The sequence below is a fragment of the Rhizobium sp. BK538 genome (genome assembly GCF_014197575.1).
Classification (GTDB): Bacteria; Pseudomonadota; Alphaproteobacteria; order Rhizobiales; family Rhizobiaceae; genus Rhizobium.
In genome coordinates this window covers 1-55,767 of the sequence record NZ_JACIFT010000028.1, presented here as the reverse complement: position 1 = coordinate 55,767, position 55,767 = coordinate 1, and the positions used below count along the sequence as shown (strand labels likewise).

Genomic DNA, 55,767 nt, shown 5'->3' with positions numbered 1-55,767 from the left:
AAACACGAATGGATTGACAGCCGGCTGAACCTTGCGGGCGAATTCCTCGAAGACAAGGTGCTGGTATTCCATCTCGGTTACGAATTTCGCCGATTGGAACAGGCGTTCGCCGTCCCAGACGAGCAATCCGGTGTTCGCGGGTGTCGGCAAGGCCGTGATTTGATGGTCCTTGTCCAGCCACTGATTGATGAAGGCAAGATCGCCTGAAGCGAGGATCGTCTGCTTGTTCGCGTCGACAAGCCGGTTGTGCTCGGAATGAAAGATGTTGTGAACAGCAGTCAGGCCGATATTCTCGTTGCCGCGCCCATCACCGGTAACGAAATGCGCGTCGAGCATTTCATTGTCGTAGGTCAGTGGGTTTCGGTCATCTGCAATCAGGTCGGCCGCAGTGATCTCGCCGTCGAGATTGACGTCGGCGAGATCGGCCAGGTCAATGACGCCGTTGTGATCGGCATCCTTAATCTGCCCGGAGCCGGCAGCCAGGTCAGCCGCATTGATCACACCATCCCCGTTGAAGTCGAGAACATCCGTATCCGCAACCTGCCTGACCGCAGGCGTTCCGGGGTCATGGTCCGTGTCGACCATGACCGGTTCTGCGTGATGGGCAATGTCGTTCAGGAACGCATGACCGGTGCGGAGCGCCGTTGGGGGGATTGCCAGCCCCGTTGCCGTGCCTTCCAAAAGCCAGTTGGTGGGATGAGTTGCATCCGGCGGCATGACCAATTGCGCAAAGCCGTTCGGTCCGCGGATGAATTCGCCATAAGGGTCAGTTGCGAGCAGCGGCACGTTGAGAACATCGTAATCATCGACAATGAGGCCCAGCATGGTCTTTGCCTGAGCCTTCGTATCAGCCCAGGTAGCGATGCCTCCGTGGCTGCCGTCCAGCAATTTTCCAGTCGAGACGGCGTGCGAGTCGAGTGTTCCATCGCCGTCGGAGTCAACCGAGAAAGCATATTGGCGCAGGAAAACCTGATGCGACGGATGGGAGGTGTAGGTCTGGTTCTGATCTACCCATGGCGTCGTGGTGTTTATCGTTTCATGATGCGTGTCGTCGGCCGTTCCCATGATACCGTCGGCACCGGGACCATCGACCTGCGTGCTGCGGGTAAGGGCCATGAAGTTGGGCGCCCCAGGCGTTGGGTCGTATAGCGGATCATCGGGCTGCAATGGGACGAAGACCGTTCCGTTGCTGCCTTTCGTGATCAGATCAAGACCATGGTCGAAGAACTGACCGAAGAAGGTCATCCAGCCGTTGAACTGCGGCGACAAGCCGACATCAGGCGATTGGTTCGGAATATTCGACAGGTCGGCGTTCGTCAGCTCGACATCGTTGGGATTAACTGCCTCTCCGGGCGCAACCGGGTTCATGCCGGGATGGGCATCTTCCCAGGCGGCAACGGACAGCGGATTGGCAAACCACGCGGCGATCGCCGCTGGGTTGGTTACGGTCATATCGACTATGAGATTGCTGATCGTGCGCGGGTCGGCGTCGACGACGCTTCCTGACGAACCATAGTCAGTGTTGGTCAACACCGGCGCAGGCGGCGGCCCGAGCGGCAAGCTGTCTCCATCCTGATCATTGAGGAAGTTCGGATCGAGCAAACGCGGCAGAATCTGGTCCGCCGCGCCGACAAACTGTCCGCCGGGCAACAGGTTGTTGTTGCTGCCATCGACGTGGCGTAGACCCCAGGGAAGAATTGCGGCATTCGGCCCGATGATCGATTGCAGGCTTTCTCCGGCAACTTCGCGCTCGGCGACGATGATCTGCTTCAGAATGTAAGCAAGGTCGTCCTGGTTGACTGTGAAATTCGGATTCTGCGTGGCCATGTCGATCCCCTCTCCCGAAAAAAGCCGCCCGTCGGAAAGGACCTTCATCCTTTCCGTTCAAATCGGCAGACAACAAATGACTGTCGGAAGTTGTATATGTGCGTAGGGGCAGTGATCCAGAGTACAAGGTCCATCGAATATTGGCACCAACAGGACAGTCGACATCTGTCACAAAGGTCTAAACGTCGTCGGACACAAGTCGTGATATCGGGGGACTAAAGTCCGATGTTGGTAGGCGGGCGTCCGGCATGGCCTTCGCTCATTTTTCCGAGCAAAGAGCGCCGGCCCGGCTCTGGTTCCATTCATAAAAAATCAACAAGCCTGGACCTTATCGCGCGCGTTCATCGGCGTTCCGCGCTGGTGTCGTGCGCCGACACGCTGGGGGAAATGGGTGCCGCTGGCGATGCAGACCAACTCCCGCCGCGTCCACGGCGGTGTTACGCGAACGATGCTGGACGTCTCCAACGGCCGCCTCGATAGCCGCATTCCACTTCGAGACGCTGATGACGATCTGGATCATGTGTTCAAGCAGATAAACGACGCGCTTTCCCGCCTGGCCGGCCTTGTCGAAGGCATGTGTCAGGTCAGCGCAGACATCGCTCACGAGCTGAAGACGCCGCTCAACCGACTGAGAATGACACTGGAAGAGGCCCGCAGGGTCCACGAAAGACGTCGCCGCACTGCTTGAGGAAGCGCACGGCGAGAGCGGCCAGATAAACGCAACCTTCGAAGCGCTCCTGCGAATATCTCAAATCGAGGCGGGGGCGCGGCGTCTTAAATTTCATTCAGTCGACCTTCGAGACATTTTGCTCCTGATCGATGATGCCTACACCGAGGTCGCGGAGGACAACGACCAGACCTTGACGGTCGAGGAATGCGTGCCGACCCTCGTCCAGGGAGATCGCGAACTGCTCATCCAGATGGTCGTCAACATAGTGGAAAATGCCATCACCCACTGCCCGCCCAAGACCAAGACCAAGATCAACGTTTCCCTTCGATGGGAACACAACTTCGCGGTCGTAAGTATTGCAGACACGGGGACCCGGTATTCCTTCCGCTGAGCGAGAGAAGGTATTCAGACACCCTTATCGGCTGGACAACAGTCGAACCACACCAGGAAGCGGGCTCGGACTGAGCCTCGTGAAGGCGATCGCAGATCTCCACGGCGCGCAGATCGACGTGGAAGACAATCGTCCGGGTCTGAAAATTTCGGTCCGGCTCCAGGCCGTCTAGTGTTTCAGGTGCTCGTCAGCATTTGATGGCATTGCTCCCTGTATTCCAGTTTTAAGGACCACAGGGCGCAAATGGTTTCCAGGCGTTTCTCGATGATAACAGCATGCCTGGCATTTGCCGGCATCGCGACCGCTTTATATCCGGCGTACTTGCAGCTGGCCGGAAATTTTCACACGGTCATAAAAGGCGAACTCTATCGGTCCGCTCAGCCGAGCCCCCGTCTGTTGGAAACCTATGTCCGGGAAAACGGCATCAAATCGATCATCAACTTGCGGGCAAGCGGTGACAAGGGGACCTGGTACTCCGCGGAGGTGGCAACCAGCCAACAACTCGGCGTCACCCATGTCGACTTTCCGATGTCTGCTTCGAAGGTGATGTCGTCCGAGCGCGCTGATGAACTCGTAAAGCTGATGGCCTCCCTTCCCAAGCCCATCCTGATCCATTGCCAGGCGGGAGCGGACAGGTCGGGCCTTGCTGCGGCGCTCTACAGCAACCGAATAGCCGGTCGCGATGAAGAGACCTCAGAAGGGCAACTGTCATTCTACTTCGGGCATGTCAGCATCCCTGGGCTCTCCGCGGCGTACGCAATGGACGAAAGCTGGGAAAATTTCGAACAGCACAGCCCCACTGCGGGTTAGTTTCCAATTAAAAATGAGCGCGCTGGCGCTTCGCGATCGCGAGAGGAACCGCAAAGTTGCCAGATCGCAAGGACAGTCTATCGCAGCGGCTTGTATGGCTCTGGACATCAGGCTTGCGCCAAAGTGGACCCACGGGGACCTTTGTCGAGGGCCCCGTGGTCCGCCTTCAGCCCCTATGGGCTGCGGTCATTTCTTTAAAGACACCAAGCTTCTTCAGGGAGCTGGTCACTCCCGTGAGGGCGAGGACTGCAACGAAAAGTGCCACCAGCACAATCGCGTAGGAAAGCTCCTGCTGCGTAATCGTGTCGGCGGCGACCCGATAGAACTCCGTTGCCAGGACCGCGATGAGCGTCGACGACATAGTTGAATAGTCCTTGGCGATTACCCGTTTCCAGTTAAATGCCATGCCCTCCGTAGAGGAGGAAAACGCACTGAGCTTGAGACCCCACCTTGGAACATCACGGCAATAGGCGCCATAACCCTCGCCGAACTTGTTGGCGAGAAACTCCTCTTCGGCGTAGATGATGCACTGGTAGATGAACGCGAATAGCAGGCATCCAACGACGACGACGACTGGATTTCCGTGGAACAGGAAAAGTCCCGAATAAACGAGCATATTCCCGACATAAAGAGGATTACGGCAGACGCCAAACATGCCTTCCGTGACAAGATCATCGGCATAGACCCGTTTGTTCAAACCGCCTCGCCTGATGTAGGCATACCCGACTACGGTTGCACGCAATGCCAGCCCAGCCAGGATAATGACCAGGGCGATGGCGTCCTTCCACCGCTCGAGTTGTGCGCTTCCAAATGTCGTCACCGTGGGTGGCGATGCGACGAACAGTGCGACGATGATCAGCGGGAAAGCCTGGTTCCGGTACTTGAAAAAGAAGGTCCCGATTTTGAGCATCACATTCTTCATGGTATTCCGCCTTACTTGATCGCGACAATGCCGCAGAAATTATACCAGCGGAAGAAGACTTCCGTGCTCTTGAAGCCCACCTCACGAAGCAGTTGAATGTTCTCCTCGAGGCGGTAAGGAATGAGGACATTTTCCAAGGCTTCACGCTTCTTCGATATCTCGATGGAAGAGTAGCCGTTGCGCCGCTTGAAATCATAGTAGTGGTCGATGAAGAGGCGGTTGAACGTGGTGTCCTCACTCGTCAGCTTTTCGATCAGCAACAGGCAGCCGTGTTCGTTTAGCCCGTCGTAGATCGTCTTCATCACGCGTTCGCGAAAAAGCGGTCGCACGAACTGAAGGGTCAGCAGCATTGTAACGACGCTCGCGTTTTCGACGGAGAAGCCGCGATGAAGGTCGGCCGTGACCAAGTCGATTGATCGGTTCGTACCGGATTCCTCGATTTTCTCCGCCGCCTTCTTGAGCATGTCCGGAGCGTTGTCGATTCCGACGAAATCCACGTGGTTGTCAACGATGTGGTCCAGCGCCAGCAGCGTGGTCGCCGTCGAGCAACCAATGTCATAGAGGCTCGACTGCGGCTGGGCAAAATCCCGCGCGAGTTCGCAAACCATCCGCTGCATCTCTCCGTAAAACGGAACTGAGCGGCTGACCATGTCGTCGAAGACGTTTGCAACGGTCGAGTTGAAAGAAAAGTCCGCAACCGCATCGCGTTCGTCGGCAAAAACCTCGTCACGCGAATTCGTATGCAGAACAAGACGGTTAGACTGGTCGGTCATATCCGCTCCAAATATAGCAAATGATGATGGGCGTGCCTTTCCCCAAGACACACCCGGCGCGTAGCGATTTGGCCACAAAAGCCTGACGGTAACCTGAAAGCCTACCGCTCACGTCGATGGAGAAAGAAACCGCCTGAAGGCAAGCCAGCAGGTCAGCGCCCACACGCTGCCCGCGAACCAACCAAAGAATACATCAGTAGGGTAGTGCACGCCAAGGTATATTCGGCTGAGGCCGATTGTGCACAGCAGCAGGCCGACCACCATGAAGACATATACCTTCTGCGCAGGACTGCGCAGAAATCGGACCAAGACGGCAGCCAACGTCAGGTATGTTGCAGTCGAGACCATGGCATGACCGCTGGGGAAACTCGCATCGGCGACGGAAACCAAATGGGTGACCACATCCGGTCGCGGTCGCGCTATCCATATCTTCAAGGCATTGCTGCACAGCCATCCGCCAACAAGGCCTGCTGATACAAAAAGCGCATCAACGGGACGACGACCGATCAGGAGGAATCCGACCGTCGCCAAAACGATCAACAGAAGCACGGCCACACCGCCGAGGCTGGTGTAGTTTACCATCGCGGTTCCAAGCCAAGCCGGACCTACAGGTCGGGTAACGTCATCGGCGTGCCTCAGCGAGAGAAGAATCGCCTGATCCCAACCAAGAGTATCGCCCTCGCGGACTTCTATGGCCAGGTGCAGCAGCAGCGGAACTGCCAACAGCGGCAATGCGATGGGAGCAGCCCGCAACGCTGAAGTCCAATTCAGCCGCACGCGAGTACTGTCTAGAGGCCCCTTCATTGCCTGATGTGCCTTATTCGCGAAGAAAGCTCATTCAGATCGAAAGGCTTGACCAGGAAATCTGTGGCACCTCCCCTCATGCCGGCCAACCGATCGCTGTATTGATCCTGTGCCGTCATTATGATCACCGGAACCCTTTCACCCCCTCCACGGATGTCGCGCAACAGCGAGAGGCCGCTGCCGTCCGGTAACCGGAGATCCAGAAGCACAAGGTCGTATTTTTCCGACACAAGCTTGCGGGAGGCATCCGTCAGGTTGACGCACCAGTCCACGTGGTGGCCATCAGCCTCCACGTGCGCTGACACTGCGTCCCCGATTTCGACGTTGTCTTCAACGACAAGCACGTTCACCCGGCTATGCTCCTATCGTTCTCGTTGCCGTCGTCAGGAGTTCCCGCGTGTGCATGCAGCGAACACGTCGAGCTTGCGGTCGTACACAGAAGTCGACACGCTCATCATGCCAAGTACGCTGTGGAAGAGATTGTCGTGGGACGTCGGCGACGACGTTTCCTTTCGAAGACACGAGGGATCCAGGCCCATGGATTTCGTGAAATCGTCGTCAAACCAGGTCAGGAACGGCACATGTGTCTGCTGGGAGGGCGCAAAAAGGTACGGCGTGCCATGGAGGTATAGCCCCTTCTCGCCCAAGGACTCCCCGTGATCCGACATATAGATCATCCCTGCGGCCATCTGGCCCGACCGGGCCTTGAGACGATCTATCACCGTCGCAAGGAAGTAGTCCGTGTACAGGATGGAGTTGTCGTAGGCGTTGACGATCTCCCCAGCCGAACACTTGCCGAGTTCCGGCGTGCGACAGTCGGGAACGAACGTACCTTGATGCTCGGGATATCGGAGATAGTAGGCGGGACCATGGCTTCCCAGTTGGTGCAGCACCAGGACGCTGTCGCCCTTGACGTGGCTTAGCCACTGGTCGAGCTTGTCCAGGAAAATGCCGTCGAGACACTCTCCCTCCTGACAGAACCTCGGATCCTTCGAGCCCGCCAGATCGAGGTAATTGATGCGATCAGCGACACCCTTGCTTCCAGTATTATTGTCGAACCACGCAATGTCGATCCCGGCATGCGCAAGCACGTCAAGGAGGTTCTCGTTGCCCATTGCCTTGGCGTGGCTGAAGTCCGACCGGCCGAACCGGGAAAACATGCAGGGGATTGACGTCGCCGTCGCCGTTCCGCAGCTCGTCGTATTCGAGAAGTAGACGACGTTGCGGGCCTTCAGTTGCGGATTCGTCTCGCGTTCGTAGCCCCCAAGCGAGAAATTCTCGGCGCGCGCAGTCTCGCCCGCGACAATGATTGTCACGCGAGGCTTGTTGATAGCGGTCACCGGCGGCCTGACGGCAGCATCGACCCCGACAGGCTGAACAACGATCGCGGCTTCTTTGCGCAAACTGAGGAAATATCGCGCGGTGCTGACGATCGGCGTCACGGGGTTGAAGCTTTTTGTGATGTCCCTCCGCTCTCTGACGGCCGCCGTATACTCGCGCGAGTAAGTTGCACCACAGACGCTGAATATCGCGAGCGAGGCAAGGATCGCGACAACGTTCCAAACGACCTTTCGCATGAACGGGTGGTGGTCGACCTTCACCCAGCCGATGAGCATCGATGGCAAAATGCCGAAGATGGCGACATGGACGATGAGATCGGGGGTGATCAGATGCTGGGCTTCAGCGGGCGTGGTTTCCATCGCATTGCGAATCATGTCGCTGTCGATGACCACCCCGAAGGTATCAGTAAAATGGGCGGCCACCGCTGCAACCATGACCAGAAAGATCAAAAAAGGCTTGATCAGATACTTGGTAGAAAACGGCGTGACGGCGGCGACGAACAGCGCCGCCATTGCGAGATACAGCGCCCACAAGGGACCGCTGCCGCTACCGAGATAGTCCGAAGCCTTCTGCCAAAATGTGTTGTTGCAGGAAACAAGAATGTAGCAGCTAGTAAGGATACAGAGCTGGATGCTGCCGATCCTCGGCCGCATCGAGCTCACATTTGCAGGCATTTTCGTCAACTTTAACTCTCCGACGCAAACCTGCTTTTTGGAGAGTATTGCTGACAATTACCTGAAATCGGCAAAAGCCGCCGAGCAAGTAAAGACAAACGCATGGAACCCCACAAATGGTTCCATGCTGATTTTGACGCGATGACAAATATTACTGCAAATACAATGAACTACATGCGAAAACGCCCAAGGAAATAGCCCGGCCGCATACGAAGGCAGTCCGATGCCAGACTGCCCTCCCCTGTCAGGCGGCTTGATCAGTCTTTGAATTTGCGACGCGCTGCCCTGGCGACGCTCTCGGCGAGGATGAGCAAGCATCCAATGAAAAGGATGGCCGCACCCAGTAGTCCGTCGATGCCCGCATATTTGACGAGCCCCCCCGTAAGCGCGATCAATAGGGTTGCAAACAGAGCAAGCGCCCCGTCATCGATGAACAGGCCAACCGTTTCTTTCAGGATTATTTTCAGGATGTTCATCGTGCGACCTGCTTCGTATGGGTGTCAAAATACTGTTGGAGCATCCGAACCAAGCCGAACGACACGACGATCAAAACGGTGAGAATTGGGATCAGTGAAAGGTCAGCTCCCGGCCACTCGGCGCCGATACCCTCGCCGACCCAGAAGATGCCAAACGCGCTGAGGAGCAGGCCGACGACGAACTTGAGGCTGTTTTCGGGAACCGTGGAAAGCGGCTTGTGCACGAACAGGCCGATCACGAGAATGAGGAGGCAGGCTGCCAACGCGCCGATACTCGCATAGCCGATCATGCCGTGGCCAGCACCCGTTGCAATGACGATGAAGACCACCTCCACGCCTTCGAGCAGAACAGCCTTGAATGCCGCGATGGCGGCCAGGACGTTCGCGCGCCTGTCGGATGCCTGACGTCGAAGGTTGTCCGTCTCTTCTGCGAAGACCTTCTCTTCGTCATGGAGCGCAATGAAGCCGGAGGCACGCAAAATCGCCTTGCGAAGCCACCGCAAACCAAAGAGGATCAGCAAGCTCCCAATCACGAACTGCATGAGTTCGATCGGTATCATTCCGAGAAGCGGTCCGAGCGCGAGCACCAGGATCGCCAGGACTGCGAGGGCAAGGCCAGTTCCGATGAACGCCGGACGCCAGCTTTGGGTCACGCCCACCGCAAGGATGATTGTAAAGGCTTCCACGACCTCGACGAGGGAGCCGAGGAACGACGCCGTTATCGTCGAGGTTATGCTTGTTATCGTCGTCATTTGATCTGTCCGTTTTTCTCGGTGGTGTTCATGCAGGCAACACAGTGCAGCGCTCCGGCGGGAGCGAGAATGCGAGCGGCGAGCCCGGCTGTTCGCGACGCGGCCAGTCGATGCGCACCACGTCGCCTCCCACCCTCACTTGAAGCCTCCAGCAGCGCCCATGAAAGGCACTGTCGAGGACCTCGCCGGTCAGGTTGTTATCGGGATAATCGGTAGCTGGCCGGCCATCTTCGGGCCGGACAACAAGCATGGCGGAACCGTTGTGTCCGGGCGAGCTATGGTTGAGGATCGCGCCGTTATTGCCGACCGCAAATCGGAGCTCGCGCGCTGTCCCTCGAATCAGGGAGAACCCTCCAAGGAAGCGTGCGACGAAAGCGTTTGCCGGCGCGGCGTAGATATCTTGCGGGGCCGCGAATTGGACAATTGAGCCGCTATCCATCACCGCCAGGCGATCCGATACCGCCATGGCCTCGACTTGATCGTGCGTGACGTAAAGCGCAGTGATGCCTTCGAGACGAATGAGACGCATCATCTCGGTGCGAAGATCGTCTCGAAGCGCAGCGTCGAGGTTGCTGAGTGGTTCATCGAGCAAGAGCAGCCTCGGGCGCATCGCCAAACAGCGAGCAATCGCCACCCGCTGCTGCTGCCCGCCGGAAAGCTCGCTGGGACGGCGTTCGGCCAGCGGGCCAAGCTGTGTGATGTCCAGGGCGTGGTCAACGCGCCCTGCGATCTCGCTGCGCGGAAGTCTCCTGACCTCCAGGCCAAAGCTCAGGTTTTTTCGAACCGTCATGTGTGGCCACAGAGCGTAGTCCTGAAATACGAGCCCTAGGTTGCGATCTTCAGGGGCAACAGCGCTATCGCGGGTCCACACGGTGTCCCCCTGGATTCGGATGGAGCCATTGTCGGGCGTGACAAGGCCGGCAATTGACCTGAGCAAGGTCGACTTGCCCGAACCGCTTGCACCAACAAGCGCGACGACCTCGCCTTGCTGGACGCTTAGATCGAGCGACCTCAGGACCGGCTTGCCGCCGAGCGATTTCGAGAGAGAAAGGCATTCAAGAGCGGGCTGGTTCACGATCGACCCTCCGATCCGTTTGGAGTTTGTTGATCGCCGCCCCGATGGCCGCGACCACGGCAACGGCGACAAGGGTAACTAGCGCAAGCGCGCAGGCAACGGCGTCGCGATCTTGCGTGAAGTCGTTTACGATCAGAGCCGCCAGCGACGGTCCGGCACTCGGCATCAGAAATTGCGCCATTGGAAGCTCGAAAATCGACCTTATGAGCGTCACGCCGAATGCCACCGTGACAGCACGGCGAATAAGGGGAACGACGACCCGCTGCAGGTGCTGTGTCGGCGTCGCGCCCGAAAGCCTGGACGCCTCTGCGAGAGATGGACCGAGCCGATCCAGGGCCGCCCAAAGGAAGATCAGGCAATAGGGAAGTGCCGCCGCGGCATAGCCGATCACGAGCAAGGCACGTGATCCGTAAAGGCCCGTATCCTTGAAGCCGATCAGGCGGTTGTAGAGAAGGATATAGCCGAAGGCCAAGATTATCCCGGGAATGGCGACAGTCACCATCGCCAATCCGGCAGAGACCAGCCTCGTCGTGCGCGAAGCCATCGCGATACGGTAGGCAAACAGCGTTGCGAAGGTGCCCGCGACGCACGCGGCCAGGAAGGCATAGACAAAGGTCCAGATGAGCGCCTGTCCGGCAACGGTGGTCGCGTCGAACACCGTGCGGATTGCATCCAACGAGAAGTTATCTGGTGAAAGCGCTGCAGCAAGCGATACCGTGAATGCTCGCAGAGCGATCGCCATAAGGGGCACGATAGCCGATGCAAAGCTGAGCGCTGCAAGCAGGATTACGGCCAACAGCTGGTATGGTCCAAGGCTATACGTGGAGAGGTCACGATTGCGGCCCGTCAGGAACCGGGTATCCCGATTGCCGCCGCTCAACGCCGTTGCGAGGATGGATCCGGACACAAGGAAAACAAGGAACAAGGCCTGCGCACCGGCTGCAGCGAAGTCGACCGGGAAGCTCGCTGTGGCGGCATAGATATTGTAGGTCAGAAGGCCGAAGTTCATGGAACGGGCGATCGTGTTGGCAATACCGAAGTCGCCGACGATTTCCGCAAAAGTGGTCAGAAGCGCCAATGCGATGGCTGGAAGCAGCATCGGAACCACTATCCGCCTCGTCACCTGAAATGGACGAGCCGATGCCATGCGCGCCGCGTCGACAAACTCGCCGCCGAGCCCCTGCAGCCGCGAGCGCGCTATGAAGTAGGGAACAGGAAACAGCGATATCGCCAGAATCATGAGCAATCCGACCGGACTGAAAAAGGCGGAAGCGTGTTCAGGGCTAAGGATGCCGAGATACACGACGTAGCCGCCCGGCGACATGAGCAATACCCACGCCAGCCCCTTGAGATAGCCCGGCGTCGCAAAAACCGCCCAGGGTACAAGTTGCCACAGTCTGCGGCCCTTCACGCTTGTCAGGGTCAGCACGAGGGCCAACGTGACCCCCAATGCCGTCGATACGAATGCTCCAACAAAACCGAGTACAACCGTGTTTACGATGCCACGCAACAGCCGAGGCGATGAGGCAAGGCGCGACAGTGCAGCAAGCGAAGGCTCCATGGTCGGTGACACTGGATCGAACATTCGCGGCAAGACGGCCTGAGCGAGAACGAGGAGCAGCGGTAACCCGATAAGGATGAACGAAACAGCCCAGAGGAGCGGTGCTCTGCCTTCCCAATTGGGCCGTCGGGGGCGGATTTGAGCTTTCATGACATCAATTCTCGTCTTGGCACTCGGGCAGAAAAGGGGCGCGGGTGTGCACTTACGCCCCTCGGCGTCTACTCAGGGAACGAACTGATCGCGGAACCACTGCTTCCATTCGGTTTCGTTGGTCGCTGCGGTCTTGTCGTCCAGGATTTTCCAGGTCGACGTATTGTCGACCCGGGCGCCACGACCGGTCACGCCCTTGATGACAGGAGCGAAGTATCCGTCGCCGCCTTCGGTCTTCAGCATCGCGGTTTCGCCGTCCTTGGTGAGCAGGAACTCGACGAAGGACTTTGCCTGATCTTCGTGCTTCGAAATCGCAGCAATTCCCGCACTCGCCGGGATTGCGACCACGCCATCAGAAGGATAGACGATGGAGACCGGCTCCTTCTTGTCGATCAGGGCGTAAATTGAATTATCCTGCTGGATCGCAAGTGCCGCATCGCCCGTGATCAGCGACTTGTTCACGGCACCACCGCTCGGAATGCCGCTCAGCGACTTGTTTGTCAGGATACTTTGAAGCTCGGTCTTTCCGGCGTCCACACCCTTGGCTTCGAAGTAGCCCGCGAGCCATTGGAACGCTGGACCGGACAGGTTGGGATCCTTTGCCGCGACCTTGCCTGCAAACGCCGCCAGCTCGGTCCACGACCGGGGTGCGGTAACCCCGTTCAGCTTGCTATCATTCACAGCGATGGCGGTCGTCGATACACTCACCGGGAAATATGCTTGACTTTCCGGCACCAACTTCCGGCCGAGTTCGGTATAGTCCGCGTTGTCGGCCAGTCCAGGTTCCGGCTTGAGAATGCCCTGCTGCGCCAGGCGGCTCATCACAGCAGAGCCTTCGACCCAGATGACGTCGAACCTCGGGTTGTTGCCTTCCGCAGCAACCTTGCCCAGGAGTTCGCCCGTCGAAAGCCGGACCAGGTCTACTTCGATCCCAGTCTTTTGCGTGAATGCCTTGCTCGCACTTTCGACGGTGTCCAGCGCTGAATAAACGACTAGCTTGTCGGCAGCCGACGCCATGCTGGCAGCAGCGAATGCACAAGCTGAAAGACCAAATGCAATTGTGTTCCTGATCATCTCACAATTCCTGAGGTTTATCTTAAAGTTTCACACAGTACGCATGCGGATTATAAATCATCTATATTTCACCTATATTACAAACTTAAAAATAGTTACTTTCTTTTAGGGTTGGACCTTACACCCCTCTTCTGCCAAAGCTTGTCGATCGAGCCTCTGAGTTCAGCGAAGTTGGCCAGAGATTCGAGAGCAGCGGAGCGGTCGCGGTCCGCCATCGCGACGATCATTGCTTCCACAAGGACCATCGTCGCACCGTGCATGGCAAGGTGATCGGCTTTTCCACGGGGCGTCGGCAAGATCTCAGCCGTCCGTTTGCGTATGAACGGGCCGAGCGTATCCCCAACCAAGACAACAGGAACGTCGTGCTCTTCGGCGTAGTCGAGGATCACCGACACTTCCCGATAGATCGGAGCGTTGGCGATCATCATCACCGCATCTCCCTGCCGCAAGCCGAGAAGACTGTCGGCCAGGCCAATTCCGGTATCGGACAAGGGTACCGTAGAGAGGCCGATGCGATTGAATTGCAAAGCGGTATAGTTTGCCACGTATCCGGACGGGCCGATGCCAAAGACGAAGCGGCGATTGGCAGAAAACAGTATGTCGATTGCGCGGTCGAAGGCCGAGGAAAAATCCGGCGACGTCATTGCGTCAATGCTTTCCTGATGAGCCCTGAGCACATGGCCAAGTGCTCCCCCTGTCGTGTTTGCCACATCGGCGAGCGTTCGGCTTAGTCTTCCTTCAGGACTGGTCGCCGTCAGATCAGCGAGGATGGCTTCGCGCAGAGAAAACAGGCTGTCAAAGCCGAGCGAACGCGCGGCTCGCACCACGGTTGCGTCGCTCGTCCCCGCCTTCTCGGCGATCTCGGCAGCCGAGTTCAACAAAACAGCTTCCTTCTGCGTCCGAAAGAACGATGCCATTTTCTGTTCGGCCGGGGAAAGCGAGGCAAAGTTGGCCTCTATGCGCTCCTCCAGGGAGCCATCACCAAGCACTGCACCTTCGGTCATCAAACCCACCATGTCGCAATCACTACAGGATCTCGTTATGCGTAATGTTTGTTTCAATAAAATGACAGGAAGGTGCATTGGGCTCCGGCAGGGCGCGGCTCCCGTCGGCAGGTCCAAGCCTCGGCAACGACGATTAGGTGCCAGGAAGAGTGGTTCAGCGCTCACAGTCATTAAGCTGACTGTCAGCTATGGAAATTAAGCTGACGTCAGCTACAAAGGAACCCGACAATGCAGTTCAGAACCGACAAAGGTCGCATCCAATGCTACGCTTCCTATTACGACAGCAGCGCGAAGCGAACCCGGCAGAAGCTGGTTTACATCCTCGGCAAGTATGGGATCAATACCAGGCCGACGCCCGACCAGCTCATTCCGGACTTCGGCACCCCAGAGCAACGCCAACGCTGGAGCGATGAGATCGCCGCCTACATCGATGAGCACAACACAGTTCTGACAACAGAGCGCGTTGAGCGTCTTCCGCTCGCTCTGAGGAGCAACGTCGACGCCATCCTTGCCGACCTGCGCAGCAAGACCCCGATCCTTAACGTGTGGCACCGGGCCCGCATCAAGACCGAGATCGAGCGGCTGGCCCGCGGCGTCGGCCTTATCACCCGCGCGAAGCCGAAGCCAGCAAAGAAGGCCAAGCCATCTGCGACGTCGAATCCAGTTTAAAACCCGCCGCCTAAAAGCGCATACCGCGCCCCGGATCCGCATCGGAGGACGCGCTACTCCCCTACCCTTAAAGGCCCTGGCCAGCTCGGCCACCAAAGCCGCCAGCGGCGCTTTTCAGTTTGTCGTCCAACGTGCCACGCGCACGCCCAGTCTTGCTAGTTGGCTGCCGGGGCTGACTTGAAGGTCCCGATTTTCGACCTGGAAATGACGTTTCTGAAAGGTGCCTTTGACGTTGAAGACGGACTTGATCATTCCGCACCGCGTCAGACCATCGGCCTCCCGCAGCAGCTTTCAATCGCTGGCTCCCGGGCTTGAAGGAGACAGAGTGGGTCCAGCCACCCCGGCTCGATATGGCGGAAGAAACGCCGCACCCGTCATTTGCCGGCTAGTTTGAACAAACCGCGGCTTCCCTTTCAAGCTTTCGCGCATACTCGGTAAGTGGATAGCAAAGGACAAAGAAAATGAGGGCGACCAACCCGTAAACCTTGAAAGGTTCGAATGTTGCATTGTTGATCGCGTTTGCCGTTCGCATCAGCTCCTCAAAGCCAAGAATGGACGTCAGGGCCGTACTTTTGATGAGCTGCACGAGAAACCCGACGGTCGGTGCGCGCGTTATCCTGAAGGCCTGCGGGAGGATAATGAGACGAAGCTCTTGCAGGCGATGCAGACCGAGACTTGCGCCAGCGTCCCACTGACCGCGCGGAAGCGCCTCGACACCGCTACGCCAGATCTCGGCGAGATATGCGCTTGCATAAAATGTGAGCCCGCATACGGCAGCCGTCCATGGCTCGATTCGAAAGCCCAGCATGGGCAAACCAAAGAACATCAGGAAAAGCTGCATCAGGAGCGGTGTTCCCTGAAACAGTGCAATGTAACCTGACGCCAGACGCCTTGGCCAGAAACCCGTCGATATCCTCGCAAAGAGGATTGCCATGCCGACGCTCGCCCCGCCGACGAACGCAGCAATCGACAAGAGCAGCGTCCAACGCGTCGCGAAGACAAGATTGCGCAAAATATCCCAGAACGTGAACTCGATCATGATATTCCCGCTCCCAGGAACCGACGACCGCCAGCGATCAGCAGTCGCCTGAGGCTTGCCGACATGGCAAGGTAGATCAGGGTCACGACAAGGTAGGTCTCAAATGAACGAAACGTACGGGCCTGCAGAAGGTCAGCCTCTTGCGCCAGTTCGCGAACGGAGATCTGTGAGACCACAGCCGATTCCAGCATCATGATGACGATCTGACTTGTCAGGGCCGGAAAGATAATCTTGAGCGCCTGGGGCAAGACGACCTTGAAAAATACGTGCCTGGGCTTCAGCCCGAGTGCGCGCGCTGCTTCGCTTTGCCCTTTGGGGATAGCGTCGAGGCCAGCGCCAACGACCTCGGTCGTGTAGGCGGCCATGTTCAGGGTCATTGCGAGCAATGCCGCGGTTACCGGGTTAAGCCGGATGCCGAGGCTCGGCAGGCCAAAGAAGATAAAGAACAGTTGGACCAGGAATGGCGTGTTGCGGATGACTTCCACGTAAATGCCAACGGCCCGGCGCAACCATTGAAACCGACTTCGGCGCGCCGCGGCACCAAAAACACTCAGTATCGTCCCAAAGACGGTGGTGCAGGCAATCAGAAAAAACGTCATGCCAGCGCCGTAAGCAAGCGCCCCCGCACCGCTCCAGAGCCAATCGAAGCCAAGGCTATAGGTCATCGCCACTCCTTTCACGGCGCGGAGCAGTCATGTCGATCAGTCCTTGAGGTTTTCAGGATTGAGCGGCGTCTTCAGCCAGGCCTTTGAACTTGCGTCGAGTTTCCCCTCGGCGATCATCTTGGCGACCACGTCGTTGACGGCGTTCTTCAGGCCATCCTCGCTCTTGCGCAGAGCGATGTGCGAAGGCGACGTCAGGAGCTGGAACTTCTGCTCCGGTTTCAAGGCGTCCTGGCGTGCCAGGACCTGCGCACCAACATCGTTTCCAACCACCATCAGCTGGGTTTGACCCGAGATGAAGGCCTGGATGACGGAATTGTAGTTTTCGAAACGCTGGATGGTTGCCGATGCGGGTGCTGCGGCCGTCAGGGAAGTGTCTTCAAGCGTGCCGCGGTTGACGGCAATCGTCTTGTCGGCAAGATCGTCCTTGCCGCTGATCGCGACTGCTGCCGGCCCGATGACCGCAATATAATACGGCGCGTAAGCGGCTGCGAAATCGAGGACTTCGGCGCGCTCCTTCGAATAGCCGACGCTCATCAGGATATCGACGCGCTTGTCGTTCAGATAGGCAATCCGGTTCTGTCCTGTCACGCTTACGAGGTTGAGCTTCACGCCAAGACTGTCGGCAATGTTCTGGGCGACATCGACATCATATCCCTTGAGGCTCATGTCGGCGCTGGCCGATGAGAATGGGGGGAAGTCGGAGAAAATGCCGACGCTGATTTGGCCGGCAGCCTTGATGTCTGCAAGGTCGTCGGCATGGGCCGACAGTCCGACCAGAGTGAATGCTGCGGCAGCGGCGATGGTTCGTCCAAGCTTGCTGATATTCATTTTTCTGTTCCCTTTTTTGGTTCTGGATGGTCGAGGAGATCCTTGCTGTCTCAGGCGGCGCGCTTGCGAGCGGATGGACTGAACATGGCAAGGCAAAGCAATTCGAATAGGACCTGCGCGGCTATCTGGGCGGTGTTGGACGTCGCGTCATACTGGGGCGCGACTTCCACGACGTCGCCGCCCACAAGATTTACGCCTCGAAGACCCCGCAAGATGGCGAGAACTTCTCTCGGAAGCAATCCTCCAACCTCAGGCGTCCCGGTTCCCGGCGCAAACGCGGGATCGAGGCTGTCGACATCGAAACTGATATAGGTTGGTCCGGAGCCGACCACCTCGAGAGCGCGTGATATCACCGCCTTGATGCCCATCTCCGCGACTTCCTCGGCGTGTATAACCGTCATTCCCGACGCAAAGGAGAACTCCCAGAGATACTCGGCTCCTCCACGAATGCCGATCTGAATCGTTTTCTTAGGGTCAAGCACACCGGCAAGGACAGCCTCACGGAACGGAGCGCCGTGGTGGAACTTGGAACCCTCGTACGGGCCAGCGGTATCGCAATGGGCATCGATGTGAATCATTCCAACGGGCGTGCGACTGGCAAATCCCTTAAGAATGGCGCCGGAAATGGAATGATCTCCGCCCACCGACAGGGGTAGCACGCCAGTATCGGCGATCATGCGGTAGCTGGCTTCGATATCCGCATGGCATCCGGCGAGATCAAAGCGGCTTCTCATCGCAACGTCGCCGACGTCAGCGACCTTGAGCTTGCCCATTGGGGCCACCTTGAGAACATGTTCGTAGGGGCCAACACGTTCGATCGAGCGAACCGCCCGCGGACCCAACCGCGACCCGGCGCGATTTGTGACACCAAGGTCCATCGGCACGCCGATCAGCGCCACATCCAGCGCTGCAAGAACGTCGGCCCTGATGCCGTTTTCGATAAAGGACGCGCCAAGGAACGTCGCCGGGTCCGCAAACGGCCACTTGCGGCTGTCGCCGTCCTTGAAGACACTTGCCGCAACTTCACGAAAGTGCGGGTCGTGCATTTCGCCGCCGGCGGCATTGCCGAAGCGACGGCGTAGGTCTTCCAGAAAATCCTGGTCAATCGTCAAGATAAGCTCCCCCGGCTCTCGGTCCGAGATGGCATCTTCGCCTAGCCAGAATCCTTTACAACCTTGATATTTCGTGAGGGCCTATAACGATTTCTGATAGCCTTGCAGCCCCAAGCGCCATTTTCGGCCACCGACCGTTCAGATTACTTTATAAGGGCAAGGGCGATCCTCGGCCCGTTGCCTCCCGGATGAAGATCGTTCAATGTCGAATTTCGCTGTCATGAGTAGAATTCGGATAGCGCGCCTTTAACGCAACCGAAGACCCTGTCGAATGCTTGATCTCGACTCATATCTGCTGCGGGCATTCCTGACGGTCGCCGAAATTGGAACGGTCAACGGCGCCGCTGCCAAATTGCATCGAACTCAAGCGGCGGTCAGCATGCAAATCCGCAAGCTCGAGGAGCTCGTGGGGGTAACGCTCTTTTCTCGATCCTCCAAGGGGCTCGAGCTCACGGCTCACGGCCAGGTCATGGTGGCCTATGCCCGGGAGATTGTGCTGCTCAGCGATGAGGTCGGCCGTCGGCTCACCGGAAAGGTACTCCAAGGGCGAATCCGTCTCGGGGTCGTCGAGGACTTCGCCGCTAGTCGACTGATCAATATCCTTCGTGATTTCAGGACCCAGAACCCCAAGGTAGATATCGACATAATCGTCGAGCCCAACCGGCGTCTGGCAGAAATGTTCGAAGAGGGAAAGCTCGATCTTGCCGTATGCGACATCACCGTCCTCAACAGGAAACCTATACTGATCTGGACCGAGTATCTGACATGGGTCGTCAGATCGGATTTTGTGGTCGACGCCAGCAAACCGCTCCCCGTTATCATGTTTGATGAAGGCTGCCCCTGGAATCTCCAGACCATAGCGACGCTGTCGCAGCGAAACATAAAATGGAAGACGGCCTGCGTCGCTTCCACGTTGGTTGCCATGGCGACGGCGGTCAGGGTCGGCATCGGTGTCGGTCCCATGCTCGAGGCAACGATCCCGGAGGGATGTCGTGCGCTCGACAAGGCCGCCGATCTACCTGGCGCTGTGCGCATCGAGATTGGATTTTATGCTCAGTCAGAGGCGTCCGAAGGCGCCCGTTATCTTGTCGAGTTCGTGTCGCGACACACCGCGATGACCGACCGCCCATAACATTCCGTTATAGCCGCGAAAAATAAAACGGCCTGTTCAACTGGCGCGGTGGCTGCAATTTGGCCTTGGCAGCAACCGACGCGCCAATTGAAACAGGGAAACCGGCCGATGGCTATCGAGCACCCGACCGTCGACGAGGAGTCGCCACTTCAAACAGTCCATATCATCGGCCAGACCGCCAGTTTCGCCGCCGGGGGCAGCGTTCGTGCACAGGCTGCCGAGATTCTTGATCGCATCGATGCCCTGCTCGCGATGGAGGGCACGGACAAGTCAGAACTGATCCAGGCCAACATCTGGCTTCGCGATCTCGGGTCTTTTGCCGAAATGAACGCGGTTTGGGAACAGTGGGTGCCTGCGGGCACAACGCCTCGCCGAACAACTTTTGAAGATCATGGTCTGCCAGCACCATGCGACCTTCGAATCGACGTGATCGCCTGGCGAAAGAACCAGGAGTCCGCCTCGTCGTAAGGGCGTTGACGGGATGCCTGCCGCAGAAAACGGCGCCTCCCGAAACACGTCCCGCAGGAATTCGCATCGCTCGTCAAGAAACCGCTTGAGCAGCGCCCTGCCGTTTGCATCGCGCTCGTTCAACTCAGCGACCAGGCCGTCGATCGCGTGCGCTGGAAGGCACTGAGCGGGATACCCCGACAGGCCAGCCTGTAAACGTATCGATCACAGCCCACCGGCCATCGAAGATCTTGCTGTTTTCAGCGCGATAGCGGGGGTGCTGACCGGTAGGACGCTCCGAACGAGCCATGACGCCCATCTGCCATCGTGGAATGCGTGAGATACGGATTGTAGGGCATCGAGCGGCGCCGCTGTACGCACTTAGTTAGGTGCCTCCCGTATCCCCGCGATTGTCAATTGGCAGTGATACGCGCGATTTTGCGTGTGGCCGCGAGACCTCTGTGGTCAAAATATCCATTTCCATCCATGAGGTGCCAGGTGAGCAACTCTTCAAACGAAGCACGGTTGGATAAGATGGTCGCAGCAAACAATGCTGCCGGGCAGTAGCTGTCGAAGGAGATGGTGTGATGCTTTGCGAGCGGCGGTTCGAGCGGCCAATCGCCGCCGCCAATGTCGATGCCGTCAGCCGAAAGCCGCACTGTCATACCTTCGAGCCCGAAGTTGGCCTTCGCGAGCCAGGCGAGGAGCCGCGCAATCTCTTTTTCGGCTTGGAGGCGGGCATCCCGATGCCCAGGCTTGCGGTATGCTTTGGGCTGCCCCAGGTCAAAAATTCGGTCGAGGGTGGACGGGATGATCGAAGCGTCCAAGACACGGCCTCCCGGGAAACGAGCCATTCTCAGGCGCTTGCTGCAAGCTTACCGCGGATGTTGATTGCGAACTGCCATTTGGACCTCGATGCTGACAGCCACCTGAAACGAGCCGCGCGCAAGGAGACGCAGTTCACCTGCGCCTCCAAGCTTGGGCTTTCGCAGTCACTCCCCTTCGACGATTTCCTTCGGCAAGGGCGAGCCGTGGTACTTTTGGTAGATCTCGTTCAGCTTGCCGTTCTTCAGGTTCTCCTTGATCCACTCGTCGAGCTTCGCAAGCAATTGTGGCTCGCCCTTGCGCACGCCAATCGCAAGGTTGAGAACACGGATGGTGATCTTGGGTTCAAAGGCCTTCGCCGTATCCTTTTCATGGATCTGCTTCACGAGCGTTGCCGATGTTGCAATGATGCCCGCCTGCCCTGACACGGCCGCAGTCACCATGGTCGCGTCGTCATCGTAGCGGGCGATCGTAAAGCCCTTTTCCGACGCCAGCTTGGTCAGCTCGGTATCCTGCGTGGTGCCGCGGGTAACAGTTACCGTCTTCCCCTTCAGGTCGGCCCAGTCTTTTATTGGTGAGGCAGCAGGTGCCGCAATCACGGAAAGGAGACCCGCGTATGGCGTCGAAAAATCGATGACCTTCTGTCTCTCGGGCGTTACCGACAGTGTCGAGATGACAATGTCGGCTTTATTCGTCTGAAGATTAGGAATTCTGGTGGCGCCCGTCGTCTGGATGAACTCCAGTTGAAGCCCCCAGTCCTTTGCCAGAAGCTCGGCCGTCTCGACATCCGAGCCAACGGGCTTCAAGTTCGCATCCAGCATGCCGGAAGGCGGAATGGCAAGGTCGGTCGAGATCCGGATCTTTTTTGCCGCCATGATGTCGCTCAGCGTGTCGGCGGCCGCCGGCACGGCACTCGCCGCCGTAAGCCCGAGAATTGCCAGCATGGCAAGGGATTTCGTAAGTTTCATAGGTTCTCCTCCAGGTTTGATTTGTGATTAGAGATCGTGGCTGAGGAAGTCCTTGAGCTCGGCCGTAGCCGGTGCGTTCAGGATTTCCGCTGAGCCCTGCTCGTGAACCAGGCCGTGATGCATGAACACGACCTTCGTCGCGACCTTTCGCGCAAAGTTCATTTCGTGGGTCACCATGATCATCGTCATGCCGCTGGTGGCCAATTGCTCGATGACCCGCAGAACTTCGCCGGTCAGCTTCGGATCGAGTGCGGATGTCACCTCGTCAAAAAGCATGACCTTGGGTTCCATTGCCAGCGACCGGGCAATGGCGGCACGTTGCTGTTGTCCGCCTGAAAGCTGCTCAGGATAATTGTCGACCTTGTCCAAAAGACCAACCCGGTTGAGCGCGTCGGCGGCAAGGTCCCTCGCCTCAGACCTGGCAATGCGCTTCACCGAGCGCGGCGCGAGCATGACGTTTTCGCCGATTGTCAGGTGCGGAAACAGGTTGTAGCTCTGGAATACGATACCAACGTCGAGCCGGAGCTTGCGCAAATCCAGCTTGGGATCGTCGACCCGGTGGCTTGCGACCTCAATGCGGCCGCTGTCAACCGTCTCGAGCCTGTCGATGCACCTCAGCGCCGTGCTCTTGCCCGAGCCGCTTGCGCCGATCAGGGTTGCGACCTCTCCCTTCTCGACCGAGAACGTCACTCCCTTGAGAACCGGAATGGCGCCGAAGCTCTTCTTTACTTCATTCAGGGCAATCATTTGCATGTGCGTTTCTTTCAAGCTGGGACTGCGGCGTTGGCACGCCCGCGCATTCTCGGACCTCTTCGTTCAAGCCGCCGGCTGAACACCGAAAGGGGAAAGCAGAGGCAGAAATACAAGGCCGCGACGATCAGGTAGATCAGGAAAGGCTCGAAGATCGAGTTGTTGATGAGCTGCCCGGCACGGGTGAGCTCGACGAACCCGACGACGGATGCCAAGGAGGTATTCTTGACGATCTGGACGCTGAACCCGACGGTCGGCGGCGTTGCCAACCGAATGGCCTGGGGCAAGATCACCTTGAACATGCGCTGCGGCTTCGACAGGGCGAGGCATTCGGCAGCTTCCCATTGCGACTTCGGAACAGCTTCCAGGCAACCACGCCAGATCTCTCCGAGATAGGCGCTGACGTAGATCGTCAGCGACAGCCCGGCTGCAAGCAGCGGCGTGATCGAATAGCCAAGCGCGGGCAAACCGAAATAGATGATGAACATGATCACGAGGAGCGGCGTGCCCTGGATGAGCTGGACATATCCGCCTGAGATCAGCCGCACCGTGAGCATCGGTGCGATCCGGGCAAGAGCGACAGCAAATCCGCCGATGCCCCCGCCGATGAACGCCATAGCGGTCAAAACAATCGTCCACCATGCGCCTTCCACCAGAAACTGCAGGTGGTTGATATTGAAAGCAGTTGTCATTTCATGGCCCTCTCAAAGAGGCGTTCCAAGTCGACGCCGGCGCGGGAATAGCGCAAGGCCAAGCGCCCAGAACCCGGTCCGCATGACGAGCGACAGACCGAGATAAAGTGCGGCGACGACGATGTAGGTTTCGAATGGACGGTAGGTATCCGACTGGATGAAATTTGCCGCCGCGGTCAGCTCTTCCGTCGATATCTGCGAGGTGATCGACGACGCCAGCATCAGCAGAATGAACTGGCTGGTTAGGGCCGGATATACCCGCTCCATCGCCGGACGCAGCCCGACATGCCAGTAGAGCTGGACAGGCGACAGGCCAAGACATTCGCCCGCCTCCCATTGGCCCTTCTGGATGGAATCGAAGCCAGCGCGCATGATTTCTGCCGTGTATGCACCCACGTTCACCGTCAGCCCTATGACGGCAACAACAATTGCCGAAAACGAGAAGCCGAGACTGGAAAGCCCGAAATAGATGACGAAGATCTGCACCAGGAACGGCGTGTTTCGGATGCATTCGACGTAGGCGGCGGCGATCGCGCGGATGGCAAGGCCGCCGGATCTGCGGGCTATGGCGAAAGCGGTTCCGATGACGAAACCCGTCACGGTCGTGATGAGCGCGAGCTTGGCAGTCAGCTCCAGGCCGTTGACCAGCATGTCCCACCGCTCAAGGACGACTGAAAAGTCAAACATCATGGGTGGACATCCGCAACCGTTGCAACCGACCCACCGTGACCCGTCATCCGGTCGTAGACGCGAAACAGAGCCTGATTGCCGTTGGACCCCTCGCCGTGGGCGCGGGCCTCGACGTACTGCGACGTGACCAGCGCGGTTGCAGGCAGCGGAACGTCCCGTTGTCCAGCCATCTCAAGGACCAGCCGGAGGTCCTTCAGCATCAGGTCGATGCGAAAGCCGGCCTGCGCGTCCCCGGCGATCATCGAGGGGCCGAGCTTCTCGAGCATCCAGGACGACGCCGATCCGCCGAGCAAGACATCACGCATCTGGGAGAGATCCACGCCGCTTGCACGACCCAGCACCAGCGCCTCGCAGACTGCCTGGATGTTGATTGCACAGATCAGCTGGTTGCAGAGTTTCACGGTCTGTCCAGCACCTGAGGTGCCGACATATGTGACTGTTGTTCCCATCGTCTTGAGGACGGCCAACGCGCGGTCGAAAGCAAGCCGCTCTCCACCAACCATGATCGTCAGCGCGGCATTCTTCGCTCCAATTGGCCCACCGGATACCGGCGCATCGAGCATGCAGATCTCATTTGCGGCGAGGTCGACTGCAAGCCTGCGCGTTGCCTCAGGCGAGATCGTGCTCATATCGATATAGACGCCGCCGCTCTTCATGTTGGCGAGCACGCCGTTCGAATAGACAACCTCTTCGACCTGTGGCGTGTTCGGGAGCATGGAGATCGCAACCTCAGCATCCTTGAGCGCATCCGCCACCGATGCGCAGCGCTCGGCGCCCTTTGACACCAGCGCGTCACACGCGCTCGAAGCGATGTCGAACACCCTCACAGGATATCCCGCGGCGACGAGATGCCCGGCCATCTCGCGTCCCATTACGCCAAGCCCAATGAATGCCACTTGCGGCAAACGCTCCTGCGTCATGTCGCTCACTCCTCCTGAAAATTTCTGACGTTTCGAACGCGCTCAGATGCCTCGCTCCAGCGCGGCAAGCTTCTCCACACGGCGCACGAAATCCTCGTTCCGGTCGAATTGCGCGCCGAGATAGGCGGCAACGAGGTCTCGTGCGAGCCAGGGTCCGACGATCTGAGCACCAATGCACATGACGTTCACGTCATCATGCTCGACGCTCTGGTGAGCGGAATGCACGTCGTGGCAAACCGCCGCCCGGATGCCGTTGATCTTGTTGGCGGCGATCGCAGCACCAACGCCGGTGCCGCAAACAAGAATACCGCGTTCTGCCGCCCCTTCGCGCACCCTGGAGCACAACGCGCGGGCGATATCCGGGAAGTCGACCGGCTCCGGCGTGAAGCTGCCGATGTCCTCAATCGTGTGGCCAGCTTCCTTGAGGTAGGCGACCACGTCCGCCTTGAGGGGAAATCCTGCGTGATCGCTACCGATTACAATCTTCATGGTCTTCGTCTTTCCTTGAATGAAATTGCTATTTGGAAGATGCGGTACTTGCTGCGCCGATAACCCGCAGGCTCGCCCGGCGGCGGAAGTCGGCGCCAATTTCAAAATGCTTGTCCAACAGCGTGTCGGCGGCAACCCGATCGCGCGCGATCAAGGCGTCGAGAATTGAACGGTGGTGATCGACCAGGAACTCTTCGATCCCCTCGACCTGAATTATCTTTTCACGACGCTCGAGATGGGAACGCATCATCAACTGCGCGATCGATGCGTAAAGCGTGACGAGGGTCGGCGAATGTGACGCCTGGACAATCGCCTCATGAAATTGAAAATCGGCAAGGCCACCCTGCTCGGGATCGTGGATCGTCTCAACGATGTAGCCAAGCGCATCCGTCAGGCGAGCGAAGTCCTGCTCCGTCGCCCGCTGGCAAGCGAGACGCACGGCATGATGCTCGATCGCCTTTCGTGCCTCCATGATGTCGCCGATCACGTCCGACTGGTGTGCAAGCATGAAACTGAAAACGTCGCCAAGCGCCGTTACGTCCGGTCGCTTTACGACGGTCCCCACCCCATGGCGGATTTCGACGGCCCCAACCATCGCAAGAGCGCGCAGCGCCTCTCTCAGCACAGGTCGGCTGACATTGAGTTGGGACGCCAGTTCCCTCTCGGGCAGCAGCAGATCTCCAGCCTTCAGTTCGCCCGACAGCAGCTGATCACGCAGGAACGACACCACACGGCTATGGGCACCGGTATCCGACTGGGATCTGCGAACTGATTTTTCTAAGGTCATGTAACTTCCCTTCAGTGGTAAGACCACTTATATTGCCACTGTCGGAGCCGAGTCAAGCCATTCAGGTGAGATTCATATTTACAACACGTTTTCAGATGCTTAGTTCAGCTCTTCGCGAACTAGCCGCAAGTTTGGAGTTCACCGTGATAACTGTCTTGGGATCAATCAACGTGGATCTCGCCGCTGATACGGAGCGCCTTCCCCTTCCCGGGGAAACGGTCGCGGGCCATCGGTTCACCATTGCGCCAGGGGGCAAGGGAGCGAACCAGGCACTTGCTGCCCGACGCGCAGGAAGCGATGTCCGGTTGGTGGGTGCGGTTGGCAATGACCGGTTCGCTGCAATTTCGTTGGAGATCCTCAAGGCCGAGGGCGTTGATCTTTCCGCAACGCAAGTGTTCGGCAATCAGACCGGAACGGCCGTCATCTACGTCGCAGCCAATGGGGAGAACATGATCGCCGTCGTACCCGGAGCGAACGCTTCGGTATCAACCTCCCAGGCACTTGAGGCCGTCGACGCAATGAATTCAGGTGACATGCTGATGCTTCAGCTCGAGATCCCCGCCGCCACCATCGAGCGCGCAATCGAGGCGGCAAGGCGCAAGGGCGTCCGGACGGTGCTGAACACCGCACCGTTGACGAAGGAGGCAATTGAGCTCGCAAGGTCCGTCGACATCCTGGTGGCAAACGAGACCGAGTATGATTTGCTCGTGGGTCGGAACCCAGGCCAGTCTGATCGGGCGGGCTCCCTAAGGGCGCTTCATGCCGAAAACGGCCAAACGATCGTCGTCACACTGGGTGCTGAAGGGGTTGTTGCAATCCATCAGGGCGAAATCGTCTCGGTCAAGGGGCTGAAAATCGATCCAGTCGATACGGTTGGCGCGGGCGATACCTTCTGCGGATATTTTGCCTCCTCGCTCGACCACGGCCTCGCGCTCCCGGACGCATTGCGAAGGGCGGCGGTCGCTGGTTCCCTTGCATGCCTTTCATCCGGAGCGCAGCCCGCAATCCCTGCGCGGCTCTTGGTCGAAGCCAATTTGTAGGAGGTGCGTTCGAGGGACGACTGACGGGTGCTTTGGTCAAAACGGCCACTTTGACCCTGAGACGTGCTTTGCGCCTTGCTCAAATCGGCAACGCCCCTCGATTGTCCATGGCGCTCTTTCGGCAAGCGGACAATGTGCATCTATACAGGCATCGCCAGGAGAATGGTCGCTGATGCACCTGACTGGTTGAGGAGCGCGCGTGCTTCGCCCGGTCCCAGCCTGCAACTATCCAGTTGTCTCAGCGTGACAGTCTCGGTCTCTGTCTGAACTGTTACTTCGCCCGAAATCACCACGTAGATTTTTTCAACGCCGGCGCCCTTCAAGGAGGTTCGCGCGCCGGGTAGCAGGTGCGACAGGCCAATCCAGATCGTGTCGGTGTCAGTCGCTTCCTTGCCCTGAAGGCGCAGGCATTGCATGTCATAGTGCTCGGCCGCTTCGTAGGGCCGAGCTTCGTTGTAGCGTGTTACTTGCATGTCGCTTGCCTCAAGGCTTCAACAATACGCGGTCCGCCGTTCCGCGCAGGACAGACGCATATGCCTTGGCCGCATCATCGAGCCCGTAGCAGCTGGCCGGATTGATCGGAAAGGGCTTGAGCAGCCCTTCCTCGAACTTCGCTCTCAGCCGGTCGAAGATCCGCGCTCCGTCGACCGACGACAGTGCGAGCGTATCGATGCCGATATATTTGTGGCGGCCGCGGAAGAAGTTGAAGATATCGAACGGCACGGCGCGATCGAAGGTAGAGATGAAGATCTGCCGCGCCTGTTTCGCCATCGCCTTGTTGGCCAGTTCGAAATACGGGCTGCCGACGGTGTTGAAGACGATGTCGGCGCCATGGCCGTCGGTCCGCTCGCGAACGAACGTCGCCACGTCATCCTTGCTGCTATCGAGCATTTCGACCGGGCCGTTGGTGTGGCCCATCAGCGGCTGGGCATTGTATTCGACGGCAAAGACCTTGGCGCCGGCCAGCGTCGCGAGCTGGATTGCCGCCTGGCCCACCTTGCCGTTGCCGCCGCAGACCAGCACGACATCGGTTGGCTGGACGCCACCGGCTTCACGCAGCCCCTCATAGGCGGTGATAAAGGGAACACCGATCGAGCCCGCCTCCTCCATCGTGAAATTGGCGGGCTTCTGGCGTACGGCCTTCTGGTCGAGCACCATCCATTTGGCATGGCTCCCGTCCTGGCTGATGCCGAGCTCACCGCCGCCGCCCCAGATCTCCATGCCGATGAGGTGCTTTGGCCCCTCGCGCACGATGCCGCCGAAGTCGCGGCCCGGCGTGCGCGGCCACACCGCATGCGGCATGTGCCCGAGCGAGGCCTTTACGTCGCTCGGATTGACGCCCGCCGCCATGATCTCGACGAGGACCTGGCCAGGTCCGGGATGCGGTACACAGGTATCTTCGATCTTGATCTGCAGGTTGTCCAGATCCGGCGAGGGAACCGTAACGCGCAGCGCCCTGCCGACCTTTGCATCAATCTGAATGTTCATTGGTATTGTCCTTTCTGAGGCCGGATCGGCCATCGGGATTTCAGGCCTTCAGGTTGAGAATTTGGCGCGCCTGCGACGGCTCGGCGATGCGGCCGCCGAGCTTTTCGATGATGTCGCGTGCGCGCTCGACAAGTTCGCCGTTTCCCTTCGCAAGCACGCCCTTGGCGATGTATGAATTGTCTTCCAGGCCGACGCGCACGTGTCCTCCAAGCAGGTAGGATTGTGCGACCATTGGAAACGACATTCGTCCGACACCGAACCCGCTCCAGACCGCATCCGAGGGCAGCATGCGCGCGGCGGTCGCCATGACATCGGTCGTCGAGGGAAAGCCGTATTTGACGCCGGTGACGATGGTGAACATTGCCGGCGACTTAAGGACGCCGGCGGCAAGCAGGTCCCGGGCAAGCTGGATATGGCCGGTATCGAACACCTCGAGCTCCGGCTTCGAACCGGCGCCTTGGATGATTTCCGCCATGATCTTGATGTTGCCGGGCGTGTTGATCACGACCTCGGAGCCGAAGGTCATCGTATTGAGATCGAGCGTGGCGATATCGGGTTTCAGGACGACGATATGCTCCACGCGCCTTTCGGGCCGCATCAGCGTTGTCCTTGGTCCGGCGACCGCCGGATTCTCGTCGCTCGGATGATAGCGCCCCCCCGGTCCCGTCGTGATGTTGAGGATCAGGGCATCGTTCTTCGCCCGGATACGCTCGACGACTTCGCGATAGTATCCAAGCTCCATCGACGGCTTGCCGGTTTCGGGATCGCGCACGTGAATATGGGCAATTGCGGCGCCGGCATCGGCGGCTTCAAGGCAAGAATTGGCGATCTCCTCGGGCGTCACCGGCAGTCCGGGATGGTTTTCCCGCGTTGTGAGATTCCCGGTGACAGCGCATGTGATGATAACGTTCTGCTGCATCAGAGATGCCTCCCTCCGTCGACGACGAGACGAGTGCCCGTCGAGAATTTGAGATGGGTCGCGCAGGCGAGGATGGCCTCGGCCACATCGGTCGGCGTCGTGATACGCTTCAGCGGCGTTGCCGCAGCCGCCTTGTCCTTGAACTCCTGGCCGCGACCGGGAACAAATTCGGTATCGACCACGCCTGGTGAAACGGCCATCACCCGGATTGCCGGGGCAAGCGCTCGCGCTAGCGAATTCGTCATGATGTCGAGGCCTGCCTTGGCGCCGCAGTAGGCGATGTTCGACCCGATGCCGGTGAACGCCGCAATCGACGAGACATTGACGATAAGACCGTCGTCGGTGGCAGCCAGCGCCGGCGCAAAAGCCCGGATGGTCGCAAAGACCCCGCGCCAGTTGTTGACAAAGACCTGGTCGATGATCTCGTCGGTGAGCGCCTCGAGATCGGCGTGCGGCACCGGCTTCGTAACGCCGGCCGCGTTTACCAGGATGTCGGCGCGTCCGCAGGCCGAAAGCGCCGCGGCATGGAACGCCACGATCGACGACGTATCTTCGATCGCAACCGGAAGCGCGATATGGCCGCTTCCCGGCAACGCCTCCGAGAGCGCCCTCGCCTTCGCCTCCCCGGATCGATAGCCGATCACCACTCTCGCACCCGCCTGGGCAAGGAGGCGGCACGCCTCACTGCCGATGCCGCCGGAGCCACCGACCACGACCGCGACCCGGCCCTTGAGAGCATCGGATTGAACAATCTCGCTCATGTGTCAGGCCTTCGTTCCGGAGATGGGCGGGATCGGATAGGTCGACTCGCCGGCAAGCAGCTTGAAAGTGTATTCGCAGGTATAGAAGGGGAGCTGCTCGCCCGGATAATCCGGGTGCGGCTCCCAATGCTCGACAAAATCGCCGACGATCTGCGCCTTGGCGCCGAACACGACGTCGCTCGCAAGCGCTTCGCGCGTATCGGAAAATATCTGCGTGATCAGCGTCTTGTGGCCGGGTGCCGAAACGATGAAGTGTATGTGCGCCGGCCGCATCGGGTGACGCTTCTGCGCGTGGAGCAAGACGCCAACCGGACCACCCGTCGGGACAGGATAGCCAGCGGGCTTGACCGACTTGAAGCGGAAGCTGCCCGTCTCGTCCGTGTGGAAGACGCCGCGCAGATTGAAATCGTCCTGGTCACTGTCCTGGTTCTCGTAGAGACCCACGGGGGACGCCTGCCAGATGTCGAGCTTGGCGCCTGCGACAGGCGCTCCATCCACACCGATCACGCGGCCGGAGAAAAACAATGCTGGTCCTGGGGTCTCGGATCGCGCAATGCACTCGCCGTCCGCGCATTCCGGCGCATGGCCCCTGTAGAACGGGCCAAGCAGCGCCGACATCGTCTCGCCCTGCATGCCGTCATTGTTGATGAGATCGATCAGCGTCGACGCGCCGAGAACATCGGCTGCCAGCACGACCTCATTGTTGGTTTCGTGCGTGTGGTGGCCAAGGGCCGCGATCCAGCGCAGCCCATATTCGAACTCTTCCTCGGTTGGGCGCGTCTCGACGATGAATTGGTGGAGATGGTTGATCAGGGAGTCCATGACCGCCTTGAGACGCGGGTTGCTGGTGTTCGCCATGGCGGTCAGCACCGTTGGCGTGACGTCCGCGATCGTCGCGATTAGTCGCGGTTCGATGGTTACGTGTTGCACTGTAGTCTCCTCCTGTGTGCTGGCGCGACCGCTCACGCCGCGACATGCGCCGTCTGTTTCAGGGATTGCAGGTGGGGGTATTTCTCGGTCAGCAGTGACCCGTGATAGTAAGTCTGCACGAATGCATCGCTCGCCTTGATGTTGTGCAGCCAAAGGTCGATCTGAGGTGCGTCGGCCCAGAGATGGCTAAGGTTGATGTCGTCCATCCGGATGATGACCGGCATGATGGCGATATCGGCCAATGTCAGATCGGCGCCGAGCAACCAGGGGCCGCCACCTTCGCGCAGCCAATGGGCCATGCGGTCGATCCCCCGTTTCAGGCGCCCGATGGCTTCGTCCATCTCCGATTGCGCAAAGCCCGTCCGCCCCATCTTCAACAGGAACTCGCGGCGCAGAGGCTTGTTTTCACAAACGGCGAGGAACTCCTCTTCCGTCATCGCCTGGTAATGCGGCAGGAAAGCCAGATTGTAGGATGGCACACGCACGGCTGGCGTCGGCACCTCGTCGATGAAGCGCATCATTGCTCGCATCCGTGCAACCTCCAGGGGGGCGCGTGGTCGCAAAGGCGCGATGTCGCCAAGCGTGTCCTCGAGATATTCCATGATGACGGCGGAATCGACGATCGGCGTTCCGTTGTGGACCAGGGTCGGGACGACGCCATTCGGGTTGATCGCCAGATACTCGGGCTTCAACTGATCGCCCCTGAAGAGGTCGAGCCGATGCTCCTCGAAGGCCTTTCCCTTGGTGTGAAGCGTATAGCGAACGCGCTGACTGCAGGTCGATTGCGGCGCATTGTACAGTACGTATTCAGACATGGCTTTCTCCCCTTGCCGCCTTGGGCAAGTTCATTTCGGACGATGAGTGGTTCTTCGCGTTGACCGATCAGTCCCAGTTCAAAACCCGCGGAAGCGTGCCTTTCTTGGCAAGGGTTCCAACGAGACCGAGCGGGAAGAAGACGAGGCCCAGCGCCATGATCAGGCCGGTTCCAAGGATATTCAGCTCGGAGGCGCCCATCGTCGCCACGAAAGCCTCATTGAGTGCGACAATGGCGATGGCTCCGATCACCGGGCCTGCGATCGTGCCCTTTCCACCCAGAATGCACATCAGGACAAGGTTCGCCGAAATGCCGATGATGATGAAGATGTTGGGGCGCAGGTAGGTCAGATACTCACCCCAGACCGCTCCGGTCATACCTACGAAGAACGCCGACAGCGCGAAGGCCAACACCTTGTAAAGGCGGGTGTTGATCCCGGCGCTTTCCGCCTTGATCTCATCCTTGGAAATCGCTCGGAGGCCCAGTCCAAATTTCGAGTGCTTGATCCTGTAGCTTGCCCAGACCGTGAAGGCGGCAATCGCGATGAAAGCGTAGTAGTAAGGCAATTTGGTCCATTGCGCCGACAGGCTGTTGGCCGGAAGCGTCAGGCCGTTCGTGCCGCCGATGAACGCCCAGTTGTCGAAAAGGATTCGGGCAATCATCAGAAGCGCGATCGAGGAGATGATGAAGCTTGGGCCGCGAACGCGCAAAGTGATTAGCCCGACAAGATACCCAACCGCCGCTGAGACTAGACCAGCCAGAGGTGCCGTCACGATCGTGGAGATACCGTACCGGGCAAGCAGCATTCCGGCCACGTAACCGCCGACACCGAAGAAGACGCTGTGGCCGAGTGAGATATAGCCCGCGAAACCTCCCAGTATGTTCCACCCGGAGGCCATCGCCGCAAAAGATGCAGCGAAGAGCACCAAGTGAAGCAGGTAATTGAAATTGCCCGCGAACTGCAAAAGTGGCAGGGCGATCAGGATCGTGAGGAGCATGACCGGAAACCAGGCTGCCCGCGTTTGATCGGCCTTCAGCGCCAGTTTCTCGTTATGAGCACGGCGGGCTTCAACCACGCTGTTCGTGCTTACGTGAGGAAAAGTGACTGTCATTACGCCATCTCCGGTTTTTCGCCGAACAGCCCCTGAGGCCGGACAAGCAGGACGATGAAAAGGGCCAGGAAGAAAGTCATCGTTGACCAGGTCGCGCCTACCCAGGCACCAACGAAGGCCGCGATGACAGATAGGCCAAGGGCTGCCACGACCGTGCCAAGGATGCTGCCCATGCCTCCCAGAACCACGACAGACATCAGCATCGCCACCCACTCCCAATGCTTTGCCGGGAAGAAGCTGAAGACAAAGCTGACGAGTGAACCGGCGGCACCCGCGAGACCAATGCCGATAGCGAACGCCAGGATGCTGATCGCATTGACATTGACGCCCAACAATTCAGCGGCCTCGCGGTTCTGCGTCGTCGCGCGGATGGCATTTCCCAGCTTCGAAAACTTCAGGAAGAGCGTGAGGCCACCGACGATCAGTAGCGAGACTATACCGGCATAGAGCTGGCCCTTCGGAATGAAGAGGTCGCCAATGAAGATCGCGTCGGTCGCATAGGCTGGAGAGGTGATGCGTTGCGTGTTGCTAAAGAGGCCACCGAGCAAGCCCTCGACCATCGTCGCCAGGGCGAAGGTTAAAAGCACCGTCATCTCCGAGTACCTCGCGCTCTTCGCCTCGCGCTCGAACAGCAGCTTGTAGAGAACGACCCCCACCACAGCCATGACAATCGAAGCAACCGGCAGCATGAGGATCGGATCGAGACCGAGCATCTTGAAGGCCCAATAGGCGATGTATGCACCGCCAATTATCAGCGCGGGATGAGCAAGGTTCACGATACGCATGACACCAAAGACCAGCGACAGTCCTGATCCCATGAGAGCTATGACGCCGCCGAGCGCGAGCCCGAGAACCAATATCTGGATAAGTTCAGCCATGTTGTTCCCCCTTTCAGGCAGCAGCCTTCTTGCCGCCAAGGTAGAGTTCCCGGACGCGAGGGTCCGCTAGAATATCGGGCGCAGGCCCTTGGAAGATCGTCCGGCCGAGGTCGAGCACGACCCCCCAGTCTGAATTCTTGAGGCCCATCAGAGCATTCTGTTCGACAAGCAACACCGTGATGCCGTCCGATGACATCATCTTCATGATGTCGAACATCTCCTGGATCACTTTTGGGGCCAGGCCGAGCGATGGTTCGTCCAGCATGACGATGCTTGGCTTGATGATCAGCGTGCGGGCCATGGCCAGCGTCTGCTGCTGTCCACCCGACATCGTCCCGGCGTGCTGATCCGCCTTTTCCTTGAGCATCGGGAAACGTTCCAGGATTTCATCAACGCGCCGTTGAAGCACTTTTTGATCATTCAGGATGAAGCCACCCATCCGCAGATTTTCTCGTACCGTCATCTTCGGGAACAGCGCTCGCTCCTGCGGGACGAAGCAGATTCCTTCACGCAGGATCTGGTCGGGACGCATGCCGTTCAGCCGCTTGCCCTTGAAGATCACGTCTCCGTTGCGGATCTTGAGCATGCCGCAGATTGATTTCAGCAGGGTCGACTTGCCCGCGCCATTCGGACCGATGATGCAGTGAACCTTGCCTGGCTCGACAGTTAAGCTGGCACCATCGAGGATAGCGGGGCCATCCCCGTAACCAGCCGTGATGTTAGTAACCTGGAGGAGTTCGTGCATCACGCCGCCTCCTCTTCCAGCACACCACCGAGATAGGCGTCGAGGACTTGGGCGTCCTTGCGCACGATATCGGGGGGGCCCGAACAGATGACCCTGCCCTGCGCCATGACCACGACCTTGTGGGATAGGCGCATGATGAGATCCATGTTGTGCTCGACGATAAGGACCGTGAGCCCCATTTTGTTGAGCGCCCGAATCCGATCGACGATCTCCTCCATGAGCGTGGGATTAACGCCCCCCGCCGGTTCGTCGAGCAGGATGATCTTCGGATCCGACATAAGAAGTGCTGCAAGGTCCATCAGCTTCTTCTGTCCATAGGAGAGGTTGTGCCCATCCTCGTAGGCGATGCGTGTGATCCCGAGAAAATCCAGGATCGACATCGCCTTGTCCTTCTCCTCGCGGCTCATGGCCGGTCGGAAGAGGCCGCCAAGACCGTGCACCTTCGACTGGACGATGACATTTTCGATCACCGTCATGTCCGACAGATTGCGAGATATCTGGAAGGTGCGGCTGAGCCCTTTCGCCGTGATCTTGTGCGGGCGCAGCTGGTCAATGCGTTCGCCATCCAACCAGATTTCGCCGGATGTCGGTGTAACAGTACGGCTGATGCAGTTGAAAGCGGTGGTCTTTCCCGCTCCGTTCGGTCCGATTAGAGCCGTGATCGATCCTTTTTCGACTGTGAAGGAAGCGGCGTCGACCGCGCGCAATCCTCCATAGTGCTTGCATAGATTCCTGACCTCGAGCATTGCCCGGCCTCCTTGTCGTCTGCTGGCTTGGAAACCGCGGAGCGGCTTTTAGCGACCCCGCGCGAGGTCTCGTCAGAAACCGGCCTTGGGATAGCTGAGCGCCGAAACGCCCTGAAACTCATCCTTGGGGTAGACAAACTTCAGCTGCCCACCCTGCCACTGCGTCATGATGTACGACTTGTCCTTGGCAAGACCCCGATCATCCCAGGAGAAACGACCAAGCACGGTGCGCACCGGATTGTCCTTTGTGCGCTCATGCAGCCATTCACCCATCTTAGCATTGTCGGTGGAACCGGCCCCGGCGATCGCCTGCTCGATCCCCTGGCAGACAGCAAAGGGAATGGCGCTGTCTTCATCAGGATCGATCCCATAGGCAGCGTTGAACGCGTTCACGAAGTCGGCGTTGGAGAATGGCTTGCCTGCCAGCGTGCTTTCGAAGGGAGCATCCTTGTGCCAGTTGGCGTGAACCATGACGCCTTCGGCCGCGCTTGCGCCGACGCCCTCGATAAACTCGTGCTGGGCGCCCTGGCTGAGATAAACGAATTTCGGCGTCGCGCCGACTGTCTTGAGCGCACGTGTCAGCTGCACGGCCTCCTCCTCGGACGCGGTCAAGCCGACGATCAGTTCGGCGCCCGAACGCTTGATCGAGTTGGCAAGGTTCAGCCAGTCATTGAAGCCGTCATCGGGCCATTTTTCCTGCATGACGACGTCGATGCCCGCTTCCTTGAGATATCCCGGCGCGAGGTCGGCGATCTGCTTGTTTGTCGCCGCGTCGACCACCTTCTCGCCAAGCAGGCCCGAGGCGATCGCGTTGGCGAAGAAGTCATCGGCATGAACGATCGCGGCAGACTTCGGCCCCTGCCCTGCCGGGATCAAGTCCTTGATGACGTTGACCACGTCCTTGCCGGTGTACTCGGCAGCACCAACTTGAAAATAGAAGAGGTTCTTGTAGCCCTGCTCATAGATGCGCAACGCGCCCCCGGAAGGGACTGCATGGACCATGTTGTACTTGGAAAGAATGCTTGCCACCGGATAGGTCAGGCGGCTCGAGAAGGTCCCGTATACGGCGTCGACCTTGTCGACATTGATGAAACGCTCGTACTGATTGATTGCCGTTGCCGGATCCGAACGGTTGTCGCTGACGACAAGATCGACCTGGCGGCCGAGAATGCCACCGGCGTCGTTGATCAGCTTCGTGCACAGCTCATAGCCGCGCTTGTGCTTCTCGCCACTGACGGCGAGGCCGCCGGTAATCGGCAGTGAAGCGCCGATCTTGATGTCTTGCGCGTGCACCAGTGACGCGTTGAGCGCCAAGGCCGCTGTTGCTGCCAGAAGGACTGAAAGTTTCATCGATGCTCCTCCATTCGCCGAAACTTAATGCAATCGATTGCATAAATCCGCAAAGCTCTCCCCGGACCGTCGGCTCCCCGCCAAAGGCTGCCAGAGCCCGCCGACCATCGCTTCACGCAATCGATTGCACAGTTCATAGCACGCAAGTTTTCAGATCGTCAACGATTTCATGCAATCGATTGCTTAATTTTGCGCAAGTTGTAGAATGAAAGCCGTCGAGGAAACGCGTCTATGTTGAAAAAACGAATTACATTAAAGGACATAGCCAGAGAGACCGGGGTTCACGTCTCCACCGTCTCGCGCGCGCTCGATCCTGTTGAACGCAAGCATTTGACCGGCGAAGTCGCCAGCCGCATTCAGGCTGCCGCGGATGCCCTGGGGTATCGCCCCAATCGGATAGCCGCCGGTCTTCGCACGAACAGGACCATGACCGTCGGCGTGATGATCCCTGATATAACCAACGTGATCTTCCCGCCGATCCTTCGCGGCATAGAATGCGTCCTCGAGCCGCTGGGCTATGCCTCCATCATCGTCAATACCGACAGCGACGCTGAACGGGAAGAGCGACTGATCGACGTGCTGCGCGAGCGTGGCGTCGACGGGATCATCCATGCCGCCGTGCTGCGCAGCGATCCCGCGATCGCCAGGGCCGCCCAGGACGGCTTGCCTGTGGTGACGCTGAACAGAAAGGTTGATGGCTCGCCCATTCCCTCGGTCGTGAACGACGAGGATTCCGGCATCTGCCAGATGCTGCGGCACCTGAAAAGCCTTGGCCATACCCGCATTGCCCATATAGCCGGCCCGCAGGATTTGTCGACGGGCCAGCTTCGCCTGGCTGCGTTTCGCAAAGCAGCCGGCGACATGAACGTCGACGTCGCCGATGATCTGATCGCTGTTGCTCCACGGTTCGACGAGGCAGAGGGCGCGCGCTGCCTTGCGGCGCTTTTGGCAACCGGCAAGGCGTTTACGGCCGTCCTTTGCGCCAACGACCGATTGGCGCTTGGCGCTATCGAAGCATTGAGGGAACGAAACATTGCGTGCCCGCAACAGGTTTCGGTCACCGGATTCAACGATATGCCATTCCTGAACCTGATTCAGCCTAAGCTCACAACGATCCGCATCGAGCAATTCGGAGCCGGAAAGGCGGCTGCAAACATCCTCCTGCAGCTCTTGAACAACGACGGCGCGGCTGCGAGGGAAACGATCTTGCCTGTGAAGCTTGTCGTTCGCGACAGCACGGGCCCCGCCTCATTGCACTGAGATATATTGGGGTCGGAACAAGTTCGAAATCGTTCGAGGCTTTTATCAACGAAAGACAGCTAGGGCAGATTTGATGGTGATGCCTCCGCTATGACTACGGCGCATTTGGCGGCCGGTAGCAGCACGGAACACTTGCATTAAATTGCAGTGCAGGAGGTACTCGTGACCAAAGGATCTTCTTGCTTTCCTTGTCGTTTCGGCTTTTGCGCACTGCTTGGCCGGTAACAGCGCGCTGGGACCATCTGAAGCCGAATTCATGGAAATACAGATCGGCAAGTTCCGGGCTGATGTGGTGAAAGACGCCTGCGATGGTTCGCCGGACCCGTGCATTGAACCCCTCGGCTGAATTGACATGGACGGCATCCCGGACACATTCGCGGCTGGAGTGGTTGACCGTCTCGTGTGCGGCAAAGCTTTCGTCTATGGCAACGAATGCCTTTGCTTCGTCACTCATCAAATGCGCTCGAAGTTCAACTTGTGTTGCAACTGCTCGAACGGCAGCACGCAACGAAAGGCCGGTGACGACAGCCGCACGGGCATCGCCGGCACTTGAACCCGGTGTGAGCGAAAAATCGCATCAAAGATACTACGTTACAAGGAACTTGCTGTCTTTGGTTGATAAGAGCCGCGTACGATTTCGCACTCTCTTGTTCCGCCCCCAATCCGGGGCAAAGTAGTCATCGATGCAAGGTGGCAATAAGGCGAGCTGTCCTCTGTCCATGGCTTCAATGAAGCTCATATCCCTCAGTCCTGACTTGTCGCTTCCTCGCGCTCCGAGTCCTTGTTTTCGCGCTGCGTCGCCCAGGTGAGCAGCGCGTCCAAAGCCGGGCACAGGGCCTGTCCCCAGTCCGTGAGGCAGTATTCGACCTTCGGGGGCACCTGATGGTGGACGATGCGGCGCACGATCCCGTCCTTTTCCATCTGCCGAAGTTGCTGGATCAGCATTTTCTGGGAGATTCCCGGGATCGCGCGTTCGAGATCGGAGAAGCGCAGAACATTCCCGCCAAAGAGGTGAAACAGGATCACCAGCTTCCAGCGCCCCTCAAGAAGCTTGAGCACGTTCTCGACGCCTTCGGCTGCTGTTTCTCGCGTATATGGGTGCGACATACTTTTCTGTAAGTACCTTACTTTTTTGTGTGTTCTTGCGCTTTTGGAAAGTTAGGCCATTTTCGACAATCAAACAAGTTCAAACCCGGAGATCGATCATGCCCCTCGCACTACCCAAGCCCATAGACGACTACTTTGCCGCGGATACGACGGATGGTATGGCAGTTGCGAAATGCTTCACGCTCGATGCCGTGGTCATCGACGAGAAGAAGACGTACACGGGGCGCGATGCGATCGCGGCGTGGAAGTCCGAGGCATCCGCAAAGTACAATTATATCGCCGAGCCCGTAGCCGTTGACGATCAGGGCGACAGGGTCATCGTCACCGCACGTCTGACCGGGAATTTTCCGGGAAGCCCGGTGGACCTTCGCTATGCTTTCACGCTCTGTGGTGATGCGATCGCCCGGCTGGAGATCGTCCCATGAGCTTCGATCTGGGCCTTGATGGAAAACGTGCCCTCGTAACGGGCGGCACCAAGGGGGCGGGTGCAGCGGTCGTTCAAGCATTGGCGGCCGCAGGCGCGCACGTCGCGGCAACGGCCAGGACCGTACCCAAGAATGGAACGGGGAACATCCATTACATCGCGGCCGACCTGTTGACCGCACAGGGTTGCGCCAAGGTCGCCGAGAAAGTGCTTCAGACATTCGGCGGCATCGACATCCTCGTCAATGTGCTTGGAGGATCAAGCGCGCCGGCGGGCGGCTTTTCGGCATTGACCGATCAGGAATGGCAGAAGGAAATCGATCACAATCTCATGCCTGCCGTCCGGCTCGATCGGGCGCTGCTTCCGTCGATGATCGCACAGGGATCAGGCGTCATTATCCATGTGACGTCGATCCAGCACGAACTGCCTCTGCCGGAATCGACGACGGCCTACGCAGCAGCGAAAGCGGCGCTGTCGACCTACAGCAAGAGCCTGTCGAAGGAAGTGACCCCCAAGGGCATCAGAGTTGTTCGCGTGTCGCCGGGCTGGATCGAGACAGACGCCGCCGTGGCGCTCGCGGAACGGCTCGCGAGGGAGGCCGGCACCGATTATGAGGGTGGCAAGAAGATCATCATGAATTCGCTCGGCGGAATTCCGCTCGGTCGACCCGCTAAGCCAGGTGAGGTCGCCGATCTGATAGCCTTCCTGGCATCGCCGCGTGCCGCAGCCATAACCGGCACTGAATATGTCATCGACGGCGGGACCGTTCCCACCGCTTGAGGCTTCAGAGTTGCGGTGTCGGCGTCTCCTCCACGAGTTTTCGCACAGCCTGCCGTGCGACGCGCCCCCGTAACGATGACAACCTTACTCATAGTCCTGTCCTTCCAAGAAATATCTTGGTTGCGGCATGCGCTCAATGCGATCCGCGTCCAATGGGTACGCAACCGATATCGGTGATTTCACCTCCCGCGATAATCGGCAGGTTCCGAAGTCACCTTTCGGAAATTGCGAGAAATCACCTTGAATTTCGCAGGAGGAAGCGTCGCATGCGCACCTCTCGCCACTGTCAGCGAAGTCATAAGGCCAAGGATGCGGTCCTTTAGGCAAAAGCGCCCAATCGGGTAGCGGATTTTCTAGAGCGCGTCCTTTGAAATCGGAATCCGGATTGGGCCCCACGAATGCGCCAACTACGTCGCGGCTGCAGGATATGACCCTGATTGAAAGTGGACTGCTCTTAGATTGCCGCGTTCCTGCAAACCGTCAGAACGAAGAATTCGCGGTAGCAGAAATCAGGCTGATCAAGCAGGCTCTCCGGATTTGCTGCCAGTTCCTTCCAATAATACTGATCGCTTTCAGGGAGGTCGTAATTTGGCGCTGCAGTCGTGAAATAGGAGATTAAGTCGCGTACATAATTGCGCGTGTGCTCGCCAGCAGGGGCCCACCGTTCAACGAGCCAGCCTTTGCGCCAGACGATCTCCATCCCTGCATCTCGCAAAAGTCTGGGAAGCGAAGAGCCACAATCGGTGCCAAGCACTCCCTTGTCGCGGAACGTCTGCAATCGCGCCGTCATGAAGCGGCTAAACACCCCGCGATCCATAGGTAGTATCTGCAGAAGCGTCGAATCGAAGTCCTTTACGGCGAGGATGCCGCCCGGCTTCAATACGCGCTTTACCTCATCCGTGGCCTGCTGAAATTCCGCCAGCGTGAGATATTGCATAACATTGGCCGACCATACGCAATCGAAGGAAGCATGATTGAAAGGAAGTGACAGAATGCTGCCAACGCGGGTGCGCACCTTCGACCGATCCAGGACATCCTTAATCAAGCTCTCGGCGCGTTGAATATTCTCAGGCGCAAGATCAAGAGCTGCCACGGACCCGTTGGAGCCAGTCAGCTCGCAGATGAGCGGAAGGAAGCTTCCGCTCCCGCATCCCGCATCGAGCACGTCCCAGCCATGTTGCATTCCAACTTGGGTAAGTGCGTCTTCGTATTCCGGCCGTGATGACTCGAAATGAAGATCGAGCCAGCTTGCGTCACTCGCTTCATGGCCGGTCGATGTTGAATTTCTGCTGGTACTGATGTTCCCCTCCGCGAATCGCCGATAATATCGGACCTCGATAACTGGCTGAGGTAAACAGACGCGACATCTGATGGCAACTAATCCGTTATCGCCATAAGACGCCCGCCGGACGCATAGCGAGATGACCCTGATTAAAACGGACGTGCTCTACCTAGATCCCGCTAGTGCGTTCGTGTTGATGCAGGATCAATTTCGATAACAATCCCGTACCTTAGAGCCTTATCTCTGGTTTCGTCGATTGCCTGCTGGATCCGAGAGACCACAATGTCGAACTCGGGGCCCTCCAGGGATGCCATCTCCCGAGCGACGCTCAGGGCGAATATCAGTTGCGCTATGTTGGCTTCATCCATGGCAGCGTCCTCGCCGACAACAAAAAGCCTATCGACATTCCACGGATGCTGCAATGCACAATATTGGTAAGGATTATTCAGCAATAAAGGTCCCGACCGGACGCCATAAGTGAGCCGACAGGAACCAGCTTCAGCCGGGTGAAATCCTCCGGGAAAAGGACTTGCTTCCGCTCGGTACAGAGTGCTCATTTCCTGCGATCTACGGAAAAGCCGTCCTATCCGTTAACCTGCGAGGGTAGACGCATATGCCGGGTCAATACGACCATGAAGTGCGCTCCACCGACGCGAAGCGGTAAAACCGCAAGCGTGCCATTGGCACGACCCGTCATTTCCTCTACGGCCGAAGCCGACCTACGACCACAGAACAAAAGGATCCATGTGATGACCGAGAAGAACCCCGCCGGCAACTTCCCTGCCGGGTATGAAGTACCCAAGGTATGGACCTGGGAGAAGGGAAACGGCGGGCAGTTTGCTAACATCAACAGGCCGATCGCTGGCCCAACCCACGACAAGCAACTGCCTGTAGGCAAGCATCCCCTGCAGCTCTATTCGCTGGCGACGCCGAACGGCGTCAAGGTGACGATCATGTTGGAGGAACTGCTTGCACTCGGACACACAGGCGCAGAATACGACGCGTGGCTGATCAGGATCGGCGAAGGCGACCAATTCGGCTCAGGCTTCGTGGAAGTCAACCCGAACTCGAAGATCCCTGCCCTGATCGACCGGTCGACGCCTGAGCCGACGCGCGTTTTCGAAAGCGGATCGATCCTGCTCTACTTGGCGAAGAAGTTCGACGCCTTCCTTCCAAAAGAGCACAAGGCGCAGACAGAAACGATCAACTGGCTCTTCTGGCAGATGGCCTCGGCGCCCTATCTTGGTGGCGGCTTCGGCCATTTCTATGCCTACGCGCCGGTGCACATCAAATATGCCATCGACCGCTTCTCGATGGAAGTGAAGCGGCAGCTTGACGTGCTCGACCGTCATCTTGGCGCCAACAGCTTCATGGCGGGCGACGAATATTCGATCGCCGACATCGCAATCTGGCCCTGGTACGGCAACCTCGCGCAGGGCAAGGTGTACGGGGACGCCGGAAGCTTTTTGGACGTCCAGACCTACAAAAACCTGCAGCGCTGGAGCGCCGAGATCGGCGAACGTCCAGCAGTCAAACGCGGCCGTATGGTCAACCGGACAAACGGCGATCCGTCGGAACAGCTCCACGAGCGTCACGACGCCTCCGACTTCGAAACAAAGACGCAAGACAAGATCGGCTGAAGGACCGGAGGAAGCAGCTAGGCGCGGCTCACATTTGTCCGCTGGCCTGCTGTTGGTGCGACCGCCCAGCTGCTCAACCCTGCTGAGAGCTCCCGTCCGACTGCGCCAGCAGTCGCGGGGGTTCTTCCGCCAATCGTCGTGCCAAAGCACAGCGGCTGTCGCGCGTGGGCAAAATCAGAAAACGTTGATTTCTTAAGTCGCCGAACTCATGCAATGTCTTCGACGATTGATATGACTTCGGCGTCCCGCATCACGGCCCCAGATTTGCTGAGCGAGCGATTGAGCGACGCCCTCACCTTTTTCTTGTAGCGATCGACGGCCTGCCCGCTGACCTCGCGCGGCATTGGTAAATTGATTGCTATTTCTTCCATGATGCGACCGGGCGAAGGCTGCATGACGATAACCCGGTGCGCCAAAGCAACCGCCTCCTCGATATCGTGCGTAACGATAATCATCGTCGAGTGCGTCTGGCGCCAGATGCCGACAAGGTGGTTTTGAAGTGCTGAGCGCGTCAGCGCATCGAGCGCCGAAAACGGCTCATCGAGCAGCAAAACCTCCGGCTGCGTCACCAGCGCGCGGGCAATGGCAGCGCGTTGCGCTTGTCCGCCCGAAAGCTCCTTCGGCAGGCTGTTCTCGTAACCTGCCAGATGAACCTGAGCCAACGCAGCCGTTGCTCTTTTATCGCGCTCACGACGGTCGAGATGGCTCAGACCGAAGCGGATGTTTTCGCCGACGGTAAGCCACGGCAGCAGGCGCGGTTCCTGGAATATCAGATTGATAAGTTGGTGCGGCGCACGAACGGCCTCGCCATTTATGGCGATTTTACCCGCCGTCGGCTGATCGAGCCCGCTGATCAGTCGCAACAACGTACTCTTGCCGCAACCCGAGCCGCCAATGACGGCAACGATTTCTCCAAGATGGACCTCAAGGCTGAAGCCCTGGAGTGCGACGACGCCATTCTGATAGGTCTTCGACAAGCCTTCGACCGACAACATCACGTACCCCCCTTTTTGTAGTTGTCCTGCCAGGCGACGAGGGGCGCGCTTATGGAAACGATCAGTCCGTCGGATAGCTTGCCGATAATGGCAAAGATGATAATTGCCGCGACGATCTGATCGGGCTTGCCAAGCTGCTGGCCATCAACGAGCAGATAGCCCAACCCCTCGGAAGCGCCCATGAATTCTGCCGCAACGACGAACATCCAGCCAAGCCCCAGGCCGGCCCGCAGCGCCACGATCAAGGCCGGCAGGACGGCGGGAAAAAGGATGCGTCGGGCAAGCTCCAACCCGGAGAGGCGGAAGATGCGGCCCACCTCAACGATCTTACGGTCGACCGAAAGCAGAGCCGTGGAAAGGCCGAGATAAACAGGAAAGAAGACCCCTGTCGCGATCAGCATCACCTTGGATGTTTCAAAGATGCCAAACCAGAGAATGAAGAGCGGCACCCAGGCAATCGATGGGATGGCACGAAGAGCCTGAAGGCTCGGATCGACCAAAGCCCGCGCGGTGGTGAAAAAGCCGGTCAACGTTCCAACAACCACGCCTGCTGCAGCCCCGGCCAGAAAGCCAAAGAGAACACGTAGACAGGTGGAGGCGACATGTCGGTAAAGTTCGCCGTTCTGTGCGAGCTGCCAGAGCGCAGCGATAATGCGGGAAGGAGGCGGCACCAGCCGTCCGGAGGAAAAACCGAAAGAGACTGCCGCTTGCCAAAGCAGAAAGGCGCCGGCCGGCACAGCAATGGAAAGTAAGAACCTTTTCCAAATTGCCGGCCGGGCGCCTGTCCTATTGCCCGCTATCCGTTCACGCAGCTGACCTGACAAGACTTCAATTGCTGTCAACGCTTGTGATCCATTACTGAGTAGCGGCGCTATTGAAACTCGTGTCGATCAGGCTGGTGGTTATCGCAGCGAGATCCGCATCAGCCGGAAGCACGCCGGCCTGCTGCAAAGCAACACCGGCCTTCAGCATCGTTACCCGCTGCTCGTCGCCGATCTGCGAATGCGTCAAGTCCGTGCGCTCCAGTTGCTTCGAGATGACAGCATCGGGAAGCTTGGCGGCTTCGATCAGAGCAGACTTCAGTGCCTGCGGATCGGCAACTGCCTGCTTTCGCGCCGTCTCGTAGACAGCAAGTACGCGCTTCACAATGTCTGGGTGCTCTTTTGCGAAGGTCTCCGTCGTGTTGAGTACGCCCCAGCTATTGTTCTCCGGCTTGCGGAAGAACAGCTTGGCGCCGTCTTCCACCTCCGCGGCCGCCATCAAAGGATCAAGACCTGCCCAAGCATCGACGTCGCCGCGGGTAAGGGCCAGACGGCCATCGGCATGTTGCAGAAGGACAAATTTGACGTCGCCTTCCTTGAGACCAGCATCGGCCAGAGCGCGGACAAGGAAAATATGCGGGTCGGTACCGCGCGTCACGGCCACGGTCTTGCCCTTGAGATCAGCGACGCTGGCGATCTTCGAATCCTTACCCGTAACAAGTGCTGTCCATTCGGGCCGTGAAAAGACATAGATCGACTTCACAGGGTTACCGTTGACGCGCGCAATCAAAGCCGCAGCGCCCGCCGTGGAGCCGAAATCGATTGAAGCGGCATTGAGAAACTCGAGCGCCTTATTCGAGCCCGCAGACTGAACCCAACGGACAGCAATGCCATCCTTTTCGAATTCCTTCTCCAGCAAGCCCTCTTTTTTGAGAAGCAGGCTCACCGGATTGTAGGTTGCCCAGTCAACGCGAATTTCGGAAACGTCCGCGGCGGAAACCTGCTGCAGTCCTGCGCCAATAAAAGCGGCCATCGCCACGATACGCAAAATGATCGACTTCATATCCCTCTCCAGCTTGCATTATTGCCGTGTAGCGTAGGGAGGGACGTCAAAAATTTCTAGAAATGACGTTTCAATGTCCACTAAGTTTATGGAATTTATGCCGTGCTTACGCGTAGCTTTGAGGTCTTATTCAGCTATCTGCGGGCCGTTCAGTTGTTTGACAGGATGGCCGTCACTTCGCGTATGTTCATGGATGATCTTTCCGGCGAAGTTCGGGATGTTCAAAGGCGACAGAATCCAGGTTGGCCGCTGACGTTCGTGTCAAGCATGGCCGCCTGCTTGTTTCCTACCGGAGCGACACCATCGTGCTTGCGTGCCAGACGCTCGAGACCTAAATTGGCGAAATGCTTGATCATTCGTCTCGACAGCTGTCGCCGTCAAATATCCCAATGGATGCGCTAAGCGAAGTCCTACAAGACTTTCGCTTGAATGGAGTCAACTATGGGCGGTGCGAACTCCAACATCCATGGAGCATCGCCTTTTCGCACCAACAACTGCTTCGCTTTCACTTCGTCAGCCAAGGTCCGTGCTGGATCCATACCGAAGCCCAGGGATGGCAGGAGTTGCACGATGGTGATCTGGTGCTACTGCCGCAAGGTATCGCACATCGATTGGCCAGCGCGCCAGATGTTGAGGGCGACTCGCTCGAAAGCTGTCAGATAACAAGGTTGGGCAGCAACGTTTGCGAAGTGTTACGGGAAGGAACGGGTACGACCAGCACGCTGTTCTGCGGCTCCATGGCTTTGAGCGCATATGCCCTCAACCCTTTGATCGCCTTGATGCCGCCCATCATCAAGGGCTGCGATGTAGCCGGCAATGACCCGATCGTTGGTCCGCTGCTGGCGGCCATGACGGCAGAGGCTTCACAGCCTCAGATGGGCAGCGCCACTGTCCTATCCCGCATGGCGGACTTGCTCGCAGCGCGGCTTATCCGCTGCTGGGTCAATTGCAGCGGAGCCTCGACCACCGGCTGGCTCGCCGCCATCCGCGACCCCCACCTCGGTCGTGTGTTGGCAGCTATGCACCGAGACCCAGGCCATAACTGGACCCTAGAAAGCCTCGCCAGTGTGGCAGGCCAGTCGCGCTCGATCTTTGCCGAGCGCTTCAGCGCTGTCTTAGGAGAGGGTGCGGCACACTATCTTGCCCGTCTGCGGATGCAGCTTGCCCGCGAATTGCTAGGTCAAAGCGGCATGTCGGTCGCCGAAGTTGCCTCCCGGTTAGGTTACGAATCCGAGGCATCCTTCGCGCGCGCCTTCAAGCGCATCACCAGCGTCTCGCCCGGCGTTGTGCGTCGCACAAGTTCCGGACGAATAGACATGGATTTCGGATTTTAAGACACATATCATCCCAATAAGTTCGTCTATGAAATCTCCGAACGCAGGAGATGACTCAATGACGGACACGAGATCACAACTAGACGACGCGGCGATAGACTTTCATACCGCCGAGCCAGCCGCGTGGAGCGTGGCCACTTGGTTCGCCGTTCTTTCGATGGCGGCTACCAGCTTTGCGCTGGTGTCAGCTGAGTTTTTGCCGGCAGGCCTGTTGACGCCAATGGCGCGCGATCTTAGCATTAGTGAGGGAACAGCCGGGCAGGTCGTGACCGCGACCGCTTCCATCGGCGCGGTGACCGCCTTGTTGAGCAATGTTCTCATCGGCAGAATGAACCGCAAGACCGTACTCGTTGGTCTCAGTGCGTTGGCAATTGGCTCTAACATACTTGCGGCGCTAGCGACTGATTTTTGGTTATTATTGTTGGGTCGAGCCGGATTGGGCATCGCGCTTAGCGGGTTCTGGGCGCTTTCGGTTGCCGTCGTGGCGAGGCTGGTGGGTGCGAATGCGACGGGTCGGGGGATGGCTATCGTCACCCTCGGGGTCTCGCTCGCCACCATAGCTGCACCGTCGGTGGGCGCTTTGATCAGCGACTGGCTGGGCTGGCGTAGCGCCATGGCTATGACAGCAGGGCTTGCGGCGCTTGCCATGCTGCTGCAGGTACTCAGCTTGCCGACGCTGCCCGCAAGCACAGGCAACAGTCTTGCCGATGTTTTTAGCCTGACAGGGCGGCGTGGCGTTCAACTCGGAATGCTTGCCATCCTTTTGCTGATGACGGGGCATTTTGCTGGTTCTGTTTATGTGCGTCCGTTCCTCGAAAAAGTGACGCTCCTGGAAACCGGGCCGATTGCCATGGCGCTGCTCGGGTTTGGTATCGCCGCCGTGATCGGAAATATTGCGGGCGGCCGAGTGGCCGACGTCAATATCCGCATGGCACTCGCCATTACGGCAGCACTAATGGCATTTGCGGCGCTCGCGCTGGTGCTTTGGGGCGTCCACATCGGCGCTGCCTTCGGTTTCGTTACGCTTTGGGGCTTCGCCTTCGGCATGGCGCCGGTGGTGCTGCCCACCAATCTTTCCCGCGGAGCACCCGACGCTCTGGAGGCAGCGGGGAGCCTGATGGTCGTCTCTTTTCAGGTTGCCATTAGTATCGGCGCGGTTTTCGGCGGCTATGTCGTCGATCATTACGGCGCCGTTGGGCCCTTGACCCTTACCTCCGCCCTGGCCGCATCGACCGTCGCTTTGGCGCTGACGCAGCCGCGCAGCTGATCTTCGCTGCCGGGTTGAGCAACCAGGCGCAATCGGCCTGACGATGGTGTTGAGACGCCTGTGCATCTCTAAGGCACCAGCTGGGCGCATGCCGGGGCCGAGTAGCGCTCCTGGCGCTCTGGAAATGAGGCCGCCGGCAATCGTCGGCGGCCTCGATCGTGTCAGGTTATAATGACGTCCTTACCTTCTGCCTTGAGGCGCGCGAGGCCGTCCTTCATCTGCTGCAGCTGTTCAGCCGAGTGGAGTTGCCAGTCCGCGACTTCGCCCACGACGCGAAGCGGTTCGCGAAAGCGATCTGACCGGGAAAACGTCTTGTCAGTCAGGTGTGCAAAGAGCGAAAGCCTACAGGAGCGGACCGGTCTCTTCGAGGAGGACATCCCTAGCGGGTGCCCGCGCCCGATTTCAGCCTTGCCACGGGTCGATTACGATCACGCCGGTATCACCGAAATCCTGAACATTACGCGTGACCATAGTTAAACCGTGAACCAGCGCGGTAGCGGCGATCAAAGCATCAGTCTCGTTGCGGCGGTCTGGAATATGTAAGTGGGCACAACGCGTCGCTATCGCGTCATCAATTGGCAGAACCCGCTCGGCGAATTCAGGGCGAACACGGCTATCCATCCATCCCCGCAAGCGAGAACCCTGGGCGGCGTCGCGACGCTGGATGGTTAATATCCCGCGCTCAATTTCCAGGATCGTAATCGCGGAAATGAACAAGTCATTGGAATCTTGCGCACCGACCCACTTCGTCACATTGGCATCTGCTTTACCGTCTCCAACTTTGCGCAGCTCGGAGACGACGTTTGTATCCAGCAGGTACTTCAAGACAGATCGACCTCGCGAGGTGCAATTTCGGCTCTCAGTGGCTCCCATTCGATCGTCGACAAACCAGGCATTGAAAGAGCCTCGACGAGATTCCGGCGCTTGCCGGTCAAGCGCTCGAATTCGCTGTACGTCATCAACACATGGGACGGCTTCCCGCGATCTGTAATAATTACAGGTCCTTTTTTGGCAGCCTTCTTTGCCCTACTGACGTCATGGTTCAATTCCCGGCTAGACAAACTTGTGGTGCTCATAGAATGTCTCCATGTAGGAACATACCTACATATATGATGTTATTGACTGTAGAGCAATATCCAAGATAGCCGCCTTGATGGGGATCGAGCCGGCCCAAGAGGTTGTTTTATATAACAAACATACACCACCATACGCACGCCGGGCAAAGCCGTCAAAGCACCCCCTCGAGCTATCCGACCGGGCTCGCCGTGGTCAAAACAGCCTAACGAAACAGGAGCCTCACCCGATTACCGCCCTAGATCTCATGCCATTCTGATCGTTTGTGCATGCGGCATCCGCCCCTGGTCTGCAACCTGCTTTGCATGACCGAGACGAACTCGCAGAAGGAATTTAGATGAGCAATGATCTGATCGTCGGCTACTCGGGCAATATCTCCCCCGTCGCGCACCAGGCGTTTCGCGGAGAGCCTAGCAGCTTCACTGGCGAAGCAGCCGGCCTGCAGCATACCGTCTTCGACGTCGGAGACCTCGGCACATCGCTGGCGGCCGCAAGGTCGGTGGCGAACCTCGATCCGGCCGCAAGAAAGGTGATCCAAACAATCGTCGAGGCCGAAGCCTCGTCATCGGTTCTCCAACCTAAACAGGGAATTACACGGGCCTGTTCAAGCATGTCTTCAATTTACGGGATGCAGCAGACTTGCGCGGTAAAACCCGTCATCCTGACGGGAGCCGGCGGGGGCGATCGACACTTGCTCGTTGTCGAGCATCAACTTCGCCCCCTATTCGCTTTCTTTGAGGCTTGTTCTGCCAACGGCAATCTACCCCTCGAGCCGCGATTTCACCGATGGCAAACCGTCAACGGCTATACTCGGTCGCGTAAACCAGGTGCTGGCGGAGGCCTCCATCCTCGTGCAGGCGCGCTCCGCAGCAGACGCAATTGCAGCGGAATAAGTACTCGGCCGGCAAGGGCCTGATCGCCGCCGGCTTCGTGGGGAAATTGAAATGTCCTCTCTGGTGCAAAGTCAAAACGTCACTTTGCGCTGTGATCTGACCGGCTGGTCCGGGTTGCAAGGGACGGATCGGGGCGGGTGGATCGCTCGCCAATGGCGTTGCCAGTCAGGAGACCGCATCACTCTGCGGCAATGAGGCGATATTCCCGGCGTCGAACTCCGGCTCTCCCTGGAATGCGTTCCGGAGAAGACGTTGCCACGCGATTTGGAGAGGGAACGAGGACGCGAACCCCCCGCTGTTCATCACAGCTCGCTGCTTCTCAATCTGGACGGAGTGTCTACATTGCTGCCTGCGCACGCATAGCCTCCATTGGCGAGAAAGTGATTGAAGAATAAATTGCAATATATACAATATGATAGCTAGCTTTCCGATAGTTAAAATTTAACTCTCGACAACACACGACATCAAAAACACGCGCTGATTCAACATGAGAAACGTGCGACTCTGCACCGAGCTTGAAGATGAGGTGCAGTCCTATTTTGAGGCTTCCGGCCCTCGAGTTGCCGTGACGAGTTCTCTACCCATGCAGCAATGTAAAGGGGCTACGACGTCCGTGCCAACAGCCAGGTTTGCGTGGAACAAACGCGGTGCCTACATCCGGTCTGGACATGAGCGGCCTGCCGGAAAAATACCATAGATGGGCTAATCGGCTTCGTGCCCTATCCCATCCGTAGGGAGCAAGGGCCTGCACCACCTGCCGATGATACAGTCGCGTGTCGGAAACCAGGCACAACCATCATGCAGAGGAGCGCAGCCATGAAACACTATGCCGGCCTCGATGTCTCGGTCAAAGAAACGAACGTCTGTATCGTCGATGAAAGTGGGAAGCTATTCCGTGAACGGAAGGTGGCATCTCACCCGGAGGACCTCGTCGCCATGCTGAGTGATCCGGAGTTCGGCTTGGAGAGGGTGGGCGTTGAGGCTGGCCCCTTGTCCCAATGGCTGTTTGAAGGACTGGCAAAGGCGGACTTGCCCGTCTTCTGTATCGAGACGCGCCACACCAAGGCATTCCTGGACGCCCTGCAACAGAACAAAGGCGACAGGAACGATGCACGCGGTATTGCCCATATGATGCGGGTCGGCCTGTTCAAGGACGTGCATGTGAAGACGCTCACCAGCCAGAAGCGCCGCGCCTTGCTAACGGCCCGATCGCTACTGCAGGAAAAGGCTATCGATCTGGAAAACGAAATGCGCGGGTTTCTGCGCAACTTCGGACTGAAGGTAGGTCATGCCTCGGGTGGCACCTTCGAGAGAAGGATACTTGAGCTTGTCGAAAACGACGCTGATCTGAGGGAGATCATGGAGCCACTGCTCGCCGGACGACGCAAGTTGCGAGAAGGGCTCGCAAGACTGGAAAAGAGGGTTCTAGCCGAGCCGAAGCAGGACGAGGTTTGCAGGAGGCTGATGACGGTGCCCGGCGTCGGTCCGATCGTCTCGCTGGCCTATGTTTCGACGATCGATATTCCCAGCAGGTTTCGTCATTCCCGATCGGTCGGAGCGATATTGGGCCTCACCCCTGTCCTGAAACAGTCCGGCGAAATGAGCCGGGTCGGCCACGTCTCTCTGCGCGGGGACGCGATGATGCGGCGACTGCTGTATGAGGCCGCCCAGTCGATGATGACGCGCGTGGTGAAATGGTGCTGGCTGAAGGCTTGGGCCATGAACATTGCCAAGCGGCATGGCAGCAAGAAGGCCAAGGTCGCGTTGGCCCGCCGTCTCGCTGTCGTCATGCACCGCATGTGGATTGACGGCTCGGAGTTTCGCTGGTCAAGGGAGGACACTGTCTCAACTGTTGCGGCATAACGATCAACCATAGAGCCGTTTAAGGTATTCGAATCCAAGCTTCCGCGTAGCAGCGGAAGACGTCCTTCGCGGACGACGGTGATGTGAGCTCGTGGCGGCGTTTATTCCGATGATCCGTCATCAGGATGCAGCATAGATTGGACCACATCATCTACTGGACCCCATCATGGGAGGGCCGAGTGCCGATCCCGGAGAGAAGCGCGGGCCGCGAAAAGACGTTAACGCTGCATGAGCCGGACGCAGATAACGCCGGCTCCTGTCGAGCAATGCTTTCGGCTGGAAAGCGCCACAAGCGGACAAACCAAAGAGCGTCGCTCCATGCCGCGGCAGGAGAAAATTGACGTGCAAGATCGCCTCGGCGGAGCGCCAAGGTTTTCCACGAACTGTTTGAAAGATCAGCCGACTAACCGGGTCGTTGAAAAGACCGACAGGAATTCAGCTTTTCACAAAGTCCGCCGCGCTGAGGGGAACAGGTCTGTAGCCGTCGACGTCGGCAATGTCATACTCCCGACCCAGCTCTGCCGCGACCAGGACACGCCCGGATTTCGACATCAGCGCAGGGTCCCGCCAAAGTCCGGCGATGACATGGCCGATGAACCTCGGGGACTCGGAGTTGGACAAGTCGAAATATTCGGCGTTCTGCATGACGGCTTCGGTGCGTACCAACCCGGGATAGAGTGCGACGGCGGCGACTTTATGTGGACGCAGTTCATGTGCGAAGTCCGCGGCCATCTTGTCGGCGGCGGCTTTGGCCATGCCGTAGATCGTGTTGCCGTCGTAGAATTGAGCTGCCCAGAATGAAATATTGACGATCAGACCGCGCTGCGTCGAGATCATCGTCGGCGCCACTGCGCGCGACATCATGAAAGCCGCCCTCAGCGCGGTGCCGATCATTGCGTCCCACCGCCAGACGGGCTGCTCCCAGAAAGGGCGCGGCCAGGTAAAATCGCCATCCTCGACCATGTTTTCATAGCCGGGCCATGCATTGTTCACCAGAATGTCCAGCCTGTTGGCGGCCCTGATCTCTTCAGCCACGCGCTCGGTTTCGGCGTCGTTGCTGTGGTCGCAATGATGAACGACTAGTCGTCCGGGTAATGCCGCAGCCTCAAGCGCAAGGCCCTCCAGCGATCCCGCGCGTTTACCTCCCAGGCTTGCTTCCGCCTCGGAACGGGTCCTGCCGGTAACGTGGACCGTGGCTCCCTCGGCGAGCAGCGACAGCGCAATCCCGCGGCCGACACCGCGGCTTGCGCCCGTAACCAACGCGACGACATCTTTCATACTGGCTAGCCTCCCATACGATGGCTGTTGCAGGCAGGGGACATCGGAATTCTGCTGCGGGCAGAAAACGGATGCTTGCCGCATGAAACCCTAGGGAGCAGTCAAATACAATCTCGCGTAGTCTGCCCGATTAGGGCCGACTGCCGCCATGGCACAGATGCGCCAATTGCGGTCATTGCGACAACCCCATACCCGGCCACCTGTCGCGTCCGCCCTACTCGAATCTCAGTGGTAGAGAATTTGTTTTCTTAATGGTCTTCAACATGATACTCGACTTTACCGAGTGCAACCCTCCCGCCTTATGAATTATCCGCTCAAGGAATTCGCTGAGGTGATCAAGGTCCTTCACCGTGATCTTCATCAGAAAGTCGGCGTCACCAGTCTGGGAATAGCATTCAAGGATTTCGGGCGCGTCTTCGATGAAGCGATGCAGCCTTCGATTTCCCTCTTCCGTATGAGAACTCAGACTGATCGTGGTGTAAGCGGTCACGGCCAGACCGAGCTTTTGGGCGCTTAGAACGCAGACCGACTTCTCGATGTACCCCTCCTGCCGCAACCGCTCCAGACGCCGAGCGCATTGCGAGCCCGAGAGCGCGACGCGCTCGGACAGTTCGGCGTTGGTGAGGTCGGCGTTATCTTGGACCGCTGAAAGGAGGCGGATGTCGAACTGATCGAGCATGATGAGGGTACTTCCTGCGCATAATCCGCGTAATTACCTTGAGAGTGCAAAAAATTCGCACAAAAAACAAGGTGGGCGCGTTGGAATGCGGCCCGTCCGCAGTTTGAAGGCGCTATTTTCAAGCCACTTTAACGACCAAAGCCGCTCAACGCGCCGACTACCTCAGGAGATACGAATGCTTTCACTCGACGTCGCAATCTCGTTCGCGGCCGCCGCTACGGTCTTGTGCTGGGTGCCCGGCCCGGACAATATATTCGTGTTGATCCAGTCCGCGATCTACGGCCGCACCGTCGGCATTTGCGTCACTTTGGGGCTGTGCGCAGGGCTCGTATTTCACACACTCGCGGTCGCGTTGGGCGTCGCCGCGATTTTTCAGACCTCCGAACTGGCCTTCAACGGATTGAAGTTTGTCGGTGCTTGTTATCTGGTCTACCTCGCATGGAAGGCATTCAGGGCGAGCCCTGAAAAACTCATCGAAGGCGAAAGCGGCTCCGTTTCTGCACGCGGCATGATCCTCCGGGGCATGGTGATGAACGTCACGAATCCCAAGGTCGCCATATTCTTCCTTGCGTTTCTGCCACAGTTCACGTCTCCGGCCAGCGGCAACGTGGTGCTCCAGATGTTGGCATTGGGCGCAATCTTCATTACCTGTGCTTTCTTCTCGTTCATGACTATCGCCCTTCTCTCCGGTTCGATCAGCACATGGCTCAAAGGCTCCGATAAACGACAGCTCGTCCTCAACCGCAGTGCAAGTGTTGTTTTCGTCGGCTTGGCCGCGAAGCTGGCGACGGCCCATGCATGAGATTAGAAGAGGTCGGCAAGCGGTTCGACGCGCATATGCGTGGGAGACCACTGTCCGTGTCCGCTTAGGGCCGAGGCTGTCGTCTAATCGCGCGGTAAAATGCAAGCCCTTTTTTGAACATCGAAGCTGTCGTTTGCCGGGAGCAGTGTCGTCTTCGCGGTCGAT

General features: G+C 58.4%; 58 protein-coding genes and 3 pseudogenes (1 of these 61 only partly in view). 15 read left to right on the top strand and 46 right to left on the bottom strand.

Annotated features, from left to right (window positions below; all coding sequences use genetic code 11):
- Positions 1-1,827, bottom strand: part of the annotated coding region (locus tag FHX09_RS26285; RefSeq protein ID WP_184450841.1) for a peroxidase family protein (this coding region is incomplete at its 3' end). 3,959 nt of the annotated region lie to the left of the window's left edge; 1,827 of its 5,786 annotated nt are in view.
- A 445-nt stretch (positions 1,828-2,272) separates the two neighbouring features.
- On the opposite strand from FHX09_RS26285, the pseudogene FHX09_RS26280 reads away from it, so the two are divergent.
- Both FHX09_RS26280 and FHX09_RS26275 read left to right on the top strand, forming a co-directional pair.
- Positions 2,273-3,060: pseudogene (locus FHX09_RS26280) on the top strand (HAMP domain-containing sensor histidine kinase); the annotation flags it as partial.
- 92 nt (positions 3,061-3,152) lie between these two features.
- On the top strand, positions 3,153-3,698 hold the full coding sequence (locus FHX09_RS26275) for a tyrosine-protein phosphatase (protein WP_132592578.1): 546 nt from the start codon (positions 3,153-3,155) through the stop codon (positions 3,696-3,698).
- Between the two features lie 166 nt (positions 3,699-3,864).
- Here the strand turns inward: FHX09_RS26275 and FHX09_RS26270 are convergent, their stop codons facing one another.
- The 11 genes from FHX09_RS26270 to FHX09_RS26220 form a co-directional block, all read right to left on the bottom strand.
- Entirely contained in the window at positions 3,865-4,620 is a 756-nt protein-coding gene (locus FHX09_RS26270; RefSeq protein ID WP_184450840.1) for an isoprenylcysteine carboxylmethyltransferase family protein, read from the bottom strand.
- 11 nt (positions 4,621-4,631) lie between these two features.
- A complete protein-coding gene (gene cmoA / locus FHX09_RS26265; RefSeq protein WP_132592582.1) occupies positions 4,632-5,393 on the bottom strand; it encodes a carboxy-S-adenosyl-L-methionine synthase CmoA in 762 nt (253 codons plus the stop codon).
- A 108-nt stretch (positions 5,394-5,501) separates the two neighbouring features.
- Entirely contained in the window at positions 5,502-6,146 is a 645-nt protein-coding gene (locus tag FHX09_RS26260; RefSeq protein ID WP_246699513.1) for a phosphatase PAP2 family protein, read from the bottom strand.
- 47 nt (positions 6,147-6,193) lie between these two features.
- On the bottom strand, positions 6,194-6,547 hold the full coding sequence (locus FHX09_RS26255; RefSeq protein ID WP_132592586.1) for a response regulator: 354 nt from the start codon (positions 6,545-6,547) through the stop codon (positions 6,194-6,196).
- A gap of 33 nt (positions 6,548-6,580) precedes the next feature.
- On the bottom strand, positions 6,581-8,212 hold the full coding sequence (locus FHX09_RS26250; RefSeq protein WP_165933155.1) for a phosphoethanolamine--lipid A transferase: 1,632 nt from the start codon (positions 8,210-8,212) through the stop codon (positions 6,581-6,583).
- 257 nt (positions 8,213-8,469) lie between these two features.
- Positions 8,470-8,688 carry a hypothetical protein gene (locus FHX09_RS26245; protein WP_132592590.1) on the bottom strand — a complete coding sequence of 73 codons (219 nt, stop codon included), beginning with the start codon at positions 8,686-8,688 and terminating at the stop codon, positions 8,470-8,472.
- Complete coding sequence (locus tag FHX09_RS26240) at positions 8,685-9,440, bottom strand: COG4280 domain-containing protein (protein WP_132592592.1); 756 nt, start codon at positions 9,438-9,440, stop codon at positions 8,685-8,687. Before FHX09_RS26240 ends, FHX09_RS26245 begins: the two co-directional genes overlap by 4 nt.
- 28 nt (positions 9,441-9,468) lie before the next feature.
- Positions 9,469-10,515 (bottom strand): ABC transporter ATP-binding protein, encoded by a 1,047-nt coding sequence (locus FHX09_RS26235; protein ID WP_165933150.1) that lies wholly within the window; start codon positions 10,513-10,515, stop codon positions 9,469-9,471.
- On the bottom strand, positions 10,496-12,226 hold the full coding sequence (locus FHX09_RS26230; protein ID WP_184450836.1) for an ABC transporter permease subunit: 1,731 nt from the start codon (positions 12,224-12,226) through the stop codon (positions 10,496-10,498). Before FHX09_RS26230 ends, FHX09_RS26235 begins: the two co-directional genes overlap by 20 nt.
- Before the next feature lie 72 nt (positions 12,227-12,298).
- The gene (locus FHX09_RS26225; RefSeq protein ID WP_184450834.1) at positions 12,299-13,300 is read right to left on the bottom strand and encodes an extracellular solute-binding protein; all 1,002 of its coding nucleotides are present in this window, start codon (positions 13,298-13,300) and stop codon (positions 12,299-12,301) included.
- Between the two features lie 95 nt (positions 13,301-13,395).
- Complete coding sequence (locus FHX09_RS26220; protein ID WP_132592600.1) at positions 13,396-14,304, bottom strand: MurR/RpiR family transcriptional regulator; 909 nt, start codon at positions 14,302-14,304, stop codon at positions 13,396-13,398.
- Positions 14,305-14,532: 228 nt separating this feature from the next.
- Between FHX09_RS26220 and FHX09_RS26215 the strand changes: the two genes are divergently transcribed.
- Positions 14,533-14,973, top strand: coding sequence for a hypothetical protein (locus FHX09_RS26215; RefSeq protein ID WP_132592602.1), 441 nt, complete (start codon positions 14,533-14,535; stop codon positions 14,971-14,973).
- Between the two features lie 385 nt (positions 14,974-15,358).
- On the opposite strand, the gene FHX09_RS26210 is transcribed toward FHX09_RS26215, so the two are convergent.
- Genes FHX09_RS26210 through speB form a run of 4 tightly spaced genes read right to left on the bottom strand, consistent with a single transcriptional unit; the run spans position 15,359 to position 18,617 of the window.
- Entirely contained in the window at positions 15,359-16,012 is a 654-nt protein-coding gene (locus tag FHX09_RS26210; protein WP_132592604.1) for an amino acid ABC transporter permease, read from the bottom strand.
- Complete coding sequence (locus FHX09_RS26205) at positions 16,009-16,677, bottom strand: amino acid ABC transporter permease (protein ID WP_132592606.1); 669 nt, start codon at positions 16,675-16,677, stop codon at positions 16,009-16,011. The genes FHX09_RS26210 and FHX09_RS26205 overlap by 4 nt, the downstream gene beginning before the upstream one ends.
- A 36-nt stretch (positions 16,678-16,713) precedes the next feature.
- On the bottom strand, positions 16,714-17,505 hold the full coding sequence (locus FHX09_RS26200; protein WP_132592608.1) for a transporter substrate-binding domain-containing protein: 792 nt from the start codon (positions 17,503-17,505) through the stop codon (positions 16,714-16,716).
- A gap of 50 nt (positions 17,506-17,555) precedes the next feature.
- Positions 17,556-18,617, bottom strand: coding sequence for an agmatinase (gene speB, locus FHX09_RS26195; RefSeq protein WP_184450833.1), 1,062 nt, complete (start codon positions 18,615-18,617; stop codon positions 17,556-17,558).
- 271 nt (positions 18,618-18,888) lie between these two features.
- Here speB and FHX09_RS26190 point away from each other — a divergent pair, with 271 nt between their 5' ends.
- Together FHX09_RS26190 and FHX09_RS26185 are read left to right on the top strand one after the other, a co-directional pair.
- On the top strand, positions 18,889-19,749 hold the full coding sequence (locus FHX09_RS26190; protein ID WP_183721498.1) for a LysR substrate-binding domain-containing protein: 861 nt from the start codon (positions 18,889-18,891) through the stop codon (positions 19,747-19,749).
- Between the two features lie 108 nt (positions 19,750-19,857).
- Entirely contained in the window at positions 19,858-20,217 is a 360-nt protein-coding gene (locus FHX09_RS26185) for a Rid family hydrolase (protein WP_132592614.1), read from the top strand.
- Positions 20,218-20,609: 392 nt separating this feature from the next.
- Here FHX09_RS26185 and FHX09_RS26180 read toward each other — a convergent pair whose 3' ends face one another.
- From FHX09_RS26180 to FHX09_RS26145, 8 genes are all read right to left on the bottom strand, one after another.
- Entirely contained in the window at positions 20,610-21,023 is a 414-nt protein-coding gene (locus FHX09_RS26180; RefSeq protein WP_132592616.1) for a hypothetical protein, read from the bottom strand.
- A gap of 165 nt (positions 21,024-21,188) precedes the next feature.
- Positions 21,189-21,989 carry a transporter substrate-binding domain-containing protein gene (locus FHX09_RS26175; protein ID WP_132592618.1) on the bottom strand — a complete coding sequence of 267 codons (801 nt, stop codon included), beginning with the start codon at positions 21,987-21,989 and terminating at the stop codon, positions 21,189-21,191.
- 27 nt (positions 21,990-22,016) lie between these two features.
- Positions 22,017-22,742 carry an amino acid ABC transporter ATP-binding protein gene (locus FHX09_RS26170; protein WP_132592620.1) on the bottom strand — a complete coding sequence of 242 codons (726 nt, stop codon included), beginning with the start codon at positions 22,740-22,742 and terminating at the stop codon, positions 22,017-22,019.
- An 11-nt stretch (positions 22,743-22,753) separates the two neighbouring features.
- A complete protein-coding gene (locus FHX09_RS26165) occupies positions 22,754-23,431 on the bottom strand; it encodes an amino acid ABC transporter permease (protein WP_184450831.1) in 678 nt (225 codons plus the stop codon).
- 12 nt (positions 23,432-23,443) lie between these two features.
- Entirely contained in the window at positions 23,444-24,121 is a 678-nt protein-coding gene (locus FHX09_RS26160; protein ID WP_184450829.1) for an amino acid ABC transporter permease, read from the bottom strand.
- Positions 24,118-25,041: an NAD(P)-dependent oxidoreductase gene (locus FHX09_RS26155; RefSeq protein ID WP_132592626.1), complete on the bottom strand. Its 924-nt coding sequence runs from the start codon at positions 25,039-25,041 to the stop codon at positions 24,118-24,120. Before FHX09_RS26155 ends, FHX09_RS26160 begins: the two co-directional genes overlap by 4 nt.
- Before the next feature lie 42 nt (positions 25,042-25,083).
- Complete coding sequence (gene rpiB / locus FHX09_RS26150) at positions 25,084-25,530, bottom strand: ribose 5-phosphate isomerase B (RefSeq protein ID WP_132592628.1); 447 nt, start codon at positions 25,528-25,530, stop codon at positions 25,084-25,086.
- Positions 25,531-25,558: 28 nt separating this feature from the next.
- A complete protein-coding gene (locus tag FHX09_RS26145; RefSeq protein ID WP_132592630.1) occupies positions 25,559-26,317 on the bottom strand; it encodes a FadR/GntR family transcriptional regulator in 759 nt (252 codons plus the stop codon).
- A gap of 143 nt (positions 26,318-26,460) precedes the next feature.
- Here FHX09_RS26145 and FHX09_RS26140 point away from each other — a divergent pair, with 143 nt between their 5' ends.
- Positions 26,461-27,357, top strand: coding sequence for a ribokinase (locus tag FHX09_RS26140; protein ID WP_132592632.1), 897 nt, complete (start codon positions 26,461-26,463; stop codon positions 27,355-27,357).
- 140 nt (positions 27,358-27,497) lie between these two features.
- Here the strand turns inward: FHX09_RS26140 and FHX09_RS26135 are convergent, their stop codons facing one another.
- The 11 genes from FHX09_RS26135 to FHX09_RS26085 all read right to left on the bottom strand — a co-directional run bounded on the left by FHX09_RS26135 (position 27,498) and on the right by FHX09_RS26085 (position 37,100).
- Positions 27,498-27,830 (bottom strand): cupin domain-containing protein, encoded by a 333-nt coding sequence (locus FHX09_RS26135; RefSeq protein WP_132592634.1) that lies wholly within the window; start codon positions 27,828-27,830, stop codon positions 27,498-27,500.
- 10 nt (positions 27,831-27,840) lie between these two features.
- Positions 27,841-28,845: a zinc-binding alcohol dehydrogenase family protein gene (locus FHX09_RS26130; RefSeq protein ID WP_184450827.1), complete on the bottom strand. Its 1,005-nt coding sequence runs from the start codon at positions 28,843-28,845 to the stop codon at positions 27,841-27,843.
- Between the two features lie 40 nt (positions 28,846-28,885).
- Positions 28,886-29,764: a 3-keto-5-aminohexanoate cleavage protein gene (locus FHX09_RS26125; protein WP_132592638.1), complete on the bottom strand. Its 879-nt coding sequence runs from the start codon at positions 29,762-29,764 to the stop codon at positions 28,886-28,888.
- Complete coding sequence (locus FHX09_RS26120; protein WP_184450821.1) at positions 29,764-30,525, bottom strand: SDR family oxidoreductase; 762 nt, start codon at positions 30,523-30,525, stop codon at positions 29,764-29,766. The genes FHX09_RS26125 and FHX09_RS26120 overlap by 1 nt, the downstream gene beginning before the upstream one ends.
- 3 nt (positions 30,526-30,528) lie before the next feature.
- Positions 30,529-31,455 carry a dioxygenase gene (locus FHX09_RS26115; RefSeq protein ID WP_348649197.1) on the bottom strand — a complete coding sequence of 309 codons (927 nt, stop codon included), beginning with the start codon at positions 31,453-31,455 and terminating at the stop codon, positions 30,529-30,531.
- Between the two features lie 32 nt (positions 31,456-31,487).
- Positions 31,488-32,270 (bottom strand): glutathione S-transferase family protein, encoded by a 783-nt coding sequence (locus tag FHX09_RS26110; RefSeq protein WP_184450820.1) that lies wholly within the window; start codon positions 32,268-32,270, stop codon positions 31,488-31,490.
- A gap of 67 nt (positions 32,271-32,337) precedes the next feature.
- Positions 32,338-33,381 carry a branched-chain amino acid ABC transporter permease gene (locus tag FHX09_RS26105; protein ID WP_184450818.1) on the bottom strand — a complete coding sequence of 348 codons (1,044 nt, stop codon included), beginning with the start codon at positions 33,379-33,381 and terminating at the stop codon, positions 32,338-32,340.
- Positions 33,381-34,259 (bottom strand): branched-chain amino acid ABC transporter permease, encoded by an 879-nt coding sequence (locus FHX09_RS26100; RefSeq protein WP_132592646.1) that lies wholly within the window; start codon positions 34,257-34,259, stop codon positions 33,381-33,383. The genes FHX09_RS26105 and FHX09_RS26100 overlap by 1 nt, the downstream gene beginning before the upstream one ends.
- Positions 34,260-34,272: 13 nt before the next feature.
- Positions 34,273-35,004 (bottom strand): ABC transporter ATP-binding protein, encoded by a 732-nt coding sequence (locus tag FHX09_RS26095; RefSeq protein WP_132592648.1) that lies wholly within the window; start codon positions 35,002-35,004, stop codon positions 34,273-34,275.
- The gene (locus FHX09_RS26090) at positions 35,004-35,750 is read right to left on the bottom strand and encodes an ABC transporter ATP-binding protein (protein WP_183721490.1); all 747 of its coding nucleotides are present in this window, start codon (positions 35,748-35,750) and stop codon (positions 35,004-35,006) included. The genes FHX09_RS26095 and FHX09_RS26090 overlap by 1 nt, the downstream gene beginning before the upstream one ends.
- 72 nt (positions 35,751-35,822) lie before the next feature.
- Positions 35,823-37,100: an amino acid ABC transporter substrate-binding protein gene (locus tag FHX09_RS26085; RefSeq protein WP_132592652.1), complete on the bottom strand. Its 1,278-nt coding sequence runs from the start codon at positions 37,098-37,100 to the stop codon at positions 35,823-35,825.
- A gap of 231 nt (positions 37,101-37,331) precedes the next feature.
- On the opposite strand from FHX09_RS26085, the gene FHX09_RS26080 reads away from it, so the two are divergent.
- Positions 37,332-38,360 (top strand): LacI family DNA-binding transcriptional regulator, encoded by a 1,029-nt coding sequence (locus FHX09_RS26080; protein ID WP_132592654.1) that lies wholly within the window; start codon positions 37,332-37,334, stop codon positions 38,358-38,360.
- Between the two features lie 45 nt (positions 38,361-38,405).
- Here the strand turns inward: FHX09_RS26080 and FHX09_RS26075 are convergent.
- Both FHX09_RS26075 and FHX09_RS26070 read right to left on the bottom strand, forming a co-directional pair.
- Positions 38,406-38,925 (bottom strand): annotated as a pseudogene (locus tag FHX09_RS26075) (transposase); the annotation flags it as partial.
- 179 nt (positions 38,926-39,104) lie between these two features.
- A complete protein-coding gene (locus FHX09_RS26070; protein ID WP_132592656.1) occupies positions 39,105-39,467 on the bottom strand; it encodes a helix-turn-helix domain-containing protein in 363 nt (120 codons plus the stop codon).
- A 98-nt stretch (positions 39,468-39,565) separates the two neighbouring features.
- On the opposite strand from FHX09_RS26070, the gene FHX09_RS26065 reads away from it, so the two are divergent.
- Positions 39,566-39,892 carry a nuclear transport factor 2 family protein gene (locus FHX09_RS26065; protein WP_184450817.1) on the top strand — a complete coding sequence of 109 codons (327 nt, stop codon included), beginning with the start codon at positions 39,566-39,568 and terminating at the stop codon, positions 39,890-39,892.
- Complete coding sequence (locus tag FHX09_RS26060) at positions 39,889-40,671, top strand: SDR family oxidoreductase (RefSeq protein WP_184450816.1); 783 nt, start codon at positions 39,889-39,891, stop codon at positions 40,669-40,671. Before FHX09_RS26065 ends, FHX09_RS26060 begins: the two co-directional genes overlap by 4 nt.
- 454 nt (positions 40,672-41,125) lie before the next feature.
- Here FHX09_RS26060 and FHX09_RS26055 read toward each other — a convergent pair whose 3' ends face one another.
- Positions 41,126-41,854 (bottom strand): class I SAM-dependent methyltransferase, encoded by a 729-nt coding sequence (locus tag FHX09_RS26055; protein ID WP_245505519.1) that lies wholly within the window; start codon positions 41,852-41,854, stop codon positions 41,126-41,128.
- 278 nt (positions 41,855-42,132) lie between these two features.
- Complete coding sequence (locus FHX09_RS26050) at positions 42,133-42,321, bottom strand: hypothetical protein (protein ID WP_132592664.1); 189 nt, start codon at positions 42,319-42,321, stop codon at positions 42,133-42,135.
- Positions 42,322-42,702: 381 nt separating this feature from the next.
- Here FHX09_RS26050 and yghU point away from each other — a divergent pair, with 381 nt between their 5' ends.
- Positions 42,703-43,593: a glutathione-dependent disulfide-bond oxidoreductase gene (gene yghU / locus FHX09_RS26045; RefSeq protein WP_132592666.1), complete on the top strand. Its 891-nt coding sequence runs from the start codon at positions 42,703-42,705 to the stop codon at positions 43,591-43,593.
- A gap of 206 nt (positions 43,594-43,799) precedes the next feature.
- Here yghU and FHX09_RS26040 read toward each other — a convergent pair whose 3' ends face one another.
- The 3 genes from FHX09_RS26040 to FHX09_RS26030 are packed head-to-tail and all read right to left on the bottom strand — an operon-like array spanning position 43,800 to position 46,382.
- A complete protein-coding gene (locus FHX09_RS26040; RefSeq protein WP_132592668.1) occupies positions 43,800-44,588 on the bottom strand; it encodes an ABC transporter ATP-binding protein in 789 nt (262 codons plus the stop codon).
- Positions 44,588-45,388, bottom strand: a complete 801-nt coding sequence (locus FHX09_RS26035; protein WP_245505525.1) for an ABC transporter permease — start codon at positions 45,386-45,388, stop codon at positions 44,588-44,590. The genes FHX09_RS26040 and FHX09_RS26035 overlap by 1 nt, the downstream gene beginning before the upstream one ends.
- A gap of 55 nt (positions 45,389-45,443) precedes the next feature.
- Complete coding sequence (locus tag FHX09_RS26030; protein ID WP_183721562.1) at positions 45,444-46,382, bottom strand: aliphatic sulfonate ABC transporter substrate-binding protein; 939 nt, start codon at positions 46,380-46,382, stop codon at positions 45,444-45,446.
- 374 nt (positions 46,383-46,756) lie between these two features.
- On the opposite strand from FHX09_RS26030, the gene FHX09_RS26025 reads away from it, so the two are divergent.
- Entirely contained in the window at positions 46,757-47,746 is a 990-nt protein-coding gene (locus FHX09_RS26025; RefSeq protein ID WP_165933152.1) for an AraC family transcriptional regulator, read from the top strand.
- Positions 47,747-47,804: 58 nt separating this feature from the next.
- Positions 47,805-49,013, top strand: a complete 1,209-nt coding sequence (locus FHX09_RS26020) for an MFS transporter (RefSeq protein ID WP_132592771.1) — start codon at positions 47,805-47,807, stop codon at positions 49,011-49,013.
- Between the two features lie 402 nt (positions 49,014-49,415).
- Here FHX09_RS26020 and FHX09_RS26015 read toward each other — a convergent pair whose 3' ends face one another.
- Both FHX09_RS26015 and FHX09_RS26010 read right to left on the bottom strand, forming a co-directional pair.
- The gene (locus FHX09_RS26015) at positions 49,416-49,838 is read right to left on the bottom strand and encodes a type II toxin-antitoxin system VapC family toxin (protein ID WP_184450815.1); all 423 of its coding nucleotides are present in this window, start codon (positions 49,836-49,838) and stop codon (positions 49,416-49,418) included.
- Positions 49,835-50,089, bottom strand: coding sequence for a type II toxin-antitoxin system Phd/YefM family antitoxin (locus FHX09_RS26010; protein WP_183721479.1), 255 nt, complete (start codon positions 50,087-50,089; stop codon positions 49,835-49,837). The genes FHX09_RS26015 and FHX09_RS26010 overlap by 4 nt, the downstream gene beginning before the upstream one ends.
- 335 nt (positions 50,090-50,424) lie before the next feature.
- Here FHX09_RS26010 and FHX09_RS30135 point away from each other — a divergent pair.
- Positions 50,425-50,980: pseudogene (locus tag FHX09_RS30135) on the top strand (NAD(P)H-dependent oxidoreductase).
- Positions 50,981-51,796: 816 nt separating this feature from the next.
- A complete protein-coding gene (locus FHX09_RS26005) occupies positions 51,797-52,843 on the top strand; it encodes an IS110 family transposase (protein ID WP_184450814.1) in 1,047 nt (348 codons plus the stop codon).
- A 435-nt stretch (positions 52,844-53,278) separates the two neighbouring features.
- Here FHX09_RS26005 and FHX09_RS26000 read toward each other — a convergent pair whose 3' ends face one another.
- Positions 53,279-54,121 carry an SDR family NAD(P)-dependent oxidoreductase gene (locus FHX09_RS26000; RefSeq protein ID WP_132592672.1) on the bottom strand — a complete coding sequence of 281 codons (843 nt, stop codon included), beginning with the start codon at positions 54,119-54,121 and terminating at the stop codon, positions 53,279-53,281.
- Between the two features lie 214 nt (positions 54,122-54,335).
- Positions 54,336-54,800, bottom strand: a complete 465-nt coding sequence (locus FHX09_RS25995) for an Lrp/AsnC family transcriptional regulator (RefSeq protein WP_184450813.1) — start codon at positions 54,798-54,800, stop codon at positions 54,336-54,338.
- A gap of 85 nt (positions 54,801-54,885) precedes the next feature.
- Here FHX09_RS25995 and FHX09_RS25990 point away from each other — a divergent pair, with 85 nt between their 5' ends.
- Positions 54,886-55,602 carry a LysE family translocator gene (locus FHX09_RS25990; RefSeq protein WP_245505520.1) on the top strand — a complete coding sequence of 239 codons (717 nt, stop codon included), beginning with the start codon at positions 54,886-54,888 and terminating at the stop codon, positions 55,600-55,602.
- The last annotated feature ends 165 nt before the right edge of the window (positions 55,603-55,767 follow it).

Bases quoted from the DNA above. Each gene is read 5' to 3' on its own strand.
- FHX09_RS26155 (WP_132592626.1), bottom strand. From the start codon at position 25,041: ATGACGCAGGAGCGTTTGCCGCAAGTGGCATTCATTGGGCTTGGCGTA.
- FHX09_RS26125 (WP_132592638.1), bottom strand. From the start codon at position 29,764: ATGCAGCAGAACGTTATCATCACATGCGCTGTCACCGGGAATCTCACA.
- FHX09_RS26085 (WP_132592652.1), bottom strand. From the start codon at position 37,100: ATGAAACTTTCAGTCCTTCTGGCAGCAACAGCGGCCTTGGCGCTCAAC.
- FHX09_RS26070 (WP_132592656.1), bottom strand. From the start codon at position 39,467: ATGTCGCACCCATATACGCGAGAAACAGCAGCCGAAGGCGTCGAGAAC.
- rpiB (WP_132592628.1), bottom strand. From the start codon at position 25,530: ATGAAGATTGTAATCGGTAGCGATCACGCAGGATTTCCCCTCAAGGCG.
- FHX09_RS26175 (WP_132592618.1), bottom strand. From the start codon at position 21,989: ATGAAACTTACGAAATCCCTTGCCATGCTGGCAATTCTCGGGCTTACG.
- FHX09_RS26200 (WP_132592608.1), bottom strand. From the start codon at position 17,505: ATGAATATCAGCAAGCTTGGACGAACCATCGCCGCTGCCGCAGCATTC.
- FHX09_RS26025 (WP_165933152.1), top strand. From the start codon at position 46,757: ATGCTTGATCATTCGTCTCGACAGCTGTCGCCGTCAAATATCCCAATG.
- FHX09_RS26120 (WP_184450821.1), bottom strand. From the start codon at position 30,525: ATGAGCGAGATTGTTCAATCCGATGCTCTCAAGGGCCGGGTCGCGGTC.
- FHX09_RS26190 (WP_183721498.1), top strand. From the start codon at position 18,889: ATGCTTGATCTCGACTCATATCTGCTGCGGGCATTCCTGACGGTCGCC.
- FHX09_RS26050 (WP_132592664.1), bottom strand. From the start codon at position 42,321: ATGGATGAAGCCAACATAGCGCAACTGATATTCGCCCTGAGCGTCGCT.
- FHX09_RS26000 (WP_132592672.1), bottom strand. From the start codon at position 54,121: ATGAAAGATGTCGTCGCGTTGGTTACGGGCGCAAGCCGCGGTGTCGGC.
- FHX09_RS26080 (WP_132592654.1), top strand. From the start codon at position 37,332: ATGTTGAAAAAACGAATTACATTAAAGGACATAGCCAGAGAGACCGGG.
- cmoA (WP_132592582.1), bottom strand. From the start codon at position 5,393: ATGACCGACCAGTCTAACCGTCTTGTTCTGCATACGAATTCGCGTGAC.
- FHX09_RS26250 (WP_165933155.1), bottom strand. From the start codon at position 8,212: ATGCCTGCAAATGTGAGCTCGATGCGGCCGAGGATCGGCAGCATCCAG.
- FHX09_RS26105 (WP_184450818.1), bottom strand. From the start codon at position 33,381: ATGACAGTCACTTTTCCTCACGTAAGCACGAACAGCGTGGTTGAAGCC.
- FHX09_RS26185 (WP_132592614.1), top strand. From the start codon at position 19,858: ATGGCTATCGAGCACCCGACCGTCGACGAGGAGTCGCCACTTCAAACA.
- FHX09_RS26145 (WP_132592630.1), bottom strand. From the start codon at position 26,317: ATGACCTTAGAAAAATCAGTTCGCAGATCCCAGTCGGATACCGGTGCC.
- FHX09_RS26225 (WP_184450834.1), bottom strand. From the start codon at position 13,300: ATGATCAGGAACACAATTGCATTTGGTCTTTCAGCTTGTGCATTCGCT.
- FHX09_RS26220 (WP_132592600.1), bottom strand. From the start codon at position 14,304: ATGACCGAAGGTGCAGTGCTTGGTGATGGCTCCCTGGAGGAGCGCATA.
- FHX09_RS26135 (WP_132592634.1), bottom strand. From the start codon at position 27,830: ATGCAAGTAACACGCTACAACGAAGCTCGGCCCTACGAAGCGGCCGAG.
- FHX09_RS26095 (WP_132592648.1), bottom strand. From the start codon at position 35,004: ATGCACGAACTCCTCCAGGTTACTAACATCACGGCTGGTTACGGGGAT.
- FHX09_RS26065 (WP_184450817.1), top strand. From the start codon at position 39,566: ATGCCCCTCGCACTACCCAAGCCCATAGACGACTACTTTGCCGCGGAT.
- FHX09_RS26230 (WP_184450836.1), bottom strand. From the start codon at position 12,226: ATGAAAGCTCAAATCCGCCCCCGACGGCCCAATTGGGAAGGCAGAGCA.
- FHX09_RS26040 (WP_132592668.1), bottom strand. From the start codon at position 44,588: ATGTTGTCGGTCGAAGGCTTGTCGAAGACCTATCAGAATGGCGTCGTC.
- FHX09_RS26005 (WP_184450814.1), top strand. From the start codon at position 51,797: ATGAAACACTATGCCGGCCTCGATGTCTCGGTCAAAGAAACGAACGTC.
- FHX09_RS26205 (WP_132592606.1), bottom strand. From the start codon at position 16,677: ATGACCTATAGCCTTGGCTTCGATTGGCTCTGGAGCGGTGCGGGGGCG.
- yghU (WP_132592666.1), top strand. From the start codon at position 42,703: ATGACCGAGAAGAACCCCGCCGGCAACTTCCCTGCCGGGTATGAAGTA.
- FHX09_RS26020 (WP_132592771.1), top strand. From the start codon at position 47,805: ATGACGGACACGAGATCACAACTAGACGACGCGGCGATAGACTTTCAT.
- FHX09_RS26170 (WP_132592620.1), bottom strand. From the start codon at position 22,742: ATGCAAATGATTGCCCTGAATGAAGTAAAGAAGAGCTTCGGCGCCATT.
- FHX09_RS26055 (WP_245505519.1), bottom strand. From the start codon at position 41,854: ATGCAACATGGCTGGGACGTGCTCGATGCGGGATGCGGGAGCGGAAGC.
- FHX09_RS26130 (WP_184450827.1), bottom strand. From the start codon at position 28,845: ATGAACATTCAGATTGATGCAAAGGTCGGCAGGGCGCTGCGCGTTACG.
- FHX09_RS26030 (WP_183721562.1), bottom strand. From the start codon at position 46,382: ATGGCCGCTTTTATTGGCGCAGGACTGCAGCAGGTTTCCGCCGCGGAC.
- FHX09_RS26275 (WP_132592578.1), top strand. From the start codon at position 3,153: ATGATAACAGCATGCCTGGCATTTGCCGGCATCGCGACCGCTTTATAT.
- FHX09_RS26270 (WP_184450840.1), bottom strand. From the start codon at position 4,620: ATGAAGAATGTGATGCTCAAAATCGGGACCTTCTTTTTCAAGTACCGG.
- FHX09_RS26010 (WP_183721479.1), bottom strand. From the start codon at position 50,089: ATGAGCACCACAAGTTTGTCTAGCCGGGAATTGAACCATGACGTCAGT.
- FHX09_RS26110 (WP_184450820.1), bottom strand. From the start codon at position 32,270: ATGTCTGAATACGTACTGTACAATGCGCCGCAATCGACCTGCAGTCAG.
- FHX09_RS26240 (WP_132592592.1), bottom strand. From the start codon at position 9,440: ATGACGACGATAACAAGCATAACCTCGACGATAACGGCGTCGTTCCTC.
- FHX09_RS25990 (WP_245505520.1), top strand. From the start codon at position 54,886: ATGCGGCCCGTCCGCAGTTTGAAGGCGCTATTTTCAAGCCACTTTAAC.
- FHX09_RS25995 (WP_184450813.1), bottom strand. From the start codon at position 54,800: ATGCTCGATCAGTTCGACATCCGCCTCCTTTCAGCGGTCCAAGATAAC.
- FHX09_RS26165 (WP_184450831.1), bottom strand. From the start codon at position 23,431: ATGACAACTGCTTTCAATATCAACCACCTGCAGTTTCTGGTGGAAGGC.
- FHX09_RS26210 (WP_132592604.1), bottom strand. From the start codon at position 16,012: ATGATCGAGTTCACGTTCTGGGATATTTTGCGCAATCTTGTCTTCGCG.
- FHX09_RS26100 (WP_132592646.1), bottom strand. From the start codon at position 34,259: ATGGCTGAACTTATCCAGATATTGGTTCTCGGGCTCGCGCTCGGCGGC.
- FHX09_RS26060 (WP_184450816.1), top strand. From the start codon at position 39,889: ATGAGCTTCGATCTGGGCCTTGATGGAAAACGTGCCCTCGTAACGGGC.
- FHX09_RS26215 (WP_132592602.1), top strand. From the start codon at position 14,533: ATGCAGTTCAGAACCGACAAAGGTCGCATCCAATGCTACGCTTCCTAT.
- FHX09_RS26160 (WP_184450829.1), bottom strand. From the start codon at position 24,121: ATGATGTTTGACTTTTCAGTCGTCCTTGAGCGGTGGGACATGCTGGTC.
- FHX09_RS26090 (WP_183721490.1), bottom strand. From the start codon at position 35,750: ATGCTCGAGGTCAGGAATCTATGCAAGCACTATGGAGGATTGCGCGCG.
- FHX09_RS26245 (WP_132592590.1), bottom strand. From the start codon at position 8,688: ATGAACATCCTGAAAATAATCCTGAAAGAAACGGTTGGCCTGTTCATC.